At 70.9% G+C, this 57,671-nt stretch carries 48 protein-coding genes (1 of these 48 running past the window's edge); 16 read left to right on the top strand and 32 right to left on the bottom strand.

Features of this window, described 5'->3' with window-relative positions; genetic code table 11:
• From IE273_RS38870 to thyX, 3 genes are all read right to left on the bottom strand, one after another.
• Positions 1–1,253, bottom strand: the 5' portion of a protein-coding gene (locus IE273_RS38870; protein WP_189819848.1) for a ribonuclease J. 433 nt of this gene lie to the left of the window's left edge; 1,253 of the gene's 1,686 nt are visible here — the first part of the coding sequence; its start codon is at positions 1,251–1,253; its stop codon lies beyond the left edge, outside the window.
• 155 nt (positions 1,254–1,408) lie between these two features.
• On the bottom strand, positions 1,409–2,308 hold the full coding sequence (gene dapA, locus IE273_RS38865; protein WP_189819847.1) for a 4-hydroxy-tetrahydrodipicolinate synthase: 900 nt from the start codon (positions 2,306–2,308) through the stop codon (positions 1,409–1,411).
• A 211-nt stretch (positions 2,309–2,519) separates the two neighbouring features.
• Positions 2,520–3,269, bottom strand: a complete 750-nt coding sequence (gene thyX, locus IE273_RS38860) for an FAD-dependent thymidylate synthase (RefSeq protein ID WP_189819846.1) — start codon at positions 3,267–3,269, stop codon at positions 2,520–2,522.
• A gap of 175 nt (positions 3,270–3,444) precedes the next feature.
• On the opposite strand from thyX, the gene IE273_RS38855 reads away from it, so the two are divergent.
• Entirely contained in the window at positions 3,445–3,681 is a 237-nt protein-coding gene (locus IE273_RS38855; RefSeq protein ID WP_189819851.1) for a hypothetical protein, read from the top strand.
• 102 nt (positions 3,682–3,783) lie between these two features.
• Positions 3,784–4,338 (top strand): SCO5741 family PH domain-containing membrane protein, encoded by a 555-nt coding sequence (locus IE273_RS38850; RefSeq protein WP_189819845.1) that lies wholly within the window; start codon positions 3,784–3,786, stop codon positions 4,336–4,338.
• Positions 4,339–4,377: 39 nt separating this feature from the next.
• On the opposite strand, the gene IE273_RS38845 is transcribed toward IE273_RS38850, so the two are convergent.
• The 5 genes from IE273_RS38845 to rpsO form a co-directional block, all read right to left on the bottom strand.
• Positions 4,378–4,833 (bottom strand): tetratricopeptide repeat protein, encoded by a 456-nt coding sequence (locus IE273_RS38845; protein WP_189819844.1) that lies wholly within the window; start codon positions 4,831–4,833, stop codon positions 4,378–4,380.
• Positions 4,834–4,861: 28 nt separating this feature from the next.
• Positions 4,862–5,614 carry a 4-hydroxy-tetrahydrodipicolinate reductase gene (gene dapB / locus IE273_RS38840; protein WP_189819843.1) on the bottom strand — a complete coding sequence of 251 codons (753 nt, stop codon included), beginning with the start codon at positions 5,612–5,614 and terminating at the stop codon, positions 4,862–4,864.
• Positions 5,615–5,640: 26 nt separating this feature from the next.
• Entirely contained in the window at positions 5,641–7,020 is a 1,380-nt protein-coding gene (locus IE273_RS38835) for a M16 family metallopeptidase (protein ID WP_189819842.1), read from the bottom strand.
• Complete coding sequence (locus IE273_RS38830) at positions 7,017–9,236, bottom strand: polyribonucleotide nucleotidyltransferase (RefSeq protein ID WP_014675378.1); 2,220 nt, start codon at positions 9,234–9,236, stop codon at positions 7,017–7,019. Before IE273_RS38830 ends, IE273_RS38835 begins: the two co-directional genes overlap by 4 nt.
• Positions 9,237–9,616: 380 nt before the next feature.
• Positions 9,617–9,904 carry a 30S ribosomal protein S15 gene (gene rpsO, locus IE273_RS38825; RefSeq protein WP_014675377.1) on the bottom strand — a complete coding sequence of 96 codons (288 nt, stop codon included), beginning with the start codon at positions 9,902–9,904 and terminating at the stop codon, positions 9,617–9,619.
• A gap of 272 nt (positions 9,905–10,176) precedes the next feature.
• Here rpsO and IE273_RS38820 point away from each other — a divergent pair, with 272 nt between their 5' ends.
• Positions 10,177–10,467, top strand: a complete 291-nt coding sequence (locus tag IE273_RS38820) for a DUF397 domain-containing protein (RefSeq protein ID WP_014675376.1) — start codon at positions 10,177–10,179, stop codon at positions 10,465–10,467.
• 96 nt (positions 10,468–10,563) lie between these two features.
• Here IE273_RS38820 and eccD read toward each other — a convergent pair whose 3' ends face one another.
• Positions 10,564–12,072 carry a type VII secretion integral membrane protein EccD gene (eccD, locus tag IE273_RS38815; protein ID WP_189819850.1) on the bottom strand — a complete coding sequence of 503 codons (1,509 nt, stop codon included), beginning with the start codon at positions 12,070–12,072 and terminating at the stop codon, positions 10,564–10,566.
• A 334-nt stretch (positions 12,073–12,406) separates the two neighbouring features.
• On the opposite strand from eccD, the gene eccCa reads away from it, so the two are divergent.
• From eccCa to IE273_RS38795, 4 genes are all read left to right on the top strand, one after another.
• Complete coding sequence (eccCa, locus tag IE273_RS38810) at positions 12,407–16,381, top strand: type VII secretion protein EccCa (RefSeq protein WP_189819841.1); 3,975 nt, start codon at positions 12,407–12,409, stop codon at positions 16,379–16,381.
• A gap of 71 nt (positions 16,382–16,452) precedes the next feature.
• Positions 16,453–16,902, top strand: a complete 450-nt coding sequence (locus IE273_RS38805) for a hypothetical protein (RefSeq protein WP_189819840.1) — start codon at positions 16,453–16,455, stop codon at positions 16,900–16,902.
• A 5-nt stretch (positions 16,903–16,907) separates the two neighbouring features.
• On the top strand, positions 16,908–19,190 hold the full coding sequence (locus tag IE273_RS38800; protein ID WP_189819839.1) for a DUF6571 family protein: 2,283 nt from the start codon (positions 16,908–16,910) through the stop codon (positions 19,188–19,190).
• Positions 19,191–19,257: 67 nt separating this feature from the next.
• The gene (locus IE273_RS38795; protein WP_189819838.1) at positions 19,258–19,887 is read left to right on the top strand and encodes a hypothetical protein; all 630 of its coding nucleotides are present in this window, start codon (positions 19,258–19,260) and stop codon (positions 19,885–19,887) included.
• Positions 19,888–19,998: 111 nt separating this feature from the next.
• On the opposite strand, the gene IE273_RS38790 is transcribed toward IE273_RS38795, so the two are convergent.
• From IE273_RS38790 to IE273_RS38770, 5 genes are all read right to left on the bottom strand, one after another.
• A complete protein-coding gene (locus IE273_RS38790; RefSeq protein ID WP_189819837.1) occupies positions 19,999–20,298 on the bottom strand; it encodes a WXG100 family type VII secretion target in 300 nt (99 codons plus the stop codon).
• A 78-nt stretch (positions 20,299–20,376) separates the two neighbouring features.
• The gene (locus tag IE273_RS38785) at positions 20,377–20,721 is read right to left on the bottom strand and encodes a WXG100 family type VII secretion target (RefSeq protein ID WP_189819836.1); all 345 of its coding nucleotides are present in this window, start codon (positions 20,719–20,721) and stop codon (positions 20,377–20,379) included.
• A 128-nt stretch (positions 20,722–20,849) separates the two neighbouring features.
• The gene (locus tag IE273_RS38780; RefSeq protein ID WP_373309470.1) at positions 20,850–22,103 is read right to left on the bottom strand and encodes a S8 family serine peptidase; all 1,254 of its coding nucleotides are present in this window, start codon (positions 22,101–22,103) and stop codon (positions 20,850–20,852) included.
• A gap of 90 nt (positions 22,104–22,193) precedes the next feature.
• On the bottom strand, positions 22,194–23,939 hold the full coding sequence (locus IE273_RS38775; RefSeq protein WP_189819834.1) for a collagen-like domain-containing protein: 1,746 nt from the start codon (positions 23,937–23,939) through the stop codon (positions 22,194–22,196).
• Between the two features lie 2 nt (positions 23,940–23,941).
• Positions 23,942–24,388, bottom strand: a complete 447-nt coding sequence (locus IE273_RS38770) for a DUF2563 family protein (protein WP_189819833.1) — start codon at positions 24,386–24,388, stop codon at positions 23,942–23,944.
• Between the two features lie 819 nt (positions 24,389–25,207).
• Between IE273_RS38770 and IE273_RS38765 the strand changes: the two genes are divergently transcribed.
• The gene (locus IE273_RS38765; protein WP_189819832.1) at positions 25,208–25,912 is read left to right on the top strand and encodes a hypothetical protein; all 705 of its coding nucleotides are present in this window, start codon (positions 25,208–25,210) and stop codon (positions 25,910–25,912) included.
• A 17-nt stretch (positions 25,913–25,929) separates the two neighbouring features.
• On the opposite strand, the gene IE273_RS38760 is transcribed toward IE273_RS38765, so the two are convergent.
• Genes IE273_RS38760 through IE273_RS38750 form a run of 3 tightly spaced genes read right to left on the bottom strand, consistent with a single transcriptional unit; the run spans position 25,930 to position 28,045 of the window.
• Entirely contained in the window at positions 25,930–26,436 is a 507-nt protein-coding gene (locus IE273_RS38760) for a hypothetical protein (RefSeq protein WP_189819831.1), read from the bottom strand.
• 36 nt (positions 26,437–26,472) lie between these two features.
• Complete coding sequence (locus IE273_RS38755; protein ID WP_189819830.1) at positions 26,473–27,714, bottom strand: putative T7SS-secreted protein; 1,242 nt, start codon at positions 27,712–27,714, stop codon at positions 26,473–26,475.
• Positions 27,715–27,733: 19 nt separating this feature from the next.
• A complete protein-coding gene (locus IE273_RS38750; protein ID WP_189819829.1) occupies positions 27,734–28,045 on the bottom strand; it encodes a hypothetical protein in 312 nt (103 codons plus the stop codon).
• Positions 28,046–28,080: 35 nt separating this feature from the next.
• Here IE273_RS38750 and IE273_RS38745 point away from each other — a divergent pair, with 35 nt between their 5' ends.
• Positions 28,081–28,779 (top strand): hypothetical protein, encoded by a 699-nt coding sequence (locus IE273_RS38745; RefSeq protein ID WP_189819828.1) that lies wholly within the window; start codon positions 28,081–28,083, stop codon positions 28,777–28,779.
• A gap of 131 nt (positions 28,780–28,910) precedes the next feature.
• Positions 28,911–29,264, top strand: coding sequence for a DUF4333 domain-containing protein (locus IE273_RS38740; RefSeq protein ID WP_189819827.1), 354 nt, complete (start codon positions 28,911–28,913; stop codon positions 29,262–29,264).
• Between the two features lie 109 nt (positions 29,265–29,373).
• Here the strand turns inward: IE273_RS38740 and mycP are convergent, their stop codons facing one another.
• Together mycP and eccB are read right to left on the bottom strand one after the other, a co-directional pair.
• The gene (mycP, locus tag IE273_RS38735; protein ID WP_189819826.1) at positions 29,374–30,639 is read right to left on the bottom strand and encodes a type VII secretion-associated serine protease mycosin; all 1,266 of its coding nucleotides are present in this window, start codon (positions 30,637–30,639) and stop codon (positions 29,374–29,376) included.
• 24 nt (positions 30,640–30,663) lie between these two features.
• Positions 30,664–32,187: a type VII secretion protein EccB gene (gene eccB / locus IE273_RS38730; protein WP_189819825.1), complete on the bottom strand. Its 1,524-nt coding sequence runs from the start codon at positions 32,185–32,187 to the stop codon at positions 30,664–30,666.
• 207 nt (positions 32,188–32,394) lie between these two features.
• Between eccB and eccE the strand changes: the two genes are divergently transcribed.
• From eccE to IE273_RS38715, 3 genes are all read left to right on the top strand, one after another.
• The gene (gene eccE, locus IE273_RS38725; RefSeq protein WP_189819824.1) at positions 32,395–33,756 is read left to right on the top strand and encodes a type VII secretion protein EccE; all 1,362 of its coding nucleotides are present in this window, start codon (positions 32,395–32,397) and stop codon (positions 33,754–33,756) included.
• Positions 33,756–34,505 carry a hypothetical protein gene (locus IE273_RS38720; RefSeq protein ID WP_189819823.1) on the top strand — a complete coding sequence of 250 codons (750 nt, stop codon included), beginning with the start codon at positions 33,756–33,758 and terminating at the stop codon, positions 34,503–34,505. Before eccE ends, IE273_RS38720 begins: the two co-directional genes overlap by 1 nt.
• A gap of 301 nt (positions 34,506–34,806) precedes the next feature.
• The gene (locus IE273_RS38715) at positions 34,807–38,376 is read left to right on the top strand and encodes an SCO5717 family growth-regulating ATPase (RefSeq protein ID WP_189819822.1); all 3,570 of its coding nucleotides are present in this window, start codon (positions 34,807–34,809) and stop codon (positions 38,374–38,376) included.
• Between the two features lie 94 nt (positions 38,377–38,470).
• On the opposite strand, the gene IE273_RS38710 is transcribed toward IE273_RS38715, so the two are convergent.
• From IE273_RS38710 to rimP, 9 genes are all read right to left on the bottom strand, one after another.
• Positions 38,471–39,418: a bifunctional riboflavin kinase/FAD synthetase gene (locus IE273_RS38710; protein WP_189819821.1), complete on the bottom strand. Its 948-nt coding sequence runs from the start codon at positions 39,416–39,418 to the stop codon at positions 38,471–38,473.
• A gap of 130 nt (positions 39,419–39,548) precedes the next feature.
• Complete coding sequence (locus tag IE273_RS38705) at positions 39,549–43,916, bottom strand: hypothetical protein (RefSeq protein ID WP_229887985.1); 4,368 nt, start codon at positions 43,914–43,916, stop codon at positions 39,549–39,551.
• 435 nt (positions 43,917–44,351) lie between these two features.
• Positions 44,352–45,257 carry a tRNA pseudouridine(55) synthase TruB gene (truB, locus tag IE273_RS38700; RefSeq protein WP_189819820.1) on the bottom strand — a complete coding sequence of 302 codons (906 nt, stop codon included), beginning with the start codon at positions 45,255–45,257 and terminating at the stop codon, positions 44,352–44,354.
• Complete coding sequence (rbfA, locus tag IE273_RS38695; protein WP_189819819.1) at positions 45,254–45,712, bottom strand: 30S ribosome-binding factor RbfA; 459 nt, start codon at positions 45,710–45,712, stop codon at positions 45,254–45,256. Before rbfA ends, truB begins: the two co-directional genes overlap by 4 nt.
• Before the next feature lie 40 nt (positions 45,713–45,752).
• A complete protein-coding gene (locus IE273_RS38690; protein WP_030656066.1) occupies positions 45,753–46,046 on the bottom strand; it encodes a DUF503 domain-containing protein in 294 nt (97 codons plus the stop codon).
• Between the two features lie 196 nt (positions 46,047–46,242).
• A complete protein-coding gene (gene infB / locus IE273_RS38685) occupies positions 46,243–49,317 on the bottom strand; it encodes a translation initiation factor IF-2 (RefSeq protein ID WP_189819818.1) in 3,075 nt (1,024 codons plus the stop codon).
• Between the two features lie 145 nt (positions 49,318–49,462).
• Entirely contained in the window at positions 49,463–49,759 is a 297-nt protein-coding gene (locus tag IE273_RS38680) for a YlxR family protein (RefSeq protein WP_078611825.1), read from the bottom strand.
• A gap of 124 nt (positions 49,760–49,883) precedes the next feature.
• A complete protein-coding gene (nusA, locus tag IE273_RS38675; RefSeq protein ID WP_189819817.1) occupies positions 49,884–50,870 on the bottom strand; it encodes a transcription termination factor NusA in 987 nt (328 codons plus the stop codon).
• Positions 50,871–50,872: 2 nt separating this feature from the next.
• On the bottom strand, positions 50,873–51,400 hold the full coding sequence (gene rimP, locus IE273_RS38670; RefSeq protein ID WP_189819816.1) for a ribosome maturation factor RimP: 528 nt from the start codon (positions 51,398–51,400) through the stop codon (positions 50,873–50,875).
• A 231-nt stretch (positions 51,401–51,631) separates the two neighbouring features.
• Here rimP and IE273_RS38665 point away from each other — a divergent pair, with 231 nt between their 5' ends.
• From IE273_RS38665 to IE273_RS38655, 3 genes are all read left to right on the top strand, one after another.
• Positions 51,632–52,132, top strand: a complete 501-nt coding sequence (locus tag IE273_RS38665) for a hypothetical protein (protein ID WP_189819815.1) — start codon at positions 51,632–51,634, stop codon at positions 52,130–52,132.
• A complete protein-coding gene (locus IE273_RS38660) occupies positions 52,129–52,629 on the top strand; it encodes a ferritin-like domain-containing protein (RefSeq protein ID WP_189819814.1) in 501 nt (166 codons plus the stop codon). Before IE273_RS38665 ends, IE273_RS38660 begins: the two co-directional genes overlap by 4 nt.
• A gap of 139 nt (positions 52,630–52,768) precedes the next feature.
• Complete coding sequence (locus IE273_RS38655; RefSeq protein WP_189819813.1) at positions 52,769–53,668, top strand: aminoglycoside phosphotransferase family protein; 900 nt, start codon at positions 52,769–52,771, stop codon at positions 53,666–53,668.
• Between the two features lie 97 nt (positions 53,669–53,765).
• Here IE273_RS38655 and IE273_RS38650 read toward each other — a convergent pair whose 3' ends face one another.
• From IE273_RS38650 to IE273_RS38635, 4 genes are all read right to left on the bottom strand, one after another.
• Positions 53,766–55,472 (bottom strand): proline--tRNA ligase, encoded by a 1,707-nt coding sequence (locus tag IE273_RS38650; protein ID WP_189819812.1) that lies wholly within the window; start codon positions 55,470–55,472, stop codon positions 53,766–53,768.
• Between the two features lie 73 nt (positions 55,473–55,545).
• A complete protein-coding gene (locus tag IE273_RS38645) occupies positions 55,546–56,076 on the bottom strand; it encodes a GNAT family N-acetyltransferase (RefSeq protein ID WP_014675341.1) in 531 nt (176 codons plus the stop codon).
• A gap of 20 nt (positions 56,077–56,096) precedes the next feature.
• The gene (locus IE273_RS38640) at positions 56,097–56,945 is read right to left on the bottom strand and encodes a GNAT family N-acetyltransferase (protein ID WP_189819811.1); all 849 of its coding nucleotides are present in this window, start codon (positions 56,943–56,945) and stop codon (positions 56,097–56,099) included.
• Positions 56,946–57,147: 202 nt separating this feature from the next.
• Positions 57,148–57,671, bottom strand: a 524-nt coding sequence (locus IE273_RS38635; protein WP_189819810.1) for a flavodoxin-dependent (E)-4-hydroxy-3-methylbut-2-enyl-diphosphate synthase, incomplete at its 5' end; no start/stop codon positions are given.

Below are 57,671 nucleotides of genomic sequence, written 5' to 3'. Positions count from 1 at the left end.
GGGACACCGGTCAGGGCGCCCAGCTCCGCGTTCGCCCTCAGGTGGCGCCACTCGCCGTGGACCGGCATCAGGTTCTTCGGGCGGCAGATGTTGTAGAAGTACAGCAGCTCGCCCGCGGACGCGTGGCCGGAAACATGCACCTTGGCGTTGCCCTTGTGGACGACGTTGGCGCCCCAGCGGGTCAGGCCGTTGATCACGCGGTAGACCGCGTTCTCGTTCCCGGGGATCAGCGAGGACGCGAGGATGACCGTGTCGCCCTGGACGATGCGGATCTGGTGGTCACGGTTGGCCATGCGGGACAGGGCCGCCATCGGTTCACCCTGGGAGCCCGTGCAGACGAGGACCACCTCGTGGTCGGGCAGGTCGTCCAGCGTCTTGACGTCGACCACCAGGCCCGGCGGCACCTTCAGGTAGCCGAGGTCGCGGGCGATGCCCATGTTGCGGACCATGGAGCGGCCGACGAAGGCGACCCGGCGGCCGTACTCGTGCGCCGCGTCCAGGATCTGCTGGATGCGGTGGACGTGGCTGGCGAAGCTCGCCACGATGATCCGCTTGCGGGCGCCGGCGAAGACCTGCCGCAGGACGCTGGAGATGTCGCGCTCGTGCGGGGTGAAACCCGGGACCTCGGCGTTCGTGGAGTCGGCGAGGAGGAGGTCGATGCCCTCTTCGCTCAGCCGCGCGAAGGCGTGCAGGTCCGTGAGGCGGTTGTCCAGCGGGAGCTGGTCCATCTTGAAGTCGCCGGTGTGCACCACCATGCCGGCGGGGGTGCGGATGGCGACGGCCAGGGCGTCCGGGATGGAGTGGTTGACGGCGACGAACTCGCAGTCGAAGGGGCCGATGCGCTCGCGGTTCCCCTCCGCCACCTCCAGGGTGTACGGGCGGATCCGGTGCTCCTGGAGCTTGGCCTCGATCAGCGCGAGGGTGAGCTTGGAGCCGATCAGCGGGATGTCCGGCTTCTCGCGGAGCAGGAAGGGGACGCCGCCGATGTGGTCCTCGTGGCCGTGCGTGAGGACGATGCCCTCGATGTCGTCGAGGCGGTCCCGGATGGACGAGAAGTCCGGCAGGATCAGGTCGATTCCGGGCTGCTCCTCCTCGGGGAAGAGCACTCCGCAGTCGACGATCAGCAGGCGACCGCCGTACTCGAAGACCGTCATGTTTCGGCCGATCTCGCCGAGGCCGCCGAGCGGGGTGACCCGCAGGTCACCCTCGGGCAGCGGCGGGGGCGGGCCGAGTTCGGGATGCGGATGACTCAAAAGACTCTCCTCACCACGCGCGCCACGTACCGGTAGGGCACGTGGCGCGCATGACGTTCGTGCGTAAGCAGTTGTCGTTGTCGAGTGCAGGCACCGGTGGCCTGCGTCTTCAGTTGTTCTTCAGTTGTGAAGCCCCTGTGGTGCCAAGTCTGTTGTCAGAGCTGTACCCCGCCGGCGGCAAGATCGATCTTGAGCTGCGCGATCTCCTCGGGCGAACACTCGACCATCGGCGAGCGCAGCGGTCCGGCCGGCAGTCCCTGGAGGGCCAGGGCGGCCTTGGTGGTCATGACTCCCTGGGTGCGGAACATGCCGGTGTAGACCGGGAGCAGCTTCTGGTGGATCTCCGTGGCCTTGACGACGTCACCCGAGGTGTACGCGTCCACCAGGGCGCGCAGGTCGGGGGTGACCAGGTGGCCGACGACGGAGACGAAGCCGACCGCGCCCACGGAGAGCAGCGGGAGGTTGAGCATGTCGTCGCCGGAGTACCAGGCGAGGCCGGACCGGGCGATGGCCCAGCCGGCGCGGCCGAGGTCGCCCTTGGCGTCCTTGTTGGCGACGATCCGGGGGTGCTCGGCGAGCCGGACGAGGGTCTCGGTGCTGATCGGGACGCCGCTGCGGCCGGGGATGTCGTAGAGCATGACCGGCAGGCCGGTGGCGTCGGCGATGGCCGTGAAGTGCCGGTACAGGCCCTCCTGCGGGGGCTTGTTGTAGTACGGCGTGACGACCAGGAGGCCGTGGGCGCCGATCCGCTCGGCTTCGCGGGCCAGTTCGATGCTGTGGTGGGTGTCGTTGGTGCCGACTCCGGCGACGACGTGGGCGCGGTCTCCGACGGCCTCCAGGACGGCTCGTACGAGGTCCGATTTCTCCGCGTCACTGGTGGTGGGGGACTCGCCGGTGGTGCCGTTGATGATCAGGCCGTCGTTGCCTGCGTCCACCAGGTGGGCGGCGAGTCGCTGCGCGCCGTCGAGGTCGAGTGCGCCGTCCGCCGTGAAGGGCGTGACCATGGCGGTGAGGACCCGCCCGAAGGGGGTCTGCGGAGTCGAGGTCGGAGCCATGGGTAACACGCTACTCGGTGCTCGATGCGGGATGTGCCCTCGGGGTATCGGGAAAGTCAGGACAAAGAGGGAGCCCGGCACTGCCTGCTCGGGGGTTCAAGCAGTGCCGGGTCCGTTTGATCAGGCTAGATGAACTTCTCTAAATGCCGCAATACGGACACTTCGCCAGGCTGACCCGTACATCCGTTCCCGACAGGGGAACAAGGCTTCGTTACGGGGCCACACGCCCGTTCGCGTTGAAGGCGGCGTACGTCAGCGGCATGAGCCCGGCCCACTCCGCCTCCATCTTCTCGCCCACCATCTCGATCTCCCGCTGCGGGAAGGACGGCACCTTGGCCAGCTCGTGCTGGGTGCGCAGGCCGAGGAAGTGCATCAGGGAGCGCGCGTTGCAGGTGGCGTACATCGAGGAGTAGAGGCCGACGGGGAGGGCGGCGCGGGCCACCTCGCGCGCGACGCCCTCGGCGAGCAGCTTCTGGTAGGCCGCGTACGCCTGCTCGTACGACTCCCGCAGGGCGCTGCTCACGGCCTCGTGCTGGGCCGGGGTCCCCTCGACGAAGACGTACTTGCCGGGGCGGCCCTGCTGGACGAGCTTGCGGTCGGCACCGGGGACGTAGAAGACCGGCTGGAGCTCGCGGTAGCGGCCCGACTCCTCGTTGTACGACCAGCCGACCCGGTGCCGCATGAACTCGCGGAAGACGAAGATCGGGGCGCTGATGAAGAACGTCATCGAGTTGTGCTCGAACGGGCTGCCGTGCCGGTCGCGCATCAGGAAGTTGATCAGGCCCTTGGAGCGCTCGGGGTCCTTCTTCAGCTCGTCCAGGGACTGCTCGCCGGCGGTGGAGACGCGGGCGGCGAAGAGCACGTCGGCGTCCGAAGCGCTGGACTTCACCAGCTCGACGGTGACGTCACTGCGGAACGTGAGCGACTCGGGGGTGGTCACGGGGGTTGGGGTCCTTCCCATCACTGCGGTGGTTCGCGACCACCTTACGGGGGCACCCGGCGGAGCCTGGCACCACCTCACCCCAAAAAACGCACCCACGATTTTTTCGGACATGGGCACCTTTTGTGTCACTCGATCGTCTGTATCGGTGAAGTCCACACATTCGATCACCAACCCTGAGAGGAACGGCACCACGATGTTCCGTCGGCGCGAGCCCGTACCCTTCGCCTTCCTGGCCGAGGCGGACAGGTTCCGCAGCAATGTCACTCCCCCGCCCCGTCGGCGCGCGTCCTTCGGCGAGATGGCCGGACGCTGGCTGCTGGGCCTCACCATCGTCGCCGGCCTCATAGGCGCCCTGGTCCTGGGCATGCCGGCGCTCTCCACGCCGTCCGATACGCCGGCTCAGCAGTCCCAGGCGTCCCAGGGGCACTGAGCGCGGGCACTGCCCCTTCCGGACGCTCACGGCTGGTGGGCGGGAACGGGGCCGGATAGCCTCACCGGCACAGCCCCCGTGAGGACCGAGTGAGGACCAGCCGTGCCCCTGCCCTTCCTGACGGCCGAACGCACCTTCGAGACGACGGCCGAGAGTGCGCTGCCGTACGACGATCCGGACCGCTGGCGGCGCCCGTACCGTCCCGGTCCCTGGCGAGTGGGCCTGGCCGCGCTGGTGCTGCTGCTCGCCTCGTTCGTCCTGTTCGCCGCCGTGCTCACCGCGCTCACCGGCTCGCCGGCCGACGCCGGGGTGGTCCTCGGCGTGGGCCTGGCGATCGTCGTCGGCGCGCTGCGGTTGCTGCGCATGGGGGTGTGGGTGAGCCGGCGCGGGCTGCGCCGGACCGGCTTCCTGGGGACGCGGACGGTGCCGTGGGCGGGGGTGGTCTCGGTGCGGACCGCGCAGCAGCCGGTGCGCTGGCTGGGTCTGCCGCGCACCGTGCAGGGGCAGGCGCTGGCGCTCGTACGCAAGGACCGGCGTCCGGAGGACACCCCGCCGCTGCTCACCACGCACGGCCTGGACTTCCTCGGCCGGCCGATGGCCTTCGACCGGGCGGCGGACGCGGTGGAGGCGTGGGCGGCGGAGTACGAGGGCCGCTGAGCGAACGGTGCGGTGGGGCGGTCCTGCGGGGCCGCGCTGTCAGGCGGCCTGGACCGGCTTTCCGTCGTGCAGGGCGATGGCCCTTTGCATCGCCTTGCGGGCACGGGGGGTGTCGCGGGCGTCGTGGTAGGCGACGGCCAGGCGGAACCAGCAGCGCCAGTCGTCCGGGGACGCCTCCGCCTCGGCCTTGCGCTTGGCGAACACCTCGTCGGCCGAGTCGCGGTCGATCCGGCCGCTGGGCAGGCGCCTGAGCTCGTCGAGCGGCAGGCCGCCCTCGGCGTCGAGTTCGGCGGCGAGCTGGTTGGCCTTGCGGACGAACTGGGTGTTCTTCCACAGGAACCACAGGCCGATGAGCGGCAGGACCAGCACCGCCACACCGAAGGTGACGGTGACGACCGTGCCGGACTGGATGAGCATCACGCCGCGGCTGCCGACCAGGACGAAATAGAAGACCAGGACGGCGGCCGTGACGAGGTAGGTGATCTTCGCGCGCATCGGAGGCGTCTGTCTCGGCTCGGTCGTCTCAGCTCAGGTCCAGGAAGTGCTCCAGGCCGAAGGTGAGGCCCGGAGTGGTCACCACGCGGCGCGCGCCGAGCAGGATGCCCGGCATGAAGCTGCTGTGGTGCAGGGAGTCGTGGCGGATGGTGAGGGTCTCGCCCTCGCCGCCGAGCAGTACCTCCTGGTGGGCCAGCAGGCCGCGCAGGCGGACGGCGTGCACGGGGACGCCGTCGACGCTGGCGCCCCGCGCACCGTCCAGGGCCGTGACGGTGGCGTCCGGCGCCGGTGCCGTCCCGGCCGCCCGGCGGGCCTCGGCGATGAGCTGGGCCGTGCGCGTGGCCGTACCGCTGGGTGCGTCCACCTTGTTCGGGTGGTGCAGCTCGACCACCTCGACCGACTCGAAGTACGGCGCGGCGATCTGCGCGAACTTCATCGTCAGCACGGCTCCGATGGAGAAGTTCGGCGCGATGAGCACGCCGGTCTCCGGGGACTGGGCGAGCCAGCCCCGCAGCTGCGCGAGGCGGTCCTCGGTCCAGCCCGTCGTACCGACGACGGCGTGGATGCCGTGGCGCACGCAGAAGTCCAGGTTGCCCATGACCGAGGCGGGGGTGGTCAGCTCGACGGCGACCTGGGCGCCGGTCTCCGCCAGCGTCTCCAGCTTGTCGCCGCGGCCGAGCGCGGCGACCAGCTCCATGTCCTCGGCGGCCTCGACCGCCTTGACCGCCTCCGACCCGATCCGGCCCCCGGCACCGAGGACCGCCACGCGCAGCTTGCTCATGTTCCTGTTTCCTAACCGGTGGTGTTTCAGGCGACCGCGTCGTGCAGCCGGGAGGCCTGCTTGTCCTTGAGCGGGCCGATGACCGACAGCGACGGGCGCTGTCCCAGGATGTCGCGGGCGACCTCGCGGACCTCGTCCGGGGTGACCGCCTCCATCTTCGCGAGCATGTCGTCCACGGACATCTGCTCGCCCCAGCACAGCTCACTCTTGCCGATACGGTTCATCAGCGCGCCGGTGTCCTCCAGGCCCAGGACCGTGGAACCCCGCAGCTGGCCGATGGCGCGGGCGATCTCCTCGTCGGAGAGGCCGTTCTGCGCGACGTGGTCGAGTTCGTCGCGGCAGATGCGCAGGACGTCGTGCACCTGGCTGGGCCGGCAGCCGGCGTAGACGCCGAACAGGCCACAGTCCGCGAAGGCGGAGGTGTACGAGTACACGCTGTAGGCGAGGCCGCGCTTCTCCCGGACCTCCTGGAAGAGGCGGGAGGACATGCCGCCGCCGAGGGCGGTGTTGAGCACGCCCATGGCCCAGCGTCGGTCGTCGGCGCGGGCGATGCCGGGCATGCCGAGGACGACATGGGCCTGCTCGGTCTTGCGGGCGAGCAGCTCGACCTTGCCGGAGGTGCGGATCGTACGGCGGCCCTCGCGCGGGGCGATGGGCCGCGCGTCCGGGTCGCGGAGGGTGCCGGCCTTCTCGAAGGCCGCGCGGACCTGCCGTACGACCTTGTTGTGGTCGATGTTGCCGGCGCAGGCGACCACGAGGTGGGTCGGGTCGTAGTGCTTCCGGTAGAAGCGGCGGATCCGGTCGGCGGTGAGGGCGTTGACCGTGTCGACCGTGCCGAGGACCGGCCGGCCGAGGGAGTTGTCGCCGAACATGGTGTGCGCGAACAGGTCGTGCACGCAGTCGCCCGGGTCGTCCTCGGTCATGGCGATCTCTTCGAGGATCGCGCCGCGCTCGACGTTGACGTCCTCTTCGAGGATCAGCGAGCCGGTCAGCATGTCGCAGACGACGTCGATGGCGAGGGGCAGGTCGGTGTCGAGCACGCGCGCGTAGTAGCACGTGTACTCCTTGGCCGTGAACGCGTTCATCTCGCCGCCGACCGCGTCGAGCGCGGAGGAGATGTCGAGCGCGCTGCGGCGGGTCGTGCCCTTGAAGAGCAGGTGCTCCAGGTAGTGCGTCGCGCCGTTCAGGGACGGGGTCTCGTCGCGGGAGCCGACGTGCGCCCAGATGCCGAAGGTGGCGGAGCGGACCGAGGGCAGGGTCTCGGTGACGATGCGCAGGCCGCCCGGGAGGGTGGTCTTGCGGACCGTACCGATGCCGGCTGTGCCCTTGATGAGGGTTTGGGTACGGGCGACGGCCCGCGCCTCCGAAGAGGGGCGGGCCGTCACCTTGGAGCTACGGGACGTCACTGCTCGGCGTCGTCCTTCGCGGTCTCGTCGCCTTCCTCGCCCTCGATCACCGGAACGAGGGAGAGCTTGCCGCGGGAGTCGATCTCGGCGATCTCGACCTGGACCTTCTGGCCCACGCCGAGCACGTCCTCGACGTTCTCCACGCGCTTGCCGCCGGCGAGCTTGCGGATCTGCGAGATGTGCAGCAGACCGTCCTTGCCGGGCAGCAGGGAGACGAACGCACCGAAGGTGGTCGTCTTGACGACCGTACCCAGGTACCGCTCGCCGACCTCGGGCATCGTCGGGTTCGCGATGCCGTTGATCGTGGTGCGGGCGGCCTCGGCGGAGGGGCCGTCGGCGGCGCCGATGTAGATCGTGCCGTCGTCCTCGATGGTGATCTCGGCGCCCGTGTCCTCCTGGATCTGGTTGATCATCTTGCCCTTGGGGCCGATGACCTCACCGATCTTGTCGACCGGGATCTTGACGGTGATGATCCGCGGAGCGTGCGGGCTCATCTCGTCGGGCCGGTCGATGGCCTCCATCATCACGTCGAGGATGTGGAGGCGGGCGTCGCGGGCCTGCTTGAGGGCCGCGGCCAGGACGGAGGCCGGGATGCCGTCCAGCTTGGTGTCGAGCTGGAGGGCGGTCACGAAGTCCTTGGTGCCGGCGACCTTGAAGTCCATGTCACCGAAGGCGTCCTCCGCACCGAGGATGTCGGTGAGGGTGACGTAGTGCGTCTCGCCGTCGATCTCCTGGGAGATCAGACCCATGGCGATACCGGCGACCGGGGCCTTCAGCGGCACACCGGCGTTCAGCAGCGACATGGTGGAGGCGCAGACCGAGCCCATGGACGTCGAGCCGTTGGAGCCGAGGGCCTCGGACACCTGGCGGATCGCGTACGGGAACTCCTCGCGCGTCGGCAGCACCGGCACCAGGGCGCGCTCGGCGAGGGCGCCGTGGCCGATCTCGCGGCGCTTCGGGGAGCCGACGCGGCCGGTCTCACCGGTGGAGTACGGCGGGAAGTTGTAGTTGTGCATGTAGCGCTTGCGGGTCACCGGGGAGAGGGTGTCCAGCTGCTGCTCCATGCGGAGCATGTTGAGGGTGGTGACGCCCAGGATCTGGGTCTCGCCACGCTCGAACAGCGCGGAACCGTGCACCCGCGGGATGGCCTCGACCTCGGCGGCCAGGGTGCGGATGTCGGTGACACCGCGGCCGTCGATGCGCTTCTTCTCCTTGATCACGCGCTCGCGGACCAGCTGCTTGGTGAGCGAGCGGTACGCGGCGGAGATCTCCTTCTCGCGGCCCTCGAACTCCGGCAGGAGCTTCTCGGCGGCCAGACCCTTGACCCGGTCCAGCTCGGTCTCGCGCTCCTGCTTGCCGGCGATGGTGAGCGCCTGGGCCAGCTCGGGGCGGACGGCCGCGGTCAGCGCCTCGAACACGTCGTCCTGGTAGTCCAGGAAGATCGGGAACTCGGCGGTCGGCTTGGCGGCCTTGGCGGCGAGGTCGGCCTGCGCGCGGCACAGGACCTTGATGAAGGGCTTGGCGGCCTCCAGACCGGCGGCGACGACCTCCTCGGTCGGCGCCTCGGCGCCACCCTCGACCAGCTTGATGGTCTTCTCGGTGGCCTCGGCCTCGACCATCATGATCGCGACGTCGCCGTCCTCCAGGACGCGACCGGCGACGACCATGTCGAAGACGGCGTCCTCAAGCTCGGTGTGCGTCGGGAAGGCGACCCACTGGCCGCGGATCAGCGCGACGCGGACGCCGCCGATCGGGCCGGAGAAGGGCAGACCGGCCAGCTGCGTGGACGCGGACGCGGCGTTGATCGCGACGACGTCGTACAGGTGGTCGGGGTTGAGGGCCATGATCGTGGCGACGACCTGGATCTCGTTGCGCAGGCCCTTCTTGAAGGACGGGCGCAGCGGACGGTCGATGAGGCGGCAGGTGAGGATGGCGTCCTCGGACGGCCGGCCCTCACGGCGGAAGAAGCTGCCGGGGATCTTGCCGGCGGCGTACATCCGCTCCTCGACGTCCACCGTCAGCGGGAAGAAGTCGAGCTGGTCCTTGGGGTTCTTGGAGGCGGTGGTGGCCGACAGCACCATGGTGTCGTCGTCCAGGTACGCCACGGCGGAGCCGGCGGCCTGCTTGGCCAGGCGGCCCGTCTCGAAGCGGATGGTGCGGGTGCCGAAGGGACCGTTGTCGATGACGGCCTCGGCGTAGTGGGTCTCGTTCTCCACTAGCGTTTTCTCCGTTACGTATCGTCTTTCGTCCCTTGGCTGCCCGTGTGGCAGGGGGACGGTGGCGGAGAAGCGCTCCGTGCGGTGCGGGCCGGTCTTCGATCGAAGCACCCGGGGCTCGCTTCCCCCCGGGGGCCACTACCGAGGACCGGCGGCGGCTGGGTGCGCTCCTCCTCGTTCTGTGACGTACCCCGTCGTGCTGTGGCGTACGTCGTTCCGTGTCGTGCGTATTGCGTTGTGCTACCACACTACAAAGCGTGAGTGACACTCCGCACGTCTCCGCACATACGGCGGAGGGTTCCGGCTGCGCGGCAGGGCCCCGCATACGGCAAAGGGAGCGGCCCCCGAGTGCTTTCGGGAACCGCTCCCCTCATGGCGTCTTACCGGGCGCCAGCCGCACCGCGGCGGATGCCGAGGCGGTCGACCAGCGCACGGAAGCGCTGGATGTCCTTCTTCGCCAGGTACTGGAGAAGGCGGCGGCGCTGACCGACGAGGATCAGCAGGCCACGGCGGGAGTGGTGGTCGTGCTTGTGGGTCTTGAGGTGCTCCGTCAGGTCGGAGATCCGACGGGAGAGCAGGGCGACCTGGACCTCGGGGGAGCCGGTGTCACCCTCCTTGGCACCGAACTCGGCGATGATCTGCTTCTTCGTAGCGGCGTCGAGCGACACGCGTACTCCTCATAGTCTGTTGAGTGCCACCGAGTGCCCCCGGTCTACATCTCGGGGGAGCTTCCGTTACTCGGGAGGCGGGGATCCGCTGGGCGCGGCCTCCAGAACGAGCACGGGGCGGTTCCGGGGGCGCGTACACAAACGGCCGTCACTCAGGGTACCAGGCGATGGCGGGCACCTTACGCCCGGTCGGCGAACCGCCCTGGTGGGGCGGTCCCGGCCACTAGGGTGAGCGCCGGACCGTACCTACCTCGGGAAGGGGTCGCTGCACGATGGCGGAAACGGAAGCGGAGATCAAGGCGCGCAAGGAGCGGGAGCGGGACGAGCTGTACGCCCTCGACATCTCGGGCGTCGAGTGGCACTGCGCACCGGGCACGGAGGAGCACGAGGAGCGGGTCGAGATCGCGTACCTGCCCGGCGGGGCGGTGGCGATGCGGTCCTCCCTCGACCCGGACACGGTGCTGCGCTACACCGAGGCGGAGTGGCGGGCGTTCGTGCTGGGGGCTCGGGACGGGGAGTTCGATTTGACGCCTATGGCTCATAACGGGGGGTTGGACGGGTAGTGGGCCACGCATGAGAAAGGGCGGCACGCGCGCGTTGCCGCCCTTTTTGCCGTCCGGCTCCTCGCCGGCGACGGCCCGCTTCCGCCGTCCGGCTCCCTAGCTGGTCATGGCCCGCGCCTGCGCGTACACGTCGAAGACGGCCAGGGCCAGCGGGATCAGCGTGAGCAGGACGAAGCTCTCGGCGATCTCCAGGAAGCGCCCCCAGAAGGGGGTGACACCGCGCCGTGGGGTGATCAGGGCGATCGCGGTGACCAGGGCGGTGGCCGCGGCGACGGCGGCGGCGAGCCAGACGCTCCGGATGTCGAGGGCCGTGGTGTCGCCCCGGAAGGCGTCGATCAGGTACCCCCGCGGCGGGTTCAGGGCCAGCCCCAGGCCGAGGAAGACGATGGCGGCGAAGCCCGCGGCCAGGGTGGCGCCGACCTGTGCGGTGTAACGGAACAGGTGCGCCCGCATGAGCATCGCCACGCCGGTCGCGAGAGCCAGCAGCTGGGCCCAGATGTCGCTGGAGAAGCCGAGGACGATGGACGCGCCCACCGCGACGAGAGCGCAGCCGCCGACGAGGCCGACGAGGAGTTCGTGGCCGCGCCGGGCCTGTGCCGCCACGCGCTCGGCATCCACGGGCTCCTGGGGCGCTGGCTCACCGGTGTCGTAACCGCCGCGGGACGGGTTGGGCGGTTCGAAACCAATGGGCAGCCGCGCGAAACGCATGGACAGGCCGGGGAGGAAGGCCAGCGCCACCACGGAGAGCGGGGCGCAGACGGCGGCCGTTTCGATGGGCTTCAGCTCGGTGAGGATCGCGGCGAAGGTCGTGACCAGACCGATGGCGGAGGCAAAGAGGAACGCCACGAAAGGTCCGTCGCCGCCCGGCGACACCAGGGTGAGCACCAGGGAGGCGACCAGGACGGTCGTGCAGGCGAGCAGGAACTGCAGTCGTCCGACGCCCTCACCGGCGGAGAGCGACAGCAGGCCCGAGCCGGCCACGGCCACGTTGGGCAGGGCGCCGAGTCCCAGCGCGACGGCGGAGCCCCGGTCGTCGTACACGCGCGCGCGTACGCACGCGATCGTGACGAGCAGGATGCCGCAGACGCCCGCGATGATGCCCTGAAGGCTGTGCATGTCGTGCCGGACCTGCGAGCTCCAGGCCACGAACGCGAGCAGCGCGGGCAGGACGCCGCCCGCGACGAGACCGGCGGCGCGGGTCAGGTCGCCGCTCCACAGGGTGCGGTCCCGGGTGACGGCGGCGGCCACCGCCTCGGAGACGTCGTCGAGGACGGCCGGGGGCAGCGACTCGGCGAACGGGCGCAGAGTGAGCAGCTCGCCGTCGAGGATGCGCTGGGCCGTGAAGGACCGGGCGCCGTCGAGGACGGTGCCGTCACGGCGTACGAGGTGGTAGCCGACCGGAGCGCCCTCGGCGGGGCTCTGCTGGGACAGGCGCAGGATCTCCGGGTAGAGGTCGGCGACCGGTACGTCGTCGGGCAGCGCGACGTCGATGCGGCTGTCGGGCGCCACGATGGTGACGCGGCAGAAGCCGAAGCCCATACCCGCCCCGGAAGGGGCTCCGGTGCCCGGTCCACCGGTCGCGCCGGCCGGCACGGAGGCCGTCATGCTCACCTGCTGTTCCCCCTCGTCGGTGGTGGGGCGGCCTACGGTGCCACCGCGCACCTTCCGCCCGTAAAGATGCTGTGTAGGTTGTGCGACGCCTTCCCGGTCCGCCTGCCGACCGAGCGGTTCTGGCCGATCCGCGGGAGGCGCTTGTTTCGAACAGGTGCGGATTGCCCGGGTTTTCCCGGAACGATTCGCAACTGCTCACGCGCTTCACCGGCACCCTACCGCCCGCCGTTGTCAGTGGTTGTCAGTAGGATCGCGGTTCGCGATCGACGTCCGCCTGACACGGGGCGGCGGATGAAACATCTCGGTCCGGCAAGGGAATTGGTGCGTAGTGAGCCACATCGTCGTCAAGCGCCCACCGCGGGCACTGCCGAAGGAAGTGCCCACGGACGAGGTCGTGCTGCAGGCTCCGCCGGAACTCCCGCGCGGTCAGCAGGAAGGCGCACTGATGCAGCTCCTGCCCATGCTGGGCATGGGCGGATCCGTGGTGTTCTTCTTCAACCCTCAGGCCCAGCCCTTCATGAAGATCATGGGCCTGGTGATGGTGGCCTCGACGATCGCCATGGGTATCTCGATGCTCGTCCGCTACCGCCGCGGCAATCAGGGACAGATGGCCGACCTGCGCCGTGACTACCTCCGTTATCTGTCGCAGACCCGTCGCGCCGCCGTGGAGACCGCGCAGGCCCAGCGCGACACCCAGTACTACCTGCACCCTTCGCCGGAGCAACTGTGGGCCCTGGTCGCCGAGGGCAGCCGGGTATGGGAACGGCGCACCGCCGACGAGGACTTCGGGCAGGTGCGCGTGGGACTCGGTCCGCAGGCCCTGGCCACGCCCCTGTTCCTGCCCCAGACCGCCCCGGTCGACGAGCTGGAGCCGCTGACCGCCGGCGCCGTGCAGCGCTTCCTGGCGACGCACAGCACCCTCGACGACCTGCCGATGGCGGTGTCGCTGCGCGCCTTCTACCACGTGACGATCAGCGGCGAGCCGGGCACCGTGCGCGGAACCGCCCGCGCCGTCACCGCCTCCCTCGCCTCGCTGCACTCCCCCGAGGACCTGGTCATCGCCGTCGTCACCGCACGCGAGTCGGCGCCCGAATGGGAGTGGGCCAAGTGGCTGCCGCACGTGCAGGCTCCGGGCGTCACCGACGGCGCCGGCAGCATGCGCCTGATCGGCGCCGACCCGGTCGAGCTGGAGGACCGGCTCGCCTCCCGTCTGGAGGGCCGCCCGCGTTTCCACCCGTCCGGGCCGCCCGTGCCCGAACAACCCCATCTGGTGGTGGTACTCGACGGCATCTCCCTTCCGCCCACCTCTTTGCTGGCCAACCCCGAGGGCCTGCAAGGCGTGACGGTCCTGGAGGTCGTACCGGGCGACCTCACCATCGGGCGCGGCGACCTGTCGGTCGTCGTGCAGCCGAAGGAGCTGCGCCTGGAGTCCGCCCACGGCATGGTCTACGAGGGGACCCCGGACGTCCTTTCGTACGAGGCGGCGGAGGCGTTGGCGCGTCAGCTGGCGCCGCTGCGCATGGCATCGGGCGGCGACGACGACGAACCGCTGCTCGCCAACCTGGAGTTCACCGACCTGCTGAACCTGGGTGACGCCGCGTCGGTCGACCCGAAGCGGACCTGGCGGCCCCGCTCGCAGTCGGAGCGGCTGCGCGTGCCGATCGGTCTCGGTGAGGACGGCCGGCCCGTGATGCTCGACCTCAAGGAGGCGGCGCAGGAGGGCATGGGTCCGCACGGCCTGTGCGTCGGTGCGACCGGTTCCGGCAAGTCCGAGCTACTGCGCACGCTGGTCCTCGGCCTCGCCGTGACCCACTCCTCCGAGACGCTGAACTTCGTCCTCGCCGACTTCAAGGGCGGTGCCACGTTCGCGGGCATGGCCCAGCTGCCGCACGTGGCGGCCGTGATCACCAACCTCGCGGACGACCTGACCCTCGTCGACCGCATGGGTGACTCCATCCGCGGTGAGCTGAACCGCCGCCAGGAGATGCTCCGGGACGCCGGCAACTACGCCAACATCCATGACTACGAGAAGGCACGCGCGGCGGGTGCCCCGTTGCAGCCGATCCCGTCCCTCGTCCTGGTGATCGACGAGTTCAGCGAGCTGCTGACCGCCAAGCCGGACTTCATCGAGATGTTCGTGCAGATCGGCCGAATCGGCCGTTCGCTGGGCGTGCACCTGCTGCTGGCCTCGCAGCGCCTGGAGGAGGGCCGTCTGAGGGGTCTGGAGACGTACCTCTCCTACCGGATCGGTCTGCGGACGTTCTCGGCGGCCGAGTCCCGCGCCGCGCTCGGCGTCCCGGACGCCTACGAGCTCCCGAACGTCCCCGGTTCCGGCTTCCTGAAGTTCGGCACGGACGAGATGGTGCGCTTCAAGGCCGCGTACGTCTCCGGGGTGTACCGCACCAGCTCGCAGCAGGCCGCGGTGCTCGGCGGTCCGCTGCCCGTCGACCGCAGGCCGGTCCTGTTCACGGCGGCCGAGGTCCCGGTGCAGTACGTGCCGATCCCGCATCAGCGGCAGGAGGAGGAGACCGGCAAGCGGCAGGACGACGCGCTCGCCGACACCGTCCTCGACGTGATCGTGCGGCGCCTGGAGGCGCAGGGCCCGGCCGCCCACCAGGTGTGGCTGCCCCCGCTGGACAGCCCGCCGTCGCTCGACGCGCTGCTGCCGGGGCTCGCCCCGGTCCCCGGCCGCGGTATGACCCAGCCGGGCTACGAGGGTGCGGGCAAGCTGGTCATCCCGGCCGGTCTCATCGACAAGCCGTACGAGCAGCGGCGCGACCCGCTCTGGCTGGACTTCGGCGGCGCGGCCGGTCATATGCAGATCATCGGCGGCCCGCAGTCCGGCAAGTCGACGCTGTTGCGCTCGATCATCGCGTCGTTCGCACTGACCCACACCCCGTGGGAAGTGCAGTTCTACGGCCTGGACTTCGGTGGTGGCGGCATGGCCTCGGTGGCCGGCCTGCCGCATGTGGGCGGTGTCGCGTCCCGTCTGGACCCGGAGAAGGTCCGGCGCACGGCGGCCGAGGTGTACGGCGTCATGACCCGGCGCGAGGAGTACTTCCGTTCGGCGGGCATCTCCTCCATCGCGGAGTTCCGCACCCGTCGCGCGCGGGGGGACATCTCGGTGACCGACCAGCCCTGGGGCGACGTCTTCCTGGTCATCGACGGCTGGGGCAACTTCCGCACGGACTACGAGGCGCTGGAGCCGCTGGTGCTGGACATCGCCGCGCGCGGTCTGGGCTACGGCATCCACCTCGTCCTGACCGCCTCGCGCTCGATGGAGGTCCGCGCGAACCTCAAGGACCACCTGATGAACCGCCTTGAGTTGAGGCTGGGCGACCCCATGGACTCCGAGATCGACCGCAAGGTCGCGGCGAACGTCCCCACTGGTGTGCCGGGCCGCGGTCAGACCCCGCAGAAGCAGCACTTCATGGCGGCGGTCCCGCGCATCGACGGCCTCTCGTCCGACACGGATCTCGCGGAGGCGACGACCGCCCTCGCGGCCGAGGTCACCCGCCACTGGCAGGAGCCGGGCGCGCCCGAGGTGCGCCTGCTCCCCCGCGAGTTCCCGGCCGCGCAGCTTCCGCCGGGCGACCGTTTCCCGAACCGCGGCATCTCCTTCGCCCTCGACGAGGACAACCTGGAGCCGGTGTTCGTGGACTTCGAACAGGACCCGTTCTTCCTGGTGTTCGGGGAGAGCGAGTCCGGCAAGTCGAACCTGCTGAAGCTGCTGATCAAGCGCCTGACCGAACGGTACGACGGCAACACCTGCAAGCTCTTCGTCGTCGACAACCGCCGCTCGCTGCTCGGGGTGACCCCGAAGTCGCACCTGGCCGAGTACATCCCCATGTCGAACCAGATGCAGCACCACATGGACGCACTGGCCGACCTGATGCAGCGCCGCACCCCGACCGCCGATGTGACCCCGGAGCAGCTGCGCAACCGCAGTTGGTGGCGGGGTCCCACGGTGTACGTCGTCATCGACGACTACGACCTCGTGTCCACGTCGAGCGGCAACCCGCTGGCGGGCCTGACGGAACTGCTGCCGTTCGCCCGCGACGTCGGCGTCCGCTTCATCATCGCCCGCTCCACGGCGGGCGCCGGCCGCGCCGGCTACGAGTCCTTCATGCAGCGGATCAAGGAACTCGGCGCCCAGGGCGTGGTCCTCGCGGGCGATCCGGCCGAGGGTGACCTCCTGGGCGGCGTCCGACCGCGGCCGATGCCGGCGGGGCGTGGCATCTTCGTTTCCCGGAAGCGGGGGAAGCCCATGGTTCAGGTGGGATTGATGGATGCGGAGATCTGAGGACGTAGACACTGCTGATCTGGCGAGGCCCCCGCTCGTTGGCGGGAGCCGGGAAACGAGGGGAACCGCGCATGGCGTGGGACGAGTGGGAGCAGCTGAAAGCAAAGGCAGCACAGAACCAGTCCGCACACATGCGGCTCAACCATGTCACGCCCGACAACGGAGGCGGCGAAAGTACGCGTGGTGATCTCACCGTGCACCAGAAGGACCTCGCCGCGATCGGTTCCGCTGCTCACGAACTGTTCCAGGACTTCGGCCGGTTCAGCGACCACGCCCGTATGTCCTCCATCAAGGCGGCCGGAGGCCTCAAGAGTGAGGGGTTCGACATCGGGGCTGCCCTCGATCACGTAGCCGGACGCTGGGTGGACCAGGTGCAGAGCCTCCTCGACGCCTGCGCCCACATCTCCAACCACCTCCGCTACACCAAGGATCAGCACGCCGCCGACGAGTCCTACATCGCCGGCACTCTCAGCAGCATCTCCCAGCTCGACCAGGGCTTCGACGAGCGGAAGGGCAGCTGACGACCATGGATCTCGATGCCCTGCGCTACGGAAACTTCTCGCAGCTCGGAGAGGCCATCACCGACTGGGAGGAGATGACCAGGAACCTGGCGACGCTGAAGGAGGACGCCCAGACCAACCTGAAGAGTCGTGCGGACAAGGCGCACTGGGCTGGTGTCAACGCACAGGTGAGCCGGGAGTTCATCGGCAAGACCGCGGAGGAGTTCGCGGACGCCCACACGCAGGCGGACTCCATCACGAAGATCCTCAAGGACACCCGCGGCGAACTCATCGGCTACCGAGACGAGCTGAACGAAACCCTCGAACGCGCGCCGTACAAGTACTGCACCGTGATCGATACCGGGGGCGGGACCTTCACCGTCAGCGGCAATCCTCGTCCCGACTGGGCTTCCGATCCCAGTGGCAGCACAAGCGCGGTCAGCCAGGAAGACGTCGAGGCCCTTCGAAACGAGATTCAGCGCATTCTCAGCAAGGCGACCGAGAGCGACAGTACTGCGGCCAAGGCGCTCAGACTCCTGGTCGACCAGGCAAAGTACGGCTTTTCCGGCGCCCACTACGAGAACCGGGACGACGCCGCCAAGGCCGTCGCGGACGCCGACCTGATGGCCAAGATCCTTGCGAAGAATCCGCACGACGTGACGAGCACAGAGCTCGCCTCACTCAACTCCACCCTGGCCAAGTACAAGAACGACCCGCTGTTCGCGGAAGAGTTCGCCACACAGGTCGGCCCCAGGAAGGTGCTGACCTTCTGGGCCGGCATCGCCGACCCCTACCAGGGAACTTACGACCCCGACCGCGCCAAGCAAGCCAAACAGCTCCAGAAGAACCTCGGGATCATCGTCGGTCAAGCCACCCTCTCGGACAGCGACAAAATGCAGAACTGGGAGCGGCAGATGATCCAGCTGGGTCCCGACCAGCTCGGGATCGACGACGCGAGCAACCCAACTGGTTACGCAGTCATGAGTAACCTCATGCGCTTCGGCGACTACGACGACCAGTTCCTCAACGACTACGGCGACAAGCTCCTCGCATACGACAAGAAGATGAACGGCCAGGGTATCAACGCCTGGGTCAACAACTTCAACGACGGCGACCTCAATTACTGGGGCTACAAGAACGATCGCGGCCGCGACCCCATGACCGGATTCCTGGAGGCGCTCGGCCATAATCCGGACGCATCGGCACAGTTCTTCGCCCAGCCCGACGGCAGCGGTGCCACAGTCAACAAGAACTCCGAGGTCAACGCGCACCTGCAGTACCTGACGAAGGAGCGGGTCTGGGTCTCCGACGCCACGATGCAGGGCAACCACGACTACGTCGCAGCACGCAATTCACTCGGGCGCGCGCTGGAAGCAGCCACGACCGGCTACTCTGCTGATGCCTCCCCGAAGGACGTCGCGGCGGGTGACCGTCGCACTGCGGCCACGGCCGGTGTCATGGAACAGGTCGCTTACCTCTACGGTGGAGCGGACGGCCCGAAGATGCTGCACGATCAGCCCGAACTGGCAGACAGCCTCGGAAAGATGGCCGGTGCGTACATCGATGACATCGACTACGAACTGTCCGGCATCGGCGACCACAGCAAGGACGCTCTCGACTTCCCCGCTCGATATGCCGGACGAGCCCAGTTCGGCAACCAGGGAGCCATCGATTTCCTGAGCGTCCTCGGCCAGGACGAGAACTCACACAAGGCCGTGACAGCCGCCCAGCATGTGTATACCTTGAGCATGCTCGACGCCCATCCGCCGACCAGTGATGCGCATATGAATCAGGCTCGGGACATCATGTCGGTAGGCGCGGAAGCCCGCGGCATCCTGGACAATTCCCGCGTGGAGCAGGCGGCAACGACGTACGGTGAGAACTCAGAGGAAGCCAACAAGGCACTGGGCCGGTCGGGTGACTGGAAGAAACTGCTGGTCGGAGCAGTAGTGGCAGGTGGGGTCGCCTCCATTCCGCTCCCCGGTTCGACGGCTGCCGCAGTCGTCATCGCCCCCGTCGCGGCGGACACCATCACCAATGCGGCCAATACGCTGCTCGGGCACGAAATCGACAAGGCGACGGATGACGCAGAGTCCGATCCTCTGGTCCCGTCACAGATGACGAGCCGTGAATTCTACGGACGAGGGGTCGATGATCTCGGATCGACCTATGATGCGTACTTCAAGGACCACCCAAACGCCAGGGCTGTCGCCGACCAGCAGCAATGGGTCGAAGAAACAAAGAGCAGTTACCTGGGCACCGGCTCCCACGAGAACGACTACCGTGGCCGGCCTCCCTACAAGGATTGAGCAGGGGCGTAAAGTGCTGCGAATCGCAAGGAACGGTATATACGGGACGGCTCTCTCTCTTACGGCTGTGGCGCTTCTTGTGACAAGTTGCAGCAGTGATGCTGATCGAGAGCAGGCGAAGACGTCTGGCACGGCCGCGAGCAAGACTTGCGACGGAGCACTCGACGCTCCCGCCCGGCAAGCGCTCCAGAACCTGGCCGGCACTGATCAGTTCGACGAATCCACTGGTGCCGCCGGCGAGGCAGGACAGCCTCGTACGTTTTCCATACAGAACGCAGTCAAGCATCTGCACGACGATTATCGTCAGCGCGCAGCTTGCTGGGTGTACAAGACCGGCGACGAGAGCGGGAAGCCACTTCTTGAAATCCGTTTCTCGGCAGCCCAGAGTTACCCCAAAGCGTCCGGCAAGGAATCCGACAACAGCAAGGTCAGATACCCCGTGGGACTGTATGCCCAAGTGGGCCGCGACGGAGCTGACCTGTTCTTCCGGTGCGCCACCGGAGCAGGCTCCAAAGGCGCGTACATCGGCGACACGAAGTATGTGAAGGCGGAACTGTATTCCACTGGCTCCCAATTGCGCGGGAACAGCGTCGACAAAGACCGTATGGTGATCCTCAACTCCATCTCCCGCAAGGTGGCTGAGGAGGCAGGCTGCGCTTCGGAAGCCGACCTGCCGACTGCGGTGCCCGATGCGTGATCGAGCCCGTGGCCGCCCCCTGGTCGGCTTCCTGCCCGACAAAACAGCAGGGTGGGCGCCTCCCGCGCGCGCCCACCCTGGAGTTGCTTCGTCGCTTCTGCGAGCCTCGGCCTAGCGGAAGTAGCTGGCCGCCTTCTTGTCGCCTTCCATGTACGTACCGCCGGACTGGGCGACGACGTGGCCGATGCCGGTCAGCGCCTGGTGGATGTCGTTCGCTTCCTTGTCCCAGTGGTTCAGCTTCTCGTGGAAGGTGTCCTGGGCCTGGCCCTCCCAGTACTGCAGGCTGCTCACGACCAGCCGGCGCAGCTCCTGCAGGTCCTGCTCCAGCAGGCTCGCCTCGTTGCCGATCTTGGTCGCCGCGACGTCGAGCCCGTCATAAGTGACTGACAGGCCGTCAGCGTTGTTGGCCATACCTGTTACCTCGTCTCGCTGATGTGTATCCGGTGGATGCGCCGGGTTGGCCCGGCTGAAGTCCTGGTTGTCGCTCGGTCAGTAGGAGCTGAGCGGAGACACGGTGGGAGCGCCGTCCCGGACGTCGATCTTGTTGACGGCCGCGCGGACCTCGTCTTCCTTACTGTCCTTGATGTTGCGCGTCGCGGTCATGGCCTCGATGACGTCACCGAGGATGCCGCCGATGGCCTGGAGCGACTGGTTGATCTCGTACTGCTTAGAGTCGAAGGCGGCACGACCGATACCGTGCCACTGGCCCTCCAGGCCGTCGATCACGCCCTGCAGACCGTGCACCCGCTTCCGGATGCCGTCGTACTTCTCCAGCATCTGCTTCTGCAGGTGGACTACTGCGGCATCTTCGAGCTTCTGCTTGTTCTCGGCCATCTCAGCCCTTTCTCTGTCTGTCTCGTTGGTCCAACTGTCTTGGCCCACTACCGCACAGTGCGGTACGGCGGCGGGCGCGTACTGCACGCCCTATCCGAAGAGCACAGGGCTACAGACGGCTGACGACGTCACCTGGCGCGCCGCGCCCGCGCGACAGCCAGCCCGCCACCGCCGATCACGACGATGGCGGCTACGGCGCCGAGCACGACCCAGAGGGTGGTGTTGTCGTTCGACGACTGCGTGCTTGATCCTGCCGCCGAAGTCCCGCCGGTAGAACCCTTTTCGGGGGCCTGTGACGGGGTTGATGCGGAGGAGGAAGGGGCGGACGGGGACGAGGAGGAGGAAGACGTGGAGGCCGCCGCGGACTTGGCCAGCAGGTCGCCGCCGTTCTCCGCCGCGAGCGGGTCCACGTTGGGCGGGCCGGCGTCGTAGTTGCGGTTCGCAAGAACGAGACGGGGTCGAATGAGCCCATAGCCGGCGTACTTGCTCGGGTCATTCTTCGCCCAGGTACGGCCTGCGGTGTCGATCAGAGCACGGGCAACTTGGTTCACCGTCCAGTCAGGGTGTGCGGACCAGATCAGGGCGGCGGCACCCGAGGCGATCGCGGCTGCCGAACTTGTACCGTTCACATCGTCGCAGTACGAACGGAAGCTGCCGTCACACCAACCTGGAAAGCCCTGACCGGGAGCCGAAAGGTCCACGTAGTTGCCAGACGAGGAGAACTTCGAGACCGTGAGGGACTTGTCAACCGATGCGATGCCGATCACGTACGAATAAGCGGCCGGGTAACCGATGGTGTCCCCTGCCTTCCGGCCGTCGTTACCGACAGCCGCTATCAGCAGCTTGCCCTTCGAAGCGGCGTACTGGACAGCCTCCTCCTCCCTGGAGCTCGGCCCCTGCGCACCGAAAGACATATTGATGATCTTCGCGTCGGTGTCCGCAGCCGCCCTGATCGCCTCAGCAGGCTCCGGCGTCTTGTTCAGCTCAGCCGGATTGCCCTTCAAGTCGTCGAACTTGACACGATACGGAACGATTCTGGCTCCCGGAGCCAGGCCCCTCAGCCCGCCGCCCGCACCCGTTCCCGCGATCAACTCGGCAGTGGTCGTCCCGTGACCGTCGTAATCATCCGTGGCACGGTAGGCAACCGACTTCGGAACCTCGCCGGTCAGCACTTGCCCCTTGAGCGACGACGTGTTCGCGTTCACTCCGCTGTCAATGACAGCGACCTTCACACCCTTACCCGTGCTGACCTTCCACATCTGCTCAGCCTGCATCGGGCCCAGGTACCACTGCTTCGCCTGGACATCATCCGCAGCAGCATTCGGCGCAAACCCCACAGTCGCGGCCACCAGGGCGCCGACGGCCGCGCCCACAGCACGCACTCGTCTACCGCTGCACGTCCCGTCGAGCGCAGCCTGCTCGGCTCGTCGGCTGATCCCTGACTTCATCGTCTTCCGTGTCCTCGCTCGCGGTCAGTTCGCCACCGGCGGCACATCACGCCGGGGTTTCTCGGGCAACTGCGTCTCTTCGTCCCCGTTCTCGGCCTTCCCCTTACGGCCGGCACCGCGCACGAGACCGGCACCACCACGCGTCATACCGTTCCGCTCGGCACCCGCAGCGGAGTTCCGCCCGGTCGGCCTGCCGGTGACAACATCGGACACACCGGCACCGGTACGAGACCCGGAAGATCCAGCCGGCTTCGCACCGGGCCGCGCTGCGGACTCGGGCGCTCCGAAGACACCACGCTGACCGAGCCGACCGGCCGTGGACTGGGAACTGGCCTGTCCCTCGGCTCCGATGACCGTGCCACGGGGAATCCTCGTCCCGCCCTTCGCCGGACCACCGGTGGCCGTGGGGCGCCCCCCGACGACTCCGTTGGAGCGGCCGGCGCCGGTGGTCGGCGTGGCGTTCCCTCGGGGTGCCGCCGTGCCGCCGGGCCGCGGCGTACCACCTGTGACCGCACGGCCCACCGGAGACGCTGTACCCCTGCCGGCGGGCTGTCCCGTCGACGTGGCACGCCCCGTCTGGTTCATGGGTCCTTGTGCCGCGGTGCGTCCCGGGCCGCCCTGGGGATTGGTCGGCCCAGCCGTACCTGCACGCCCCTGAGCGAAAGGAGGGTTACGGTACCCGGCCGAACCACTCAGGCTTCGGCCGGACGTCGGATTGGGCAGCGGAACCCGGTAGCCGGTGCCGCCCAACGGGTCGGGCTGACCGCCTGCCGGAGGCGTGCCCGTGACCGGCGGGGTGGGGCCGGTCGTGTGTGTGGTCGTGGGAGGAGGCAGCGTGCCGGTGCTGTCGATGTTCGTACCGACGGACGGCTCCTCAGGGAGCTGGACCGTATGGTTGCTGTGCGTCGTCGGGGCGTGGTGCGGGGTGGTGTCGTTGGTGACGTGGTGGGCAACATTGTCTGCCCCTACCGCAGTTGTGTGATGACCGATGGCGGGGGCCGAGCCGGTTCCTGTGTGCGAGCCAGTGCCGGACGTGGGAGAACTTTCCCTGAACCGCTGCGAGGGCCGAGGCACGCCCACGTCGGGCATCGACGTGAAGTTCGGCGCCTTGGCGGGCAGGGCAGCCAGAACCTCTTCCGAGACCGCGTAGTACGACGCCAACCGATTCATCTGGTTGATCGCCTCTTGGCGGTGCTTCTCCACCTGAACGGCGTGGTCGTACTCCGTCTTGTTCGCGGCCTTCTCTGCCTCGGTGAACTTCTCGGGCCGCTTCGGGTTTGCCCTGGTGTCACGAGCCGGCATGCCACCACGCACAGCCGCGAGGCCCACGGCGGCTGCGGTGATCTGGTCGCCCGCCGCCCCGGCGAACTCACTCAAATGGTGGGTGTTGGTCACGAGATTCTCGCCCCACGTGCGGAATTGGTCTCCCGACACTCCCACCCAGGGGACCTTGTCGATGTAGGCCTTGAGATCGTCGGCGGCCTTCTTGATGGCATCGCGCGCGTCCCAAAGCGCCTTGCCGGAGGATTCGAGATCCTCCGGGTCTGTCCGCTCGACCAGATCAATCATCTGGTTCAGGTCGAGGTCGCGCTTGTCGAAGTCTGACCTGGCGGCAACGGCCCGCCCGAAGGGCGTGGTTTCGACCACGGAGCGCACCATGCCATTGAGGAAGCCGCCGCGCGGTCCGTCCTCGATACCGCGGACGATGTCCGTCACGGTGTTCTGCTGAGAGACGCGATGCAGATCGTCCTTGTGCTGCTTGTCCGTCATCGTCACGCCTTCGTCTTGGTGCCGCTGCTGGCGTGCTGCTTGTCGTCCGCCCTGGGCTGGAGCTTCTTGATCTCCGCCTGGATCACCCAGAACCGCTGACGCTGCTCCTCTTCCAGACTGTCGAAGCCGTTGCGCGCACCGGCGACCGCGATGCCGATCGCCTCGATCTGCAGGTGCAGGCTCTTGGACAGGGTCGTTAGTTCGTGATGGACCCTGCTGTACTGCTTGTACAGCCCGTGCGCCTCAGGGAACTCGCTCTCCCCACCAGACGTCAGCGACGCAGCCCTGATCGTCTGAGCACCGACCTTCGCCGGGTTGCCCGCGGACCCTTCGAGAGCGCTCAGCACCTCGTCCACTTGACCCACGAACTTGCCCAGCGCCTCGCCACTGGCCTCCAGGTTCGCCGCCCTGGTCGCCGACACGCCCCTCACCATGTCTGACGGAAGCACGACGCTCCACCCCGTTTCCCCGTACATCCATCGGCTCCTCCGGAGCGAGGGCCGACCAACCGTTCGCCGTACAATCGCAAAGCGAGCCGCGTCTCACAACGCGTTTACCACTCTAGTCAACCCGTCCAACCGGTCCAACCGGGCAGGCCTGTTGGCTCGACTTCACCTAAGACCCAGGTGCCACACTTGGTCGGAATTGCCCGTTTCTAGTGAGCGAACGCGCACGGCGACACAGTCGCGCCCCACCAGTTCGTCGACCAGCGATGCATCAACCTGAAAGCTTGAGCGCGGGCACCCTCATGCGATCTACAGCAAACCTCCACGCCTCGATGCTGCCCCCGGACAGTTCCAGTCGAAACAACGTCACCTCGCGCGCCGCGCCAGCACAACCGCCACACCTTCGGGCCGTCGTTCCCAACAGCCTCGGACGCACCCACGCCAGCGCGAGACCCGGAAGAGCCAGCCGGCTTCGCACCGAGCCCCGCCACGGACTCGACTCGGCAATTGGCCTGTCGTTCGGCTCGGATGGCCGTGGCGCGGGACGCGTATGCCGTGGGGCCTCGCGGGGGTTCGACATCCTCGGGGTGACTATCCTCGACGCAGGTCGATCACCCTATGCAGGTCGAGGTCATGCTTGTCGTAGTTCGTGCTGGTGGCGACAGCCCGCCCGAACAGGCCGACCGCAAGAACGAACGAATCTCCCGAGTTCAGTTCCTTCGCTGACCGGCGCCAATTGACCTCGCTACCACGAGTGACTCAGCCAAGACGCTCCCGGCGCCCGGCCCGCGGTGCGGGCGGCGTCAGACATAATCGCGTCCCATGACCGTACTGATGCCTGTGCTCATGATCCTGGTCGTGGGAGGGATCTTCGCCCTCGTCATCACCATGATGGTGCGCGCCCAGCGGAACCGGGCGCGCGGCGTGCAGGAGAGAGCCGCGGCGATCCGACTCGCCCAGGAGCGCGGCTACGGCTACCAGCAGGCCACATACGGGCTGATCGACGGGCTCTGCGGCATGGCGCCGCTGCCCGTCAGCGGGCACAACCTGCGGGCGGAGCACTACATCACCGGGGAGTTCCGGGGTCGTGGCTTCCGCTGCTTCGAGTATGTGACCGGCACCCTCGACGTCCACGACGGGCCGGGACGGAACCAGCCCGTCTTCTGGACGGTGTTCGCGGTCGCTGCGCCGGGCCCTGGGCCCGAACTGGTGGTGCGACGGCCGCAGGCGCTCGACGGGATGACACAGCGTGGCCGTGTGGTGCAGCTCGGCGTGCCGGAGTTCGACGAGGCGTTCCGGGTGATCACGGATGACGAGTCGTTCGCCCGTGACGCCCTGGCGGGCGACGTGGCGCCCTTCCTGACCGCGCAGCCGCAGGCCGTGCGGGACTTCCCGGTCCGGCTGCACAACGGCGAGCTGCTCACCTGGCGCCGGGGCCGGCTGAGCCCGCAGGACTTCGACGAGCGGCTCGGCTACCTGTGCGATGTGCTGGACCGGATCCCGCCGCGGGTCTGGTCGGCGGTCTGAGACCGCCGACCCGGGCGTCAGGCGGCTTGGTCCGCCCGTACGGAGCGGACGAACTGCTTGAAGTCGTCCAGCACCGCCGCCAGCTGTTCCGGCTTCGCCGTGAGTACCAGCTCGATCACTGCCCGCTGTGACGGACGGTCCACATCCTCCAGGCCCAGGTAGACCTGGCTCTGCACCAGTTCGAGCGGTTCTCCGTGCAGGGTGGTCGACAGGCGCAGGTTCTGGACGACGCCCGGTGAGTCGGTGAGCCCCGGGATGTCGGGGGTCCCCACCTCTTCCTGCTTGGTGACCTGCACGGTGCCGGCCTGCCCGAGCCGCCGTACCGACTCGTCGGCGATCTGCCGCATGGTGGCGCTGTCGTTGCGCATCCCGCCGGCGATGGTGATGTTCGCCGTGAACCCGTCGATGGAGGCGGGGTGCAGAGCGACGAAGGCCGCATCGGGCGCCCCCACCTCGTCCGGCGGCGCCGATCGCCAGCCGTCCGGCAACGAGAACGAGATCTTGACCGGCAACGTGCCCGTCATCGTGAACCCACTTCCTTGCTGAGCCTCATCGCAAGCCTAGAACCACTTGCCGAGCGTGTGGTCGTACGCCGAACCCGCGGCATCGCCGATCGCGTCCGCGGCGTCACCGACGGTGTCGACGACCTCTCCCGGATCGACGGTGACCTGGAAGCCCACCTTCCCACCGAGCCCCAGTCCGGCACCGACCTCGCCGCCGACGTGGTACTTGCCGTCGTCGCCCTTGCCGACGTCGACGCTGGCCGAGGCGCCCGCGCCGGCCCACGCCTCGCCGGTCACACCGGCACCGACACCGCCCACGTCCGCTGCGGCCGACCCCTCGGCCTTCGCACCGGCGAAAGCCTCCGCGCCCCCGTGCAGGCCGTCCTTGCCGATGGTGGCCTTCGCTTCGGCGTTGGCACCCGCCAGGGCGCTGCCCTGGGCCTGAAGGCCGAGAATGCCGTACTCGGCCTTGCCGCCGGCCTCGGCCTTGGCGAGATATATGCTGGCCGTCCCCTTCAGCTCCAGGTTCCCGTCGGTGATGCCGGCGACCGCGGAGGCGTCATAGCCGAGCAGCGAGACGCCCGCGTTGCCGGACAGCTTGACGCCGCCCACCGTGGTCTCGCCCTTGGCGTCCGCGGACCAGACATTGGCACCGCCGCTGAACTCGGCGATCTTCACCGACCAGCTGACCTTCTTCGGCGCGTCGGGGTCTTCCGACGTGGCGTTGGGATCCTGGTAGCCCCATTGACGCTTCCGCTTGTCGGCAGGGTTGTTCCCGTACTGCCACAGCTCGTCTTCTTTGACGGTGGTCTGGCCGAGCCCGAGCTCCTTGGCGAGCTGCCGGGCCTGGGTCAGCCAGCTCGGGCTGTCCTTGGCGCCGCCGGACAGCTTCCCCAGCTTGGACGACAACGTTTCGGCCTCGTGCTCCAGCTGCGTGCGCGCGGTGCTGAGCACCTGCTGCGCTCCCGCGTGGTCGCCCTTGTCCCACTTCTCTATCGCGTCGGCCGCCTGACCCTGCGCCCAGTGGAGCATGCTGGTGTACGACTTGATGGCGCCGGCCGCACCTGCCATGTGGTCAGAGGCGATGTACCAGTTGCCCTTCTCGCCGTTCAGGCTCTTCCAGAACGCGTCGCTGGCCTCTCCGTGCCAGCCGGGGACCTTCACGTCCCGCAGATTGGACCCGACCTTGTCGAACTTGTCCGACCAGTGCTGCATGGTGTCTGCGAGCTCGGTCAGCGCGTGTACGTCACCGGGAATGAGCTCCTTGGGGTCCTTCGTCGACCCGAGTGCGGCTGCCACTGCTTCCCCCGCTCTTGCCTTACTTGCCCTGGTTCGTCTTGACGGAGTTGGCCGCGTCCCGGACCTGCCCGTCCGTGTCCGTCAAGGTGCCCGATGCCGAGATCAGCCCGGCCGCGCGCTGGGCCGTGCTGCCGCTGAGGATCTGCGCGCCCGCCTGCCAGGTAGCGCAGAACGCCACGAACGACGAGGACGCCGACGAATGCCCGAAGGACGAGCTCCGTCCCGCCGACTCCTCCAGATCGAAACCCTCGGTCGGGCGCAGGGCCTCGACGACGTCTTTGGCGCCCTTTTTGAGAGTCTGTGAATCCGCACCCAGATCAGGATCAGCCACGACTGCCCTCCCCTTCATCAACTCCTGCCGAAACAGTGCTCATTGACGCACCTAATGATCGGCGCGCGAAGTGTAGCATCGGCACCTACGAGCACCAGAAGGCGAAATCGACGATGAACTTCGACGACCTGCCGCATCCGACGAAACGGCGCAACGTGGTCATCGTCAACGACCACGAAATACCGCGCCGTTACTTTCTCATGGCTGCCGCTGGTGTCTTCGTTCTCTTCGGCGGCGCTTTCAGCGGCATCGTCTGGGCGAGCTGGTCCGATGCCCAGGAGAACTCCCGCGGTGACGAGGAGGTCTCCGCCCTCGTCTCCCTCGCGCAGCGGCGGGGATGGACGTACCGGGCGCGGGTCGCGGGGGGCGCCGACCGTTACGAGGGCGCCGCGCCCTTCCCTGACGTGTCGTCGGGACTGAGCGTGTGGGACTGCGTCGAGGGCCGGCATCGTGGTCGTACCGTTCGCTGCTTCGAGTACCGCGACGTGCGGACCGTCCAGTCGGCGGGCCCCGGTCGCCCCCTCACGAAGACGTCGTACTACGCCGTCTTCTCGGTCACCGCTCCGGACACCGTCCGGGGTTCCGTGCTCCGTTCAGCGGACGCCGACGGCCCGCTCCGATTCGACGGGGGCGAAGTCATCACCTGGACCAGGGGCCGGCTCCGGGAAGAAGACGTCCTGCCGAAGCTCGATTACCTTTGCGATGTCCTCGACCGCGCGTTTGATTCCCGGTGACGATTCCCGGTGAGGGTTTCCGGCAGGCCAAGTGAAGGACTGCGTCGGCGGGATGGAGGATTCATGAAGCTTCTCGGGTGCCAGTATGCTTCGGGCGTTCTTTCGTCCTGATACCCGGAATGGAGCCCCCCATGGCGATAGCCCGCACGTCCGCAGCAGCATGGAGTATTTCGGCTGTGGCCGCTGGTGTGCTGCTCGTCGGCTGTTCGGGATCGGTCACCGTGGAGAAGTCCGAGCCGAAGCTCTCCGCCGGCAAACTGGCCGACACGGTGTCCGAGAAGCTCGCGGCACAGACGGGCCGGCCGAAGCCGGACGTCACCTGTCCGGAGGACCTCGCGGGCAAGGTCGGCACCACCACCCGTTGCACGCTCACCGCCGACGACGGCAGCACGCTGGGCGTGACCGTGACCGTCTCCTCCGTGAAGGGGAGCCGGATCGACTTCGACTTGAAGGCCGACGACAAGGCCTCTCCGCCGGCGAGCTGACGCGGGCCCCTTCCCGGCGAACAGAGCGGTACGACGTGCGGCGGCGGTGCCTCGGGGGCACCGCCGCCGCACCATGTCGCCGTCACCGACCGGCGCCGGAGAGCCGCCGTCAGGAGGTGCGCGGGCGGCCACCGCGCCTGCGGCGCGCGTCGCGGACCGCCACCGCCGTGCCCGCCAGGCCCGCCACCAGCACCAGGCCCCCCACGACCGTGTACGTCGCCAGGCGGTTGTCGCGCTCCTCGGCCGTCTCGCCGAAGTGCAGGGGGGTGACCGACGGGGCCTCTCCCCTGGCCACGCCGTTCTCGGGTTTCGGGGACTCGACGGGGTGCGCCGGGTCCACCTCCGTGAGCGCCTTCACGGGGTCCACCACACCCCAGCCCACCAGCCGGTCACGCCCGGCAATCGCGCGTTCCGCGGTCTGTTCGATCTGGGCTACGACCTGCTGGGCCGTCCAGTCGGGGTACTTGGACTTCAACAGGGCGGCGACCCCCGCGACATAGGGCGCCGAGAAGCTCGTGCCGTTGTCCGAGCAGTGGCCGTTGCCCGGGACCGTGGAGATCATGTCGACACCGGGAGCCGAGACCCCCACGAAGTCTCCCGACTGTGAGAACGCGGCGCGTTCGTTGTTGCGGTCGGAGGCCGCCACCGCCAGGACGCCTTCGTACGACGCCGGGTACGTGACCTTGACGTTGCCGCCCAGGCCGTCGTTGCCTGCGGACGCCACGACGACGACCTTCTGGCCCAGGGCGTAGTCGACGGCGTCCTTCAGCTTCGAGGTCTTCGGGTCGAGCGCCTCGGCCGTGTCCTGGGAGATGTTGATGACGTCGGCGCCCGCCTGGACCGCGTACGTGATCGCCGAGGCCAGTGAGTCAGCCGTGCCGTCGCCCTCGGCGTCGTTCTGCTTGATCGGGATGATCGTGGCGTCCGGGGCCAGGCCCACGAAGCCCGTGCCCTTGGCCGGGCGCGCCGCGATGATGCCTGCCACGCGTGTGCCGTGGCCGACCGTGTCGGTGGTGCCCGACTTGTTGCCGCGGTCTATCTTCTCGCCCTTGCGGTTCTTGTCGGGCAGCAGGTTCTTGCCCTTGGACGCGTCCACGGCCTTGGTGAGCTGCGGGTTCTTGACGTCTACACCGGTGTCGATCACGGCCACCTGGACGCCCTTGCCCGTGGACTGCGCCCACAGCTCGTCCAGGTTGACGCGTTGCAGCGCCCACGGCCGGCCCGCGTACGGCTTCGACGGGAACGTGCACTGGCCGTCGTCCGCCCGGGCCGGGGAAGGGGGCAGGGCGAGCACCGTGGTCGCCGCGGTGAGGGCCACCGCGGCGGCCACGACCACTGCTCGGGTCGCGGCTCCCGACGTCCTTGCCTTCAGCATGAGTCCGTTCTCCTCCGCGCGCCGCTACGAACCCTGCGGCTGCCGCGCCGCCGCCTCCGACAGGCGCGGGCCCGTCGGCAGGAAGGTCGACCACTCCAGCGGGATGGGCGTGGGCGTCAGCTTCTCGTAACCGAGGCGGGTCTGGGCGATCTTCGCCTCGGCCAGTTCCTCCTTGCGTTTCTTGGCGGAGGTGCCGATGCCCTTGTCCTCGGTGGCGCTGTCGCTGTTGGACTGCAAGGCGTAGCGCAGGCCCGTGTCGGTCACCAGGAAGACGCCGCCGGCCGTGGTCTCCGTGCCCTGGAACTGACGGTAGAGCTGACCGGAGCCGGCGGTGACGTAGGCACTGGAGGAACCCGTGGGCAACTGGGCGGGGAAGTCCTTGCCGACCCAGGTGGACAGGGTCGTCGCTCCCTTGGCGCCGACCGACCGCAGCACGTTGCAGACCGTGTTGCGGCCGCTGGTGGCGCTGGAGCCGTCGTTCACCGTCCTCGGCTTGTACGCCGGCCAGTTCTTGTCCTCGTCGAAGGCCGTGCTGTCGGCGACCGCGCCGGGGCTGACCTGCTGCGCCTCGCCGGCCTGGCCGACGCCGACGAGCTGACCGCTGTTGAGCAGGAGCGTGGCGGTGAACTCGGAGATACGGGCCACCTCGCCCCGCAGGACGACGTAGTACCGCAACACCTGTCCGTCGTAGGCCTTGATGACCTCGCCGACCTTGTCGTACTGCGCGGGCATGATCCCTGCGTCGGCCTTCGCGCCGGGTGTGCCCTCGATCGGCGGGATGGCGATCGGGGTGCCCTTGCGGAGGGTGTCGAGCCATTCCTGGGAGACGCGCTGCGGGGCACGGCCCCGGGTGTCGAGGGCTTTGAGGAGTTCCTTGTCGCCCGGGTCGGCGAGCTTGTACGCCGTGCCCCGCGCGTCGACGACGTACTGGGTCTTGCCGTCCGGGCCGACGACGTACATCAGGTCGCCTCGGGTGAGCCTGTCGGCCCCCTCCGTTTTGGACCACTCCTTCTGCGCGAGGACGAACGCCGCCTTCTGGATGGCCCGGCCGCCGTCGGCGGGCCGCTCGCAGACCGCCCAGCGCTTGGCGGCCTCGGCCTCGTCCGGGGAGGGCAGGCGATCGGGCGCGTACGGGATGCCGATGGTGGCGCCGTGCGGAGGCTTGCCGCTGTCCAGGATCTTCTCGTCGACGGTGATGACGCTGGCCTTGCCGGGGTCCAGGAGCAACTTGGCCGAGGCCATGTTGAGGACGGGGTGCAGCTGTTTCTGCTTGCCCGTCTTGAGAACGACGTACCGGGTGGTCGACTTGCTGGCGACGATGACGTGTTCCTCGGGGGTGTCCCAGCCCTTGGGTGCCGTCGGGCTGAACATGCCGATCGCGCCGAACACCGCGAGGGTGACCACACCGACGACGACGCCGGGGACGAGTGCGCCCAGCGGCTTGGGAGCGCCCTCCTCCGAGCCGGAGGGGGAAGGTCGCAGGAAGGACGCCAGCGTGCGGCGCTTCGCGAAGGTGTAGGCGTTGAGTTCGTCCCGCCGTGATGCCATCTGTGTCCGCTCTCTCCCCGTTGCGGAGCCGTGGGGGACCTGTGAAGATCCGTCCCCCGTCCTCGGTTTGCCTCTGGTGCCTCGACTGTCAGACCCGGCCCCTACTATGCCTGTTGCGAGGACGTGCTGGTGGCACGGGTAGGGTGCTCAGGGCTTGAAGGGACCGGAGCGCAAGGGAATTCGGGAGAGTTCGGGGGTTTTGAAGTGATGGCTTCCGCAACGCGGACCCGGTCGCGATCGCAATCGGGGTCACGATCGAGTGGCGCGCGCCGGTCGGGTGCCCGCGGCTCTTCCTCCGGGCGGGACGGCACCCGCCAGGCACCCACGCCCTACCAGGGCGCTTTCGCGCCGCGTCTGGAGTCCCGCTCGGGCCGTGGCGGTTCGTTCGCGGTGCAGCGGCTGGTGCTGCTGGAGATCGCGGGCGCGCTCGCGCTGTGCGGGTGGCTCATCGGCACGATGGCGCTGATCGCCGTCGCCCCCGTCTCCCTGGTGCTCGTGGTGCTCGCCGTCGTGCGGCGCCGGGGACGCTCCCTGCCGGAATGGCTCGGCACCCTGCTGGCCATGCGGTCCCGCACACGGCGGGCCGCGAGCACTCCGGTGCCGCCGGGGACCGACTCCGGTCTCGCGCCCGCCGTGGAGTGCGACCCGGCCTTGCGCGCGTTCAGCTTCAACCGCGGTGACGACCGCGATCAGCGGCCGATCGGCATGGTGGGGGACGGCGGCTTCCTGACCGCGGTGCTCCAGGTGGAGTCGGACGTCGACGCGCTCCGCGCGGAGCGCGGGAGGCGACCGCTGCCGATGGCCCTCGTCCGGGACGTCCTCGAAGTCGACGGCATCCGGCTGGAGTCGGCGCAGATCGTGGTGCACACCCAGCCCGCGCCCGCGCTGCACCTGCCTCAGCAGTCCGTCGTCGTCAGCAACTACGCGCCGTTGCAGGCCCAGACCGGCTCCCCCGCGGTCCGTATCACCTGGATCGCACTGAAGCTCGACCCCGAGCTGTGCCCGGAGGCGGTGGCCGCCCGCGGCGGCGGGCTGCTGGGGGCGCAGAAGTGCCTGGCACGCTCGGCCGAACACCTGTCGAGCCGGCTGACCGGCGCGGGGCTCCGGGCGAACGTGCTCACCGAGGAGGAGCTGACGGCCGCCATCGCCACCTCCGCGTGTGCCAACCCGATGGTGACCGCCCAGGCCGGGCGGGGCGAGGCGCCGCAGCGGCGAACCGAGGAGTCCAGCCGCAGCTGGCGCTGCGACAACCGCCGGCACACCACCTACTGGGTGCGGCGCTGGCCCCAGCTCGGCGGCTCCGGCGGCTCCCTGGCCCAGCTGGTGGCACAGCTGACCGCCGTGCCCGCGCTCGCGACGACCTTCAGCCTGACGCTGGCCAAGGGCGCGCAGCAGGACGTGACCGTCACCGGCCATGTGCGGATCACCGGCCGCAGCAAGCAGGAACTGACCGACGCGCGGCGCGATCTGGAGCGTGCGGCGCAGCAGGCACGCACCGGGCTCGCACGCCTGGACCGTGAACAACTCCCCGGCGTTCTGGCCACCCTGCCGCTCGGAGGTGCCCGCTGATGACCATGACGACCTCACCCACCCCGTCCGGTCCGGGTCTCGGTGAGCGGCTGCGCACCGGCTTCGGCCTGCTCGGCCCCCGTCACCCGCGGCACACCCTGCCCGTGGAGCAGGTGGACGCGCTGACCCTGCCCATCGGCGACGACGGTGTGGTGGTCGGCGTCAACAACGAGGGGCAGCCCGCCGTCCTCGGGGTGAACCGCCCCACGCCGTACGACATCGTGCTCATCGGCGGCCTGTGGACCGCGCAGGTCATGGCCCTGCGCTCCGCCGCCACCGGTGCCCGGGTCGCGGTGGAGACCGGGCGGCCGCAGGCGTGGATGCAGATGGTGCATGCCATGGGCGGTGGGCAGAACGGGTTGTCCGTGTACGACGTCGGGCGGGTGCCGCCGCAGGGTGCCTCCGCCGGTACGCCGGTGCTGGTGGTGCGGGACTGCGGTATGCGGCCCCCGCGCGGCCGGGTGGTGTCCGGTCCCTGGCAGTCCGTGCTGACCCTGCTGCCGTATCTCAGCCCCGTCGCGCCCCGGCTGCTGCGGCAGGCGCGGCTCGCCGGTATCCAGCGGGTCTCGCCGGACGAGGCGGCCGAACTCGGGCGCACGATGGGGCTGTCGCGGACCGAGGTGGAGTCACTGCCGGGGCTGCCCGACGGCGTCACCCTGTGGTGTACCGACCGTGACCGGCAGTACGTGCTGACCCAACCCACCGACGCCGAGATCGGATTGTTGGGCACACCCCGACGGATGGACTGAACTGCCCTTTTCCATCCCTTTTGTTCAGGGTGTTGTGCGCGATCGCACGGGGCGGACAGGTGTCATCACGCGTGCCGTGACCTGGTGTGCGGGCGCGGAGAGGTGGGCGGGCCTGCCGAGGTGCGGCTCCTGGTGATTAGGCTGGGAGCGGGCGCGATGACAGGACCCGTGAACCGGCGTCGGTGTCCCGGGGGGAGAGCCGGTGCTTCGGACCGCCCCGAACGACTACGGACGACTCGGTACGACACGACATGGTCGCCCCGGCACGGCATGAGGGTGCTCGACCACACCAGGAGGAACTGTGAGCAGCGATCGGGACGGGATGCGCGGGGGCTGGGACACACCCGGCGATGACCAGCCCGACGCGGAGGCCGTCGAGACCACCGGCGAGTTCACCATCGACTACGCTCCCCCCGCCTGGTACACGCAGAACGCGTCGGGAGCGGGCGGTACGGGTGCCGGTGGCGCCGGCGGTTCGGGAGGTGCCGGTGGTTTCGCCGGGTCCACCGGGTCCGCGGCTGCCGGTGACTCGGGCACTCCGGCGGCTCCCGGGCTGCCGTTCCCCACGACCGCGCCGGTACCGGGCCCGACACCCCCTCCGCCGGCCACCCCGCCGGTGGGTACGCCCCCGCAGGGAACTCCGTTCATTCCGGCCCAGGGGCCTTCGTACGGTCCGGCGGAGGGAACTCCGTACGGCCCGGCACAGGGCGCGTCGTCCACTCCGCCGCAGGGGACCTCGTACGCTCCCCCGGCCGGGCCCGCGCAGCCCGCGCCGCCGACCGGTGACCCCGTTCCGATGCCGCGGCTGCCCGAGGGCTTCGAGCCGCAGCAGACCCAGCCTGCCCAGCCGGAGGCGTCGGCCGCTTCGGGTGTGGTCGAGCCGGAGACGGACAACGGGGATCTGGAGAGCGGGGCGACCATGCGGTTCTCCTCCGTCGCCCTGAAGCGGCAGATGGCGGAGATCGCCGAGCGCGCCGGTGTCGCCGGAGAGCCGGCCGAGTCCGGAGAGTCGGCCGAGTCCGGGGATGAGGGTTCCGGTGGTGCCGAGGGCTCTGTCGACGTCGAGGGGGCCGGTGGTTCGGAGGGTTCTCTCGGTGCCTCCGGGGCCGAGGAGTCCGTCGACAGCGAGGACGACGTCGACCGTGCCGGGGCGTCCGGCGGCGAGGACGGCGCCGAGGAGTCCGGTGGCGAGGCCGCCGCGCAGGACGGCTCGGTGGCGGAGGCCGCCGTTTCGGGGGGTTCCGCGTCCGACGGAAACACCGCCGATGAGAAGACCGCGTCGGATGAGCCGGATGAGTCCGATGGGAGCGTTGCCGAACAGGCCGCCGCTGAGGAGGGTGACTCCGAGAAGGCCGGCGCTGACGGGGGCGCCGCCGACGCCGTGCGTCCCGCCGGGACGGAGGGCTCCGCCGACTCGGCGCAGTCCGATGCGCCGAAGCCCTCGGACGCCGGGGCCGCGAGCGTGACGGCCCAGGCCGGTGCGCCTCAGCCGGGCGCGGCGGACGACAGCGCACTGCCGGGTGACGGTGCTGCGGACAGCGGTGCGTCGGACAGCGCGGCCCAGCACACCGACGCCGCCCCCTCCGGTACCCCGGAATCCGGCGCCCCGCAGGCACAGACACCCCACCCCGGTACCCCGGAATCCGGCGCCCCGCAGGCGCACACACCCCACCCCGCCCCCGGGCAGCCCGGCGGATACGGCTTCCCCCAGCCGGACGCCGTCCACCCCGGCGCCCAGCCCCACGCGGCTCAGCCCGCTCCCGGCGACCCCTACGCCGCCGTGCCGCCCGCTTCCCCGGCCCCGCAGGGTGCCCAGCCTGGCTGGACGCCGCCCGCGCCGCAGAACGGGCTGCCCCCGCTGCCGCCCTCGTACCAGCCCGCCGCCCCGGCTGCCGCCGCCCAATGGCCCGCACAGCCCAGGCAGCAGCCGGCCGCCGCCCCACAGCAGCCCGGTCCGATGCCCGGCCAGCAGCCACAGGCGACCGGCGGTCAGGGTCCCGCCGGCATGCCCGGCCAGCAGCCGCCGTTCCAGCCGCAGGCCCCGCAGCCCGCGCCCACCGCGTGGCACCAGCCGAACCAAGCCGGGCAGGCCGCCCCCGCCCACCAGCCGGGTCAGCCGGGTGCGCCCGGCGCTCCGGTACCCGGCCCGCAGCCGGCCCCCAACGGCCCCACGCCCGGCCCCACGCCGCCGAGCGGCTACGGCTTCCCCCAGCCCGGCACGCCCACCCCACCGGCCCAGCCCGGCGGCTACGGATTCCCGCAGCCCCCGGCGCCCCAGCCGCACTCCAACGGCCCCACGCCGCCGAGCGGTTACGGATTCCCGCAGCCGGGCGTGCCCAACCCCGCGGCGCAGCCCGGCGGCTACGGTTTCCCGCAGCCGGGGAATCCCGACCCGCAGGCCCAGCAGGGCGGTTACGGGTTCCCGCAGCCGCCTCAGAACCCGGACGGTGCCCCCGGCGCTCCGCACGCCCCGGTCGACCCCCGCTCCGGTGCCGCGTGGCCGCAGCCCCTTCAGCACGATCAGCGGCAGCCGACCAACCCCGGTGCCGCGCCGCTCGGTTACACCGCCGCCGTGGAGCTGTCCTCGGACCGGCTGCTCAACAACAAGAAGCAGAAGGCGAAGAGCGGGCGGCCCGCGGCCGCGAGCGGCCGGTTCAAGCTCGGCGGCAAGAAGGAGGAGGCCGAGCGGCAGCGCAAGCTGGAGCTGATCCGCACGCCGGTGCTGTCCTGCTACCGGATCGCGGTCATCAGCCTCAAGGGCGGTGTCGGGAAGACCACGACCACCACCGCGCTCGGCTCCACCCTCGCCACCGAGCGGCAGGACAAGATCCTCGCCATCGACGCCAACCCGGACGCCGGTACGCTCGGGCGGCGGGTGCGCCGGGAGACCGGGGCCACCATCCGTGACCTCGTCCAGGCCATCCCGTACCTCAACTCGTACATGGACATCCGGCGGTTCACCTCCCAGGCACCCTCCGGTCTGGAGATCATCGCCAACGACGTGGACCCGGCCGTCTCGACCACGTTCAACGACGAGGACTACCGGCGCGCGATCGACGTGCTCGGCCGGCAGTACCCGGTCATCCTGACCGACTCGGGCACCGGTCTGCTGTACAGCGCCATGCGCGGGGTGCTCGACCTCGCCGACCAGCTCATCATCATCTCCACGCCGTCCGTGGACGGCGCGAGCAGCGCCAGTACGACACTGGACTGGCTGTCCGCCCACGGGTACGCCGACCTGGTCTCCCGCTCCCTCACCGTGATCTCCGGGGTCCGCGAGACCGGCAAGATGATCAAGGTCGAGGACATCGTGGCGCACTTCGAGACCCGCACCCGCGGCGTCATCGTCGTGCCCTTCGACGAGCATCTGGCGGCCGGCGCCGAGGTCGACCTCGACATGATGCGGCCGAAGACGCGTGAGGCGTACTTCAACCTCGCCGCGATGGTCGCCGAGGACTTCACCCGTCACCAGCAGGCGCACGGCCTGTGGACGAGCGACGGCAACCCGCCGCCGGTGGCCGCCCCGCCCATGCCGGGAGGGCCGGTGCCTGGCCAGCCCATGCCCGGCCAGCCCATGCCGGGGCAGCCCATGCCGGAACAGTTGTACGGCGCCGGACAGCCGTATCCCCCGGCCCCCGGACAGCCGTATCCCCCGGCCCCCGGTGAGCCGTATCCGCCGGCCCCGGGTCAACCGTACGCCCCGGCGCAGCAGCCGTACCCGCCTCAGCAGGGCCAGCCGCAGCCGTACCCGGCGGCGCCGCAGCAGCCGGGATACCCGCAGACCGGACAGCCGCAGCCCCAGCCCCAGGCCCAGCCGGGACAGCAGCCTCCGCAGGCCCCCCCGGCTCCCCCGGCCCCGCCCCAGCAGTAAGAGGCCACGAGAAAGGGCGGCCGGTGCTCACCGCACCGGCCGCCCTTCTCGCTGTGACGAGCCTCGCTGGAACGACTCCCGCCGGAACGAGCGGCTACTCCTCCGCCGCCACGATCTCCCGGCACCGCTTCACATCCGCGGCCATCTGCTCCAGCAGAGCCTCCAGCGACTCGAACTTCGCCTGCCCGCGCACGTACGCGAGGAAGTCGACGGCGACGTGCAGACCGTACAGGTCGAGGCCGACGCGGTCGATCGCGTACGCCTCCACCGTGCGCTCGGTGCCGTCGAACTGCGGGTTCGTGCCGACGGAGATCGCGGCCGGCATGGCCTCGCCCTGGGCGTGCAGGTATCCGGCGTACACGCCGTCGGCGGGGATGGCGGTGTGCGGGAGCGTCTCGACGTTGGCCGTCGGGAAGCCCAGTTCCCGGCCGCGCTGGGCGCCGCGGACGACGACCCCCTCCACGCGGTGCGGGCGGCCGAGGATCTCGCGGGCGCCCGCGACATCGCCCTCGGCGACCAGGCGGCGGGTCAGCGTCGAGGAGAACGGCTCGCCGCCGCCCGCTTCACCGGTGACGTACAGATCGACGACCTCGACCTCGAAGTCGTAGATTCTGCCCTGCTCGATGAGGAACTCGACGTTGCCTGCCGCCTTGTGGCCGAAGCGGAAGTTGGGGCCCTCCACGACCGCCTTGGCGTGCAGCTTGTCCACCAGGACCTTCACCACGAAGTCGGCGGGCGAGAGCTTGGAGAACTCGGTGGTGAAGGGCAGGATGAGGCACGCGTCGACGCCCAGCTCGGTCATGAGCTCGGCGCGGCGGTGGTGCGGGGCGAGCAGCGGCGGGTGGCTGCCCGGACGGACGACCTCGCTGGGGTGCGGGTCGAAGGTGACCACGACGGCCGGGACGCCGAGCTCGCGGGCCCGGTCGACGGCGTGCTGGATGATCAGCTGGTGACCGCGGTGGACGCCGTCGTAGGAACCGATGGTGACGACGCTGCGCCCCCAGTCCTCGGGGATGTCCTCCAAGCCACGCCAGCGCTGCACTGTGACCGCTCCTCGAACCCTTGTCCGTGTCTGTCTTGACCTCGTCGTGCAGGTCTAAGGGTGCCATGCCGGGTGCCCCGCGCCAGCATCGGCATGGGGGCTGTGACGGGGCGCACGTCCCCGACGCGGCTCAGGCCGGTACACGCACGCCCGCCAGGCTCTCGATCATGCGGCGGGCGCTGGGGCCGACCACGGCCGCCCAGTCGTCCGGGGTCTCGTTCAGCCAGCGGGCCATGCGGGCGGCGAAGCCGGGCACGTGCCGGCCGATGTCGACCAGGGCGCGGTCGAAACGGGTGGCGCCCTCGGGCGTGCGGACGAGGAGCAGGCCGGTGCGGTGGACCAGGCCGCGGGCCTCCTCCTCCCGGCCGCCGTGTTCCGTGGCCGCGTGCAGGACGGCGAGCAGGACGGACGGGTCCCCTTCCCGGGCGAGCAGGAACTCCAGCAGCTCGCGGCGGAACGGGCGGGAGGCGGGGGAACCGGGGGCGGCGAGGACGGTGGCGAGGGCCGCCCGGAGGGGTTCGGGAGCGCCGTCGAGCAGGCCGGTGACGAGGGGCAGCAGGACCGGGCGGGCGGTGGGGCCCTGTTCGAGGCGGCGCCCGACATGCCCGGCGACCTGGCCGGCGACGGGTCCGGCGGTCTCCGGGCGCAGCCGCAGCGCCTCCTGGACGAGCGCGGCGACCCGGCGGGCCAGGGCCGGGGTGTCGACCTGCGTGAGGCCGCGCAGGACCGCTCCGGTCTCCGGGCCGCCGGCGCCCGGGGCGCACAGGCGGACGCGGAAGGCCTCCAGGACCGGTTCCGGGTGCGTGGTCAGGGCCGGGACGAGGGCGCTGGGCGGGAACTGCGGGTCGCCGTCGGTGAAGTGGCGCAGGGCCGCGGGCAGGTGCCGGTCCCGGCTGCGCGGATCGCGGACCAGCAGGGCGAGGGCGGCGCCGTGCAGGGTGCGGTCGGCCGGGCGGGCGAGCAGGGTGAGGGCGGCGTAGCGCAGCAGCTCGCGGTCGGCGTCCGAGCGGGCGTGGGGGGCCGCGCGCAGGGCGAAGGCCACGGCCGCGACCCGGCGGGCGGGGCGCTCGTCGTGCGCCCAGCGGTCCACCGCCCGGCAGAGGGCCGACGGCTCCTCCTCGGCGAGGACGGCGAGCAGTTCGTCGGCACGCCGGTGCGCGCAGGCCGCCAGCACCTCGGTGAGATCGTCCAGGGCGCCGTGCCGGTGGGTGTGCAGCAGCGCCTGCGCGGCGGTGGCCACGGTGGCGTGCGGGGTCGCGGGGAGTGGCCGCTCGTCCGTGAACCACCGGGTGAGCAGGGGCTGTACGACGGTGGGGGCGGCGGCGAGCAGTCCGGCGACGGCGTCCAGGTACCGGTCGCCTGCCGCGGGGGGCGCCGGGTCCGCCAGGACGAGGCGGCGCAGCAGGTCCAGGCGCTCGGTGTCGGGGACGGGCAGGCCAGTCCAGAAGGCGGGGCGGAAGTCGGCCGGTACGGGCCGCCGGGCGCCGCGCCAGGCGACGACACGGTCGGCGAGCAGGCGCAGCACCTCGGTGTACGGCGTCGCGTCCGGGACCTGGAGCAGGGTCCGGGCGAGCAGCCGGGCGGCCCACCAGGAGCCGGTGTCACGGTCGAGGGCGTCGACCAACTCCCTCAGTCGCAGGGTGAGTTGTTCGGTCCCTTGCTGGCGGGCGAGGAGCAGCAGCGCCTGGACGACGGGTCCGACGCGATGGTGCGGCACCGGGCGGGGGGCGCTCGGTTCGCCGACGCGGTGCACCAGGGCCCGCAGCGCCGCGTCCAGGTCCAGGTGCGTGCCCTGGATCCAGTCGGCCAGTTCCTCGTGGGCGAAGCGGTAGCCGGTACCGGCCGGCACGAGGAGGCCCTCGGTCAGCACGGCGGAGGCCCAGCCGGTACCGCCGCCGAGCCGGGCCGGGGCGGGGCCCCAGGGGAACACCGCCTCGAACGACTCCCCCTCCAGCGCCCCCTGCCCCGGCCCGAGGCTGCGCCGGGCGGCCTCGTGCACCTGCCCGGCCACCCGCGCCGCCAGCCGCCGCACGGCCCTTCCGCGCAGACCGCCGACGGCGGCCAGGCGGACCGCGATGCGCAGGCACATCAGATCGAGGTAGGCGGCGAACACGTCGTGCCGGTCGAGGGGCCCGATGACCGGTGCGTCGGGTACGGCGGCCCGCACCTCGGACAACAGCCGCAGCACGAGCGGATGCCGCGCGTCCCGCTCACCGAGCGCACCCTCCGGAATCCCGTACCGCACGCGAGCCCACCGCGCCTCATCGATCGTGAAGTCCCCGATCCGCAGACAGGGCGGAAGGGGGTCGGTGGCGGGGGTGAGAGGGGCTTCGCCGGCGGCGCCGGGAACGCCGGGGACCGACTCGGGGGGTGCGGGGGATGCCTGGGGTGGCGTCGCGGAGGTGCGAGGGGCCTCGCCCGGGGCGCCGGGGACCGACTCGGCGGGTGCGGCGGATGCCTGGGGTGGGGTGGCGGGGGTGCCGGGGGTGCGGTCCGGTACGGGGCTGTCGGCCGGGGAGGCGAGGCGGGCCGGGGGGTGGTGCGGCTCGGAGCTGCCCGCCGGGGAGGCAAGGCGAGGCAGGGGGACCTGCGGCTCGGCGCCGACGGGCGAGGCGCCCACGCGCGAGGCGCCGACGGGCGAGGCGCCCACGCGCGAGGCGCCGACGGGCGAGGCGCCAGGCGAGGGCGCGCGGCCGGCGTCACCGTGCGGCAGCACGGCCGGTCCGGCTGAGCCCGGGGGCACAGCCGGAGGGCCTGCCGGTGCGCTGTGCAGCGGCTCACCGCCGCCCACCGGGGTCGCAGAGCCAGCCGACGCGTACACGGCACCAGCACCGCCCGCCCGAGCCGCGGAGTCGGCCGGCGTACGGTCCGACCCCGCACCGTCTCCTCGCCCCCCAGGGCCACTGGGCCCGCTGCGCTCCGGAGACTCAGTGCCGGCCGGCGCACGGTCCGGACCAGGGTCGCTCGTCGGGGCCCCGGCTCCACGCTCCGTCGCCGGCGGCTCGCCGCCGCCCGCCGGAACCCTGTGGTCAGGCGGCGTTCGCACCGGCTCCCCCGAGTCGCCCGGCACATGGAGGACGGCCGGTGGGAAGGCCCGGCCGGTGCGTTCCCAGTGTTCCTCCCGGCAGGCCACCACCAGGCGGGTTCCCGTCTCGGTCAGCCAGGTGGCCGCGCCCTGGGCCCAGGCGGACAGACGGTCGGCGAGGGCGGGGGGCATCTCCTCGGGGCAGTCCAGGAGGAGCAGCAGCGGGCGGCCGGCCCGGACGGCGAGGCGGGCCACGCGCTCGGGGGTGATGTCGCCGAGGTCTTCGGGTCGGCCGGAACGGGAGGCGGCGATGATCCGGGCGGCACGCGCCAAGGCGCGGTGGGCCACGTCGGCCACCGAGGCGTCGGTGCCCCTCAGGCCGGCACCGCGCAACCACAGCGTGGGGGCCGGCCGCTCACCCCGGGCACGGCGGGCGGCGAGCGCCGCGAGTTCCGTCGTACGACCGCTGCCCGGCGCGCCGACGAGGCCGAGCACGGGCCGGCCGCCAGCGGCGAAGTCGGCCAACTCCCCGGCGATGCCGGGGCGTTCGACCGGCTCGACGGCGCCCGGGGGGCCGTCCTGCCCGACCGAGGTCATGGTCAGCTGGAGGATGCCGGCGAGGTTGAGGTCGGCGCCGTACGCGGGCACGGTGGCCGCGTTGCGGGCGAGCAGGTCGGCGAGGGCGCCGTCGGCGGGCCGCAGCGGCACCGCGAAGCCCGCGTCGCGCTGGGCACTGTGCAAGGCGGTGCCGAGGACGCCGACGACCGCGCCGGTGCGCGCGTCGAGCACCGGTCCGCCGGCCGCGCCGCCGCCCAGCCGGAGCGCGTCCCGGCCGGCCGTGCCGATGGCCAGCTCCAGCGCGTCGTCCAGGAGGTGGAAGCGGTCCGTGGCGGTGTACGTCACCTGCGTGGCGGCCAGCACGCGCGCCTCGCGCCAGCAGCCGGCGGCGACCTGGACATAGGTGCCGGCGTCGATCCGCTCCCGCACGGTCAGCGGCAGCGGCTCCACGCCGAGGCCCTCGGTGCGCACCAGGGCGAGGTCGAGACCGGGCAGTGCGGTGACCGCGTCGGGGCCGACCACGCAGGTACGGTCGCCGCCGGCGTGCAGCACCAGCCGGGGCAGGCCGTCGACAGCCTCGTGGCTGGTGAGCAGGGTGCCCTCGTGATCGGCGAGGAAGCCGAGTCCGCGCGGGCGGCCGGCCAGGTCCCGGATGCGGACGAGAGCGGCGTCGCAGCGGCCGGTCCCGGCGCCCGCGCCCGTGTCGTCGGCCGGAGTGGTGGCCAGGGCACGGTCACCCGGACCCGCGCCCGGCCCACCAGCGACGCAGTCCTCGTCCACGCGCGCCCCGGACGGCCGCACCCCGTATGCGCCGAGCCCGCCCGCGCACTCCCCCTCGGCCCGCTCCTCGACCGGCCGCTCTTCGCACCCGTGCCCCCGGCGCCCGCTTCCGCCCCGCGGGCCCCGTTCCGTCATGGTCGTACCTCCCCGCCCGTCCCCGTGCCCTGGTTCCGACGGTAGGCGGGGGATGATCGGCGGGACAGATCGCGTGATGAACGCGCCCCCTTCCGCTCCCCCGGTTCACTCCGAGCGCCTGCCCGGACGGGTGAATAGGCGGAAGTCGCTGGATAACCCTAGGGGTGGGGGAACCGGGGGGGACCGTGGAGCGGCGGCAGGACCGACCCGTGTGGCCGGCCGCCGCTCCACGGCAGACAGCCGGCCCACGGGGGAGCCACTCGACGGCAGACAGCCGGTCCACGGCACACAGCCACTCCACGGCAGACGGCCACTCCACGGCAGACGGCCACTCCACGGCGGACAGCCGATCCGTGCGGCCCGTCCTCGGGGCTCACAGCTCGGCCCTCTGAGCCTGAGGCGCTCAGTCCCTCAGGGCTTCAGGCCCGCAGGTCCTCAGCCGAAGACCGCCAGGCTCTTCGCCTTGCCCCGGTGTTCCTCGACCAGCGCGAGGAAACGGCCCTCGGTGTCGAACACGGCGACGGGACCGGCTGCCGCGTACTCGTCGGGGATCTCCAGCCGGACGCCGTTCAGCAGCAGCCGGGACCGCCTGGCGTCGACCTCCCAGCGCGGGAACGCCGCGGTGGCGGCCTCGGCGATCGGCATCACGGTCAGCTCCTGCTGGAGCTGGTCCAGCGTCTTCGCCGCGTCCAGCTTGTACGGGCCGACGCGGGTGCGGCGCAGCGCGGTGAGGTGGCCGCCGACGCCGAGGTCGGCGCCCAGGTCGCGGGCGAGGGCGCGGATGTAGGTGCCGGAGGAGCAGACCACCGACACCACCAGGTCGAGCACGGGCGTGCCGTCCTCGGCGACCGCGTCCCGGACGTCGTACACCGCGAAGGAGGAGATGGTCACCGGCCGGGCGGGGATCTCGAAGTCCTCGCCCTCACGGGCCCGCTTGTACGACCGTACGCCGTCGATCTTGATGGCGCTGACCTTGGACGGCACCTGCATGATGTCGCCGGTCAGCTTGGCGATGCCCGCGTCGATGGCGTCCCGGGTCACCTTGGAGGCGTCGGCGGACGAGGTGATCTCGCCCTCGGCGTCGTCGGTGAGGGTGTTCTGGCCCAGGCGGACCGTGCCCAGGTACTCCTTCTCGGTGAGCGCCAGGTGCCCGAGGAGCTTGGTGGCGCGCTCGACCCCGAGGACCAGGACGCCGGTCGCCATCGGGTCGAGGGTGCCGGCGTGGCCGACGCGGCGGGTCCTGGCGATCCCGCGCATCTTGGCGACCACGTCGTGCGAAGTGAAGCCCGACGGCTTGTCGACGATGACGAGGCCGTCGGGCGCGGTGTGCTTCTGGGTCATTCGGTGGCGTCGCCGTCCGTGTCGCTGTCGTCCTCCGCCGGCTTGCGGTACGGGTCGGCGCCGCCGGCGTACGTGGCGCCCGTGGCCGCCTCGCGCACCTTCTCGTCGGACTGCCGGGCCTTGTCGAGGAGGTCCTCGATGGTCCGGGCGGTGTCCGGCAGGGCGTCCGCCACGAAGGTCAGGGTGGGCGTGAACTTCACCCCGGCCGCGCGGCCCACCTCGGAGCGCAGGATGCCCTTGGCGCTCTCCAGGCCGGCGGCTGCCGCCTTCCGCTCCTCCTCGTCGCCGTAGACCGTGTAGAAGACGGTCGCCTCCCGGAGGTCACCGGTGACCCGGGTGTCCGTGATGGTGACGTGTGAGCCGAGCCGCGGGTCCTTGATCCCGCGCTGCAGCTTCTGGGCCACCACCTCCCGGATGAGGTCCGCCAGCCTTTTAGCCCGCGCGTTGTCGGCCACTGGTCCGTCTCCCGTTCTTTCTCTTGCTTGCGTTTCGTGGTCAGTCGTCGTCGCCGTGGAAGCGCCGTCGCACGGACAGCAGTTCCACCTCGGGGCGGCCGGCGACCAGCCGCTCGCACCGGTCCAGTACGTCGGTGAGGTGCGCCGCGTCGCCGGAGACCGCGGCGAGGCCGATGATCGCCCGCCGGTGGAGGTTCATGTGGTCCACCTCGGCCGCGCTCACGGCGTACTTCCGCTGGAGTTCGGCGACGATCGGGCGGACGACGGAGCGCTTCTCCTTCAGCGAGTGGACGTCGCCGAGGAGGAGGTCGAAGGACAGAGTCCCCACGTACATGTGTGCAACCGGTTCACCCGCCGGTACGGGATCGATGGCCCCGGGTCCGTGCGGCCGGGGACATCAAGAACCGTACCGCGTACCCGCCGGTGGCTCGACAGGGTTTCGGTGCGATGGGCCGGACAGGCGCCCGGGCGGAAAACGGCGTGCTGGCCGACGGGACCGCAGTCCCGCCGGCCAGCACGAACCACAGGCGTTACACCCGCGGCTTCTCCCGCATCTCGTACGTCGCGATGACGTCGTCGACCTTGATGTCGTTGAAGTTGCCGAGGTTGATACCACCCTCGTAGCCTTCGCGGATCTCGGTGACGTCGTCCTTGAAGCGACGCAGGCCCTCGATGTTGAGGTTCTCCGCGACCACCTTGCCGTCTCGGATGAGGCGGGCCTTGGTGTTGCGGCGCACCTCGCCGGAGCGGATGAGGACACCGGCGATGTTGCCCAGCTTGGACGACTTGAAGACCTCGCGGATCTCCGCCGTACCCAGCTCGACCTCTTCGTACTCCGGCTTGAGCATGCCCTTGAGGGCCGCCTCGATCTCCTCGATCGCCTGGTAGATGACCGAGTAGTACCGGACGTCCACGCCCTCGCGCTCGGCCATCTGCGCCGCGCGGCCGGCCGCGCGGACGTTGAAGCCGATCACGATGGCGTCCGAGCCCATCGCCAGGTCGATGTCGGACTCCGTGACCGCACCGACGCCGCGGTGCAGGACGCGGATGTCGACCTCTTCGCCGACGTCCAGCTGGAGCAGGGAGGACTCCAGGGCCTCGACCGAACCAGAAGCGTCACCCTTGATGATCAGGTTCAGCTGCTGGACCTCGCCGGCCTTGAGCACCTTGTCCAGGTCCTCCAGGGACACGCGGCGCGTGCGCTTCGCGAAGGCCGCGTTGCGCTCGCGGGCGGCGCGCTTCTCCGCGATCTGGCGGGCCGTACGGTCCTCCTCGACCACGAGGAAGTTGTCGCCGGCGCCCGGGACGTTGGTCAGACCCAGGACCTGGACCGGCGTCGACGGGCCTGCCTCGGCCACGTTGTTGCCGTTGTCGTCGAGCATGGCGCGCACGCGACCGTAGGCGTCGCCCACGACCATCGTGTCGCCGACCCGCAGCGTGCCTCGCTGGACGAGGACCGTCGCCACGGCACCACGGCCGCGGTCGAGACGGGACTCGATCGAGATGCCCTGCGCGTCCTGGTTCGGGTTGGCCCGCAGGTCGAGCGAGGCGTCGGCCGTGAGGATCACGGCCTCCAGCAGCGAGTCGATGTGCAGACCCTGCTTGGCGGAGATGTCGACGAACATGGTGTCGCCGCCGTACTCCTCGGCCACCAGGCCGTACTCGGTCAGCTGACCGCGCACCTTGGTCGGGTCCGCGCCCTCGACGTCGATCTTGTTGACCGCGACGACGATCGGCACGTCGGCCGCCTTGGCGTGGTTGAGCGCCTCGACCGTCTGCGGCATGACGCCGTCGTTGGCCGCGACGACCAGGATCGCGATGTCGGTCGACTTCGCACCACGGGCACGCATGGCGGTGAACGCCTCGTGACCCGGGGTGTCGATGAAGGTGATCTTGCGCTCTTCGTCGTTGACCTCGGTCGCGACCTGGTAGGCACCGATGTGCTGGGTGATGCCGCCGGCCTCGCCCGCGATGACGTTCGTCTTGCGGATGGCGTCGAGCAGTCGGGTCTTACCGTGGTCGACGTGACCCATGACGGTCACGACCGGCGGACGGACGACCAGGTCCTCGTCGGAGCCCTCGTCCTCGCCGAACTCGATGTCGAAGGACTCAAGCAGCTCGCGGTCCTCCTCCTCCGGGCTGACGATCTGAACCGTGTAGTTCATCTCGCCGGCGAGGAGCTGGAGGGTCTCGTCGGAGACGGACTGGGTCGCGGTGACCATCTCGCCGAGGTTCATCATGACCGCGACGAGGGACGCCGGGTTGGCGTTGATCTTCTCCGCGAAGTCGGTGAGCGACGCGCCGCGGGAGAGACGGATGGTCTCGCCGTTGCCGCGCGGCAGCATCACGCCGCCGACGCTCGGGGCCTGCATGGCCTCGTACTCCTGGCGACGCTGCCGCTTCGACTTGCGACCACGACGCGCCGGACCGCCGGGACGGCCGAAGGCGCCCTGCGTGCCACCACGGCCACCGGGACCGCCGGGACGGCCGCCGAAGCCGGGACGGCCACCGCCGCCACCGCCGGGACCGCCGCCGAAGCCGCCGCCACCACCGGGACGACCGGCGAAGCCGCCGCCACCGCCCGGACGGGCACCGCCGCCGCCACCGGGACGGCCGGCGAAGCCGCCGCCGCCGGGACGACCGCCGCCGCCGGGACGACCGGCACCGGCCGGGCCGCGACCGCCGCCGGGGCCGGGACGCGGGCCGGCAGCGGGACGCTGCGGCATCATGCCGGGGTTCGGACGCGGACCGGCCGGGCCGGGACGCGGACCGCCCTGCGGACGGGGCATGCCCGCCGGGGACGGACGGTTGCCGCCGGGAGCCTGCGGACGCGGACCGCCGCCCTGGGCGCCGGGCGCCTGCGGACGGGGGCCGGCGCCGGGGGCACCGCCGGGGCCGGGACGCGGACCGCCCTGCGGGCGCGGGGCCTGCGGACGGGCCATGCCGGCGTTGCCGCCGGAGGTGAAGGGGTTGTTGCCCGGACGCGGACCGGCCGGACGGGCACCGGAACGCGCGGCCTGGCCACCGGGGCGGGCACCGCCCTGACCCGGACGGGCACCCTGGCCCTGGCCCTGGCCGGGGGCCGGACGTGCGCCACCGGGCTTCGGGGCACCGGGACGGGCGCCGGGACGCGGACCCTGGGCGGCCGGAGCCTGCGGGGTCTGCGCGGCCGGGGCCGGCGGAGCGGTGAACTCCGGGGCGGCCGGGGCCGGACGCGGCGCGGGCTTGGGACCGGGCACCGGGCGCGGGCCCGGGGCCGGTGCCTGTGCGGGCGCCGAGGGGGCCGACGGGGCGGCCGGCTGCTGGGCAGCGGGCGCCGTCGGAGGCTTGGGGGCCGCCGGCCTCGGGGCCGGGGCAGCCGGACGTGCCGCCTGCGCCGGAGAGGGCGCGGCGGGCCTGGGGGCGGCCTTGCGCGGGGCGGACTTGCCGGCGGACTTGCCGTTGCCACCGCCCTGGAAGGCGTCGGTCAGCTTGCGTACAACCGGCGCTTCGATGGTCGAAGACGCCGAACGGACGAATTCACCGAGTTCCTGGAGCTTGGCCATGACGACCTTGCTCTCGACACCGAACTCCTTGGCGAGTTCGTAGACCCGGACCTTAGCCACTTCGCTCCTTTGAGGTCCGGGTTGAAGCCGGACCGTCGCTAGTTCATGGGCGTACTCATCGCGTACTCATCGAGTGCTCATCGCAATCTCGACCTGCTTTCGACTCGCGAGGTACCAGACCGCACGGGGTTCCGTGCGGCTTGTCTTACGGCGTTGCCTGCTCGGCAACTGTTGTCTGCTCGACGTATCGGCGCAACGCCTTTGTGTCGAGCGGTCCCGGGACGCGCAGTGCCCGCGGGAACGCCCGGCGGCGTACCGCCTGGTCGAGACAGACCAGGGCGGGGTGTACGTACGCACCCCGGCCGGGCAGCGTACCGCGAGGATCGGGGACGCAGGCGTCCTCGATCTTCACGATCCGCAAGAGATCGTTCTTGGCCGCCCGCTCCCGGCACCCCACACAGGTGCGCTCGGGGCATGCTCGGGCGTGCGTCCGGCCAGACACAGCTAAGTCTACCTCCCCGTACCGACCTCACCCCTTTGGGGCAAGAATCGAACGGCTGTTGTCGTGATCTGAGCGCCGGACGGCTTGGATCTATTCCCCCCGGCGCCCCGATCGGCTCCCCGGTCTACTCCCCGGCCTGCTCGGTGTCGGGCCGGATGTCGATCCGCCAGCCGGTCAGCCGGGCCGCCAGGCGGGCGTTCTGGCCCTCCTTGCCGATCGCCAGCGACAGCTGGTAGTCCGGCACGGTCACCCGGGCGGACCGGGAGGCCAGGTCCACGACCTCCACCTTGCTCACCCGAGCGGGTGACAGGGCGTTCGCGACCATCTCCGCCGGGTCGTCCGACCAGTCGACGATGTCGATCTTCTCGCCGTTCAGTTCGCCCATCACGTTGCGCACCCGGCCGCCCATGGGGCCGATGCAGGCCCCCTTGGCGTTCAGGCCCGAACGGGTGGACCGTACGGCGATCTTCGTACGGTGACCGGCCTCACGGGCGATGGCCGCGATCTCCACCGAGCCGTCGGCGATCTCCGGCACCTCCAGGGCGAAGAGCTTCTTCACCAGGTTCGGGTGCGTACGGGAGAGGGTGACGGACGGCCCGCGCACACCCTTGGCCACCCGGACGACGTACGACCTCAGGCGCATGCCGTGCGCGTAGCTCTCGCCGGGCACCTGCTCCTGCACCGGCAGGATGGCCTCCAGCTTGCCGATGTCCACGAGCACGTTCTTCGGGTCGCGGCCCTGCTGGACCACACCGGTGACGATGTCGCCCTCGCGGCCGGCGTACTCGCCGAGCGTCGCGTCGTCCTCGGCGTCGCGCAGCCGCTGGAGGATCACCTGCTTGGCGGTGGTGGCGGCGATGCGGCCGAAGCCGGACGGGGTGTCGTCGAACTCGCGGGGCTCCTGCCCCTCGGCGAGGTCCTCGGGGTCCTCCTTCGCCCACACGGTCACATGCCCGGTCTCCCGGTTGAGCTCCACGCGCGCGTGTCGGCGGCTTCCCTCGGTGCGGTGGTAGGCGATGAGGAGGGCCGACTCGATCGCCTCGACCAGCAGGTCGAAGGAGATCTCCTTCTCCCGAACCAAGCCCCGCAGGGCGCTCATGTCGATGTCCACGGCTACGCCTCCTCCTCTTCCTTCATGTCCTTCTCGCCGGCCGTGCCGGCGCTGTCCTTGCGGTTGAACTCGACCTGCACACGCGCCTTGGCGATCTCCGCGAAGCCGAGTCTGCGGGCGGTGGCCTTGCGGCCCTTCACGCCGGGCACCTCGACGTCGACGCCCTCGTCGTCGACCTTCAGGATCCGCGCGACCAGCTCGCCGCCCTCCGTGAGCTGGAACTTCACAAGCCGGTCGGTGGCCCGCACGAAGTGCCGGTGCTCGGTGAGGGGGCGCTCCGCGCCGGGGGTTCCGACCTCCAGGTCGTACGCCGCGTCACCCATCGCGTTCGTCTCGTCCAGCTTCGCCGAGAGCGCGCGGCTCACATCGGCGATGGCGTCCAGATCAGCCCCGGCGTCGGAGTCGACGACCACCCGCAGCACCCGCTTGCGCCCGACGGAGTCCACGGCGATCTCTTCGAGATCCAGCCCCTGGGAGGTGACGAGCGGTTCCAGCAGCTCTCGCAGCCTCTCGCTCTGGGTGGTGCTCATCCGGGTGACTCCTCGGCCGCGTGTGCTGTTGTGGGATGGGTCGCGTGTCTGATCAAAGGGTACTGCCTCCGGCAGGGGCCGGTTCGCATCAGAGGTCCGGGGTGGTTCGCGGGCGGGTGCGGTCGGCCGTCGAGCCGGTGACACGAGGCGGAGGGACTCGCGGGTACCGTGATCAACGGCGGGTCGGCGTTCCCGCCCGTGTGTTCGTACGAGCCCCCGAGGACGTCAGCCGTGCCGTACCCCCCGCTCTCGCGCGTGCCCTCGGGGCCGCGCAGAAGAACCCTGCTCGCCTCGGCCGCCGGCGGCGCCCTGCTGACGGGCTGCTCGGCCGGCCCGGAGTCCGGCGACGACGGTCCGTCGGCCACGCAGCGGGCACGCGCGCGTGCGGCGCGGGACAGCCGGGGGCTGCTGGCACGGTACGACGCCGTGCTCGCCGCGCACCCCGGCCTGGCGGACCGGCTGCGCCCGCTGCGGGCCCAGGTCGCGGCGCACGCGGCGGCTTTCACGGACGGTACGGCGCCCACGGCTTCCGCCACGGCCACCGCTTCCGCCGCTCCCGTCCCGGCAGGCGAGAAGGACGCCGTCGCCGGGCTGGCCGCCGCCGAGCGCGCCCTCGCCGACCGGCGCGCCAAGGATCTGCTGGAGGCGCCGGGCGAGCTGGCGCGGCTGCTGGCGTCGGTCGCCGCGGCCGGGGCCGCGCACGCGTACCTGCTGACGGAGGGAGCCAGGTGAGCGACGGGACCGGGCAGGCCGGGACGGCGGAGCTGACCGCCTTGCAGGCCGCGCTGGCGGCGGAGCACGCGGCCGTGTACGGGTACGGCGTCGTGGGCGGACGGATCGGCGAGCGGCGCCGGACGGAGGCGCGGTCGGCGTACGACGCCCACCGCGCGCGCCGGGACGCGCTGGTGCGCGCCGTTCGCGACCTGGGCGGCGCACCGGTCGCCGCGAGCGCCGCGTACGCGCTGCCGTTCCCGGTCGAGGACGGGGCGGGCGCGCTGCGGCTGGCCGCGCGGCTGGAGGAGCGGGTGGCCGGCGTCTACTCGGACCTGGTGCGGGCCACGACCGGCGCGCGGCGGGCCGACGCGGCCGGGGCGCTGCGGGAGGCCGCGGTGCGGGCGGTGCGCTGGAGCGGGGGGAGCGTAGCCTTCCCTGGTCTGGCCGAGCGGTCCGGCCAACGGACGGGCGCGGCCGGCACGGCACCGTCGCCGTCCGGTTCGCCGGCGCGTTGACGGCCGGCCGGGCGGGCCGGGCCGCTGCCCGGACAGCCCGTGACGGCGGGACGGCACCGGACACGATCGGGAACAGGACCAGGACGGGAGACTCGGGCGGGGTCCCGGCAGCACAGGACACGAAGGGAACGACTCGCGCATGGCTTTCGAACCGCCGCAGCGCCTGGTGCGGGCGCTCGGTGAGACCGCACCGGCCGGGGACGACTGGCTGGCGCGGCTGCCCACGGCGGCCGAACGGGCCGTCGCCCGGCGCGAGTTGACCGTCGAGCGGGTACAGGTGCCGGGCGGGCGCAGCAGCCTGGTGGTGCTGGTACGGCGGGCGGACGGCACCCCGGCCGTGCTGAAGCTGGCGCCGCCCCGGGCCCGCCCGGAGAGCGAGCGGGCGGCACTGGCGCACTGGGGCGGGCTGGGCGCCGTACTGCTGCTGGAAGCCGGGGCGGAGGACGGGGCGCTGCTGCTGGAGCGGCTGCACCCGGACGTGTCGGTGCGGTCGCTGCCGGAGGCGAAGGCGCTGCTGGAGGCGGCGGGGACGCTGCGCAGGCTGTGGGTCGCGCCGCCGGTCGGGCATGTCTTCGAGACCGTCGCCGAGCGGACCGGGCGGCAGGCGGTGGCGATGCGGGCGGGCGCCGGGACCGATCCGGAGGCGGCCCCGCTGGTGGAGGCGGCCCTCGCCGCCCGTACGGAGCTGCTGGCCGCGCCGCCCGAGCAGTTGCTGCTGCACGGCACGTTCCGGCAGAGCAAGGTGCTCTCCGGGGAGCGGATGCCCTGGCTGGCGGTGGGCCCGGACCCGGTGGTCGGCGAGAGCGCCTTCGACCTGGCGCGGCTGGTGCGGGACCGGGTGGAGGACCTGATCGCGGCGCCGTCCGGGCCGTCCACCACCCGGCGCCGGATCAAGCGGCTCGCCGAGTCGCTGGAGGTCGACCAGGAACGGCTGCGGGGCTGGACGCTGTTCCGGGCGGTGGAGTCCGGGGTACGGGCCCGCCGGGTCGGCCGTGAGAAGGACGCGGAGCTCCTGCTGGAGTTCGCGAGCTGGCTCTAGCCGAGCGGGGGCGGTCGCCCGCCCCCGCTCACGGAACACCCCGGGCAGAGCCCAGGAGAGACCTCACCGCTGCCGCTTACCGCTTACCGCTTACCGCTTACCGCGCGGTCAGACGGGCGATCGCGTCCTCGACCGTCAGTTCCTCGCGCTCGCCGGTCTTGCGGTCCTTCAGCTCCAGGACGCCCTCGCCGGCACGGCGGCCGGCGACCAGGATCTGCGGGACGCCGATCAGCTCCGCGTCGGTGAACTTCACGCCCGGGGAGACCCCGGCCCGGTCGTCCACCAGGACGCGGACGCCCGCGGCGGCGAGCTTCTCGGAGACGTCGAGGGCCAGCTCGGTCTGGAGCGCCTTGCCGGCGGCGACGACGTGCACGTCGGCCGGGGCGATCTCCTTGGGCCAGACCAGGCCGTGCTCGTCGGCGGTCTGCTCGGCGAGCGCGGCGACGGCACGGGAGACACCGATGCCGTAGGAGCCCATGGTGACGCGGACCGGCTTGCCGTTCTGGCCGAGGACGTCCAGCTTGAGGGCGTCGGTGTACTTGCGGCCCAGCTGGAAGATGTGGCCGATCTCGATGGCGCGGTCCAGCTTCAGGCCGGTGCCGCACTTGGGGCAGGGGTCGCCCTCCTGGACCACCACGACGTCCACGTACGCGTCGACCTCGAAGTCCCGGCCGGCGACGACGTTCTTGGCGTGCGTGTGCTCCTTGTTGGCACCGGTGATCCAGGCGGTGCCGGGGGCCACGCGCGGGTCGGCGATGTAGGTGACCTTCTCGCCCAGGCCCTGCGGGCCGACGTAGCCACGGACCAGGTCGTCGCGCTCGGCGAAGTCCGCCTCGGTGACCATCTCGACGGTGGCCGGGGCGAAGTGCGCCTCGACCTTGCCCAGGTCCACCTCGCGGTCCCCGGGCACGCCGACGGCGACGATCTCGCCGTCCACCTTGACCAGCAGGTTCTTCAGCGTGGCGGAGGCCGGGACGCCGAGCGAGGCGGCCAGCGTCTCGATGGTCGGGGTGTCGGGGGTCGGGATGTCCTCGGCGGCGGGCACGCCGGAGGCGTCCACCGGCTTCAGCGCGTACGTGATCGCCTCCGTGTTGGCGGCGAAGTCGCAGTTCGGGCAGTCGGCGAAGGTGTCCTCGCCGGCCTCGGCCGGGGCGAGGAACTCCTCGGACTTGGAGCCGCCCATGGCGCCGGCGGTGGCCGCGACGATGCGGTAGTCGAGGCCGAGGCGCGCGAAGACGCGCCGGTAGGCCTCGCGGTGCAGGGCGTAGGACCGGCCGAGGCCCTCGTCGTCCAGGTCGAAGGAGTACGAGTCCTTCATCAGGAACTCGCGACCGCGCAGGATGCCGGCGCGGGGCCGGGCCTCGTCACGGAACTTGGTCTGGATCTGGTAGAGGATCACCGGCAGGTCCTTGTAGGACGTGCACTGGTCCTTGACCAGGAGGGTGAAGATCTCCTCGTGGGTCGGGCCGAGGAGGTAGTCGCCGCCCTTGCGGTCCTTGAGCCGGAACAGCTCCTGGCCGTACTCGTCCCAGCGGCCGGTGGCCTCGTAGGGCTCACGCGGCAGCAGCGCGGGCAGCATGACCTCCTGGGCGCCGATGGCGTCCATCTCCTCGCGGACGACGCGCTCGACGTTGGCGAGGACCTTCTTGCCGAGGGGCAGCCAGCTCCAGATGCCGGCGGCCGTGCGGCGGACGTAGCCGGCGCGGACGAGGAGCTTGTGGCTGAGGACCTCGGCGTCCGCCGGGTCGTCGCGCAGCGTCTTCGCCATCAACTGGGACATGCGCTGGACCGGTGCGTTGGCCATGGTTCTCTTACTCCTGCCGGGAAACGGTGATGGCATGGAGGTTAGCCGGGCCGCCTGTGCCGGTGGAAATCGGTTAACGCCTACGCAGCGGCAGCGGGGCGCCCATCACGGCGTACGGCCTCGGTGCGCTCGGGAAGTGGACCCGGCGGGCGAGGTCGACGTAGCCGAGGGAGTGGTAGAGGCCGCGGGCGGGGCTGTCGGTGTCGATCGCGGAGAGGATCGAGCGGGGTTCGTCGGCGGTGTCGGTGATGGTGGTGATCAGGCGCCGGCCGATGCCGCGGTTCTGGTGGTCGGGGTGGACGTGCAGTTCGGTGATGACGAAGGAGTCGTCCAGCCAGAAGTCGTTGCCGCCCGCGCGCAGGTAGGGCTCGACGACGGTGGACCACCAGTGGGTCCGGCTGTTGGGCATGCCGTAGACGAAACCGACGAGCCGTCCCCGGACGGTGGCGCCGTAGGCGCGCGCGCCGCGGTACTGCATGTGCCGTTGGACGATCTGGCGGCGTACGGCGACTTCGTCCGGGCCGAGTCCGAAGGCGACGGCTTGGACGGCCAGGGCCTCGTCCACGTGGGCGGTGAGGTCCAGGGAGCCGATCACGAGGTCCATGCCGGGAGCGTACAGGGCGGTCAGAAGAGCACGCTCATGAAGGCTCCCACCTCGTGGAAGCCCACCCTGCGGTACGTGCTGCGCGCCGCGGTGTTGAAGTCGTTCACGTACAGGCTGACCACCGGGGCCACATCGGCCAGGGCGTAGCGCAGTACGGCCGCCATGCCGGGGGCCGCCAGGCCCCTGCCCCGGTACTCGGGGGCCACCCACACGCCCTGGATCTGGCAGGCCTGGGGGGTGGCCGCGCCGATCTCCGCCTTGAACACGACCCGGCCCTGGTCGTCGACGCGGGCGAAGGAGCGGCCGGAGCCGACGAGTTCGGCGACCCGGGCCTGGTAGAGCAGGCCGCCGTCGCCGGCGAGGGGCGAGACGCCGACCTCCTCGGTGAACATCGCCACGCACGCCGGCATGATCGTCTCCATCTCGTCCTTGCGGACGCGGCGGACGTAGGGGTCCGGGGCGATGTCGGCCGGCATGCGGTCGGTGACCATCAGCGGCTGGTGGGCGCGGACCTCGCGGGCCGGGCCCCAGTGCGGCTCCAGCAGCCGCCACAGCGCGGCGGTGGCCTCGGCGGGGCCGACGATGGAGGAGCAGCGCCGGCCGGCCCGCCGGGCACGGTCGGCGAAGGCGCGGACGGCGCGGGGGGTGGCGCAGATCGGGACGAGGTTGGCACCCGCGTAGCACAGGGACGTGAGCATGCCGTCCTCGTACCAGCCCCACATCTCGCCGCCGAGCCGCCAGGGGTCGAGGCCCGCGACCTGGACCCGCGAGGTCACGAAGGCGTTCACGACCGGCTCACGGTCGAGGACGGCGAGCGCCGCGTCCAGGTCGCCCGGTTCGAGCACTCGTGAGGTGGTCTGGGTCAACACGTGCGGGGCCTCACGCTGGGGGTCTGCTGATCTCCGCACTATAGCTGCGCTGCTTCGCCGTGCGCCTGCCAACCCGGGTGGCTCTGGAGCGCCGGCGGGTGCGGGCCGGTCGGTGGCCGGTCGCACCCACGCGGCGGAGCCGCACGTCGAGCACGGCCCCGCGCCCCTGGCGGGGCGCTGCCACCAACCGGCGCCGAAAGAGTCAGCCCGCCACCGACACCGACGGTTCGCCGGAGGTCACGCCCTCGGCCTCCATCTGCTCCGCCAGCTTCATGGCCTCCTCGATGAGGGTTTCCACGATCTTGGACTCGGGGACGGTCTTGATGACCTCGCCCTTGACGAAGATCTGGCCCTTGCCGTTGCCGGAGGCGACGCCGAGGTCGGCCTCGCGGGCCTCGCCGGGGCCGTTGACGACGCAGCCCATGACGGCGACGCGGAGCGGGACCTCCATGCCGGTCAGGCCGGCGGTGACCTCTTCGGCGAGCTTGTAGACGTCGACCTGGGCGCGACCGCAGGACGGGCAGGAGACGATCTCCAGGCCGCGCTGGCGCAGGCCGAGCGACTGGAGGATCTGGAGGCCGACCTTGACCTCCTCGACCGGCGGGGCCGAGAGGGACACCCGGATCGTGTCACCGATGCCCTGGGAGAGCAGGGCGCCGAAGGCGACGGCCGACTTGATCGTGCCCTGGAAGGCGGGACCGGCCTCGGTGACGCCCAGGTGCAGCG

This window comes from Streptomyces olivaceoviridis (assembly GCF_014650115.1).
GTDB classification, from domain to species: Bacteria; Actinomycetota; Actinomycetes; order Streptomycetales; family Streptomycetaceae; genus Streptomyces; species Streptomyces olivaceoviridis.
The sequence above is the reverse complement of the archived record's forward strand: the minus strand, read 5'-3'. Positions and strand labels throughout refer to the sequence as shown.

Coding starts and splice junctions, on each gene's coding strand:
- dapA (WP_189819847.1), bottom strand. CDS start 2,308: ATGGCTCCGACCTCGACTCCGCAGACCCCCTTCGGGCGGGTCCTCACC.
- thyX (WP_189819846.1), bottom strand. CDS start 3,269: ATGGGAAGGACCCCAACCCCCGTGACCACCCCCGAGTCGCTCACGTTC.
- IE273_RS38855 (WP_189819851.1), top strand. CDS start 3,445: ATGTTCCGTCGGCGCGAGCCCGTACCCTTCGCCTTCCTGGCCGAGGCG.
- IE273_RS38845 (WP_189819844.1), bottom strand. CDS start 4,833: ATGCGCGCGAAGATCACCTACCTCGTCACGGCCGCCGTCCTGGTCTTC.
- dapB (WP_189819843.1), bottom strand. CDS start 5,614: ATGAGCAAGCTGCGCGTGGCGGTCCTCGGTGCCGGGGGCCGGATCGGG.
- IE273_RS38820 (WP_014675376.1), top strand. CDS start 10,177: ATGGCGGAAACGGAAGCGGAGATCAAGGCGCGCAAGGAGCGGGAGCGG.
- eccD (WP_189819850.1), bottom strand. CDS start 12,072: ATGACGGCCTCCGTGCCGGCCGGCGCGACCGGTGGACCGGGCACCGGA.
- IE273_RS38805 (WP_189819840.1), top strand. CDS start 16,453: ATGGCGTGGGACGAGTGGGAGCAGCTGAAAGCAAAGGCAGCACAGAAC.
- IE273_RS38800 (WP_189819839.1), top strand. CDS start 16,908: ATGGATCTCGATGCCCTGCGCTACGGAAACTTCTCGCAGCTCGGAGAG.
- IE273_RS38790 (WP_189819837.1), bottom strand. CDS start 20,298: ATGGCCAACAACGCTGACGGCCTGTCAGTCACTTATGACGGGCTCGAC.
- IE273_RS38785 (WP_189819836.1), bottom strand. CDS start 20,721: ATGGCCGAGAACAAGCAGAAGCTCGAAGATGCCGCAGTAGTCCACCTG.
- IE273_RS38775 (WP_189819834.1), bottom strand. CDS start 23,939: ATGACGGACAAGCAGCACAAGGACGATCTGCATCGCGTCTCTCAGCAG.
- IE273_RS38765 (WP_189819832.1), top strand. CDS start 25,208: ATGACCGTACTGATGCCTGTGCTCATGATCCTGGTCGTGGGAGGGATC.
- IE273_RS38760 (WP_189819831.1), bottom strand. CDS start 26,436: ATGACGGGCACGTTGCCGGTCAAGATCTCGTTCTCGTTGCCGGACGGC.
- IE273_RS38740 (WP_189819827.1), top strand. CDS start 28,911: ATGGCGATAGCCCGCACGTCCGCAGCAGCATGGAGTATTTCGGCTGTG.
- mycP (WP_189819826.1), bottom strand. CDS start 30,639: ATGCTGAAGGCAAGGACGTCGGGAGCCGCGACCCGAGCAGTGGTCGTG.
- eccB (WP_189819825.1), bottom strand. CDS start 32,187: ATGGCATCACGGCGGGACGAACTCAACGCCTACACCTTCGCGAAGCGC.
- eccE (WP_189819824.1), top strand. CDS start 32,395: ATGGCTTCCGCAACGCGGACCCGGTCGCGATCGCAATCGGGGTCACGA.
- IE273_RS38720 (WP_189819823.1), top strand. CDS start 33,756: ATGACCATGACGACCTCACCCACCCCGTCCGGTCCGGGTCTCGGTGAG.
- IE273_RS38705 (WP_229887985.1), bottom strand. CDS start 43,916: ATGACGGAACGGGGCCCGCGGGGCGGAAGCGGGCGCCGGGGGCACGGG.
- truB (WP_189819820.1), bottom strand. CDS start 45,257: ATGACCCAGAAGCACACCGCGCCCGACGGCCTCGTCATCGTCGACAAG.
- IE273_RS38690 (WP_030656066.1), bottom strand. CDS start 46,046: ATGTACGTGGGGACTCTGTCCTTCGACCTCCTCCTCGGCGACGTCCAC.
- rimP (WP_189819816.1), bottom strand. CDS start 51,400: ATGAGCACCACCCAGAGCGAGAGGCTGCGAGAGCTGCTGGAACCGCTC.
- IE273_RS38655 (WP_189819813.1), top strand. CDS start 52,769: ATGGCTTTCGAACCGCCGCAGCGCCTGGTGCGGGCGCTCGGTGAGACC.
- IE273_RS38650 (WP_189819812.1), bottom strand. CDS start 55,472: ATGGCCAACGCACCGGTCCAGCGCATGTCCCAGTTGATGGCGAAGACG.
- IE273_RS38645 (WP_014675341.1), bottom strand. CDS start 56,076: ATGGACCTCGTGATCGGCTCCCTGGACCTCACCGCCCACGTGGACGAG.